General features: G+C 72.6%; 38 protein-coding genes and 3 pseudogenes (1 of these 41 running past the window's edge). 25 read left to right on the plus strand and 16 right to left on the minus strand.

What is annotated here, in order from left to right:
- The first annotated feature begins 303 nt into the window (after positions 1–303).
- Positions 304–738 carry a hypothetical protein gene (locus IE251_RS38670; protein ID WP_189757630.1) on the plus strand — a complete coding sequence of 145 codons (435 nt, stop codon included), beginning with the start codon at positions 304–306 and terminating at the stop codon, positions 736–738.
- A gap of 474 nt (positions 739–1,212) precedes the next feature.
- Positions 1,213–1,302 (plus strand): annotated as a pseudogene (locus IE251_RS38675) (hypothetical protein); the annotation flags it as partial.
- A gap of 213 nt (positions 1,303–1,515) precedes the next feature.
- Here IE251_RS38675 and IE251_RS38680 read toward each other — a convergent pair.
- Together IE251_RS38680 and IE251_RS38685 are read right to left on the minus strand one after the other, a co-directional pair.
- Complete coding sequence (locus IE251_RS38680; protein ID WP_189757631.1) at positions 1,516–2,460, minus strand: VOC family protein; 945 nt, start codon at positions 2,458–2,460, stop codon at positions 1,516–1,518.
- Positions 2,457–3,113, minus strand: a complete 657-nt coding sequence (locus IE251_RS38685) for an MSMEG_6728 family protein (RefSeq protein WP_373302110.1) — start codon at positions 3,111–3,113, stop codon at positions 2,457–2,459. Before IE251_RS38685 ends, IE251_RS38680 begins: the two co-directional genes overlap by 4 nt.
- 771 nt (positions 3,114–3,884) lie before the next feature.
- Here IE251_RS38685 and IE251_RS38690 point away from each other — a divergent pair.
- The 4 genes and pseudogenes from IE251_RS38690 to IE251_RS38705 all read left to right on the plus strand — a co-directional run.
- A pseudogene (locus IE251_RS38690) lies at positions 3,885–4,671 on the plus strand (transposase); the annotation flags it as partial.
- A 1-nt stretch (position 4,672) separates the two neighbouring features.
- Positions 4,673–4,857 (plus strand): annotated as a pseudogene (locus tag IE251_RS38695) (IS5 family transposase); the annotation flags it as partial.
- A gap of 781 nt (positions 4,858–5,638) precedes the next feature.
- On the plus strand, positions 5,639–6,163 hold the full coding sequence (locus tag IE251_RS38700; protein WP_268253365.1) for an MFS transporter: 525 nt from the start codon (positions 5,639–5,641) through the stop codon (positions 6,161–6,163).
- On the plus strand, positions 6,135–6,287 hold the full coding sequence (locus IE251_RS38705; RefSeq protein WP_189757633.1) for a hypothetical protein: 153 nt from the start codon (positions 6,135–6,137) through the stop codon (positions 6,285–6,287). The genes IE251_RS38700 and IE251_RS38705 overlap by 29 nt, the downstream gene beginning before the upstream one ends.
- A 433-nt stretch (positions 6,288–6,720) precedes the next feature.
- On the opposite strand, the gene IE251_RS38710 is transcribed toward IE251_RS38705, so the two are convergent.
- Positions 6,721–9,033, minus strand: coding sequence for a glycoside hydrolase family 9 protein (locus IE251_RS38710; RefSeq protein ID WP_229897132.1), 2,313 nt, complete (start codon positions 9,031–9,033; stop codon positions 6,721–6,723).
- Between the two features lie 544 nt (positions 9,034–9,577).
- Between IE251_RS38710 and IE251_RS38715 the strand changes: the two genes are divergently transcribed.
- From IE251_RS38715 to IE251_RS41850, 7 genes are all read left to right on the plus strand, one after another.
- Positions 9,578–10,405 (plus strand): NmrA family NAD(P)-binding protein, encoded by an 828-nt coding sequence (locus tag IE251_RS38715; RefSeq protein ID WP_189757634.1) that lies wholly within the window; start codon positions 9,578–9,580, stop codon positions 10,403–10,405.
- A gap of 470 nt (positions 10,406–10,875) precedes the next feature.
- Entirely contained in the window at positions 10,876–11,868 is a 993-nt protein-coding gene (locus tag IE251_RS38720; protein ID WP_189757635.1) for an AraC family transcriptional regulator, read from the plus strand.
- A gap of 810 nt (positions 11,869–12,678) precedes the next feature.
- Positions 12,679–13,872 carry a hypothetical protein gene (locus IE251_RS38725; RefSeq protein WP_189757636.1) on the plus strand — a complete coding sequence of 398 codons (1,194 nt, stop codon included), beginning with the start codon at positions 12,679–12,681 and terminating at the stop codon, positions 13,870–13,872.
- Positions 13,873–13,980: 108 nt separating this feature from the next.
- Positions 13,981–15,198, plus strand: coding sequence for a DUF262 domain-containing protein (locus tag IE251_RS38730; protein ID WP_229897133.1), 1,218 nt, complete (start codon positions 13,981–13,983; stop codon positions 15,196–15,198).
- A complete protein-coding gene (locus IE251_RS38735; protein WP_189757638.1) occupies positions 15,195–16,343 on the plus strand; it encodes an AAA family ATPase in 1,149 nt (382 codons plus the stop codon). Before IE251_RS38730 ends, IE251_RS38735 begins: the two co-directional genes overlap by 4 nt.
- Positions 16,344–16,374: 31 nt before the next feature.
- On the plus strand, positions 16,375–17,301 hold the full coding sequence (locus tag IE251_RS38740; protein ID WP_189757639.1) for a hypothetical protein: 927 nt from the start codon (positions 16,375–16,377) through the stop codon (positions 17,299–17,301).
- Positions 17,302–17,426: 125 nt separating this feature from the next.
- Positions 17,427–17,549 carry a hypothetical protein gene (locus IE251_RS41850; RefSeq protein WP_267925267.1) on the plus strand — a complete coding sequence of 41 codons (123 nt, stop codon included), beginning with the start codon at positions 17,427–17,429 and terminating at the stop codon, positions 17,547–17,549.
- A 133-nt stretch (positions 17,550–17,682) separates the two neighbouring features.
- Here the strand turns inward: IE251_RS41850 and IE251_RS38745 are convergent, their stop codons facing one another.
- Entirely contained in the window at positions 17,683–18,036 is a 354-nt protein-coding gene (locus tag IE251_RS38745; protein ID WP_189757640.1) for a hypothetical protein, read from the minus strand.
- Between the two features lie 240 nt (positions 18,037–18,276).
- Between IE251_RS38745 and IE251_RS38750 the strand changes: the two genes are divergently transcribed.
- The 5 genes from IE251_RS38750 (at position 18,277) to IE251_RS38770 (ending at position 26,125) form a co-directional block, all read left to right on the plus strand.
- The gene (locus IE251_RS38750) at positions 18,277–19,467 is read left to right on the plus strand and encodes a carboxylate-amine ligase (RefSeq protein ID WP_189757641.1); all 1,191 of its coding nucleotides are present in this window, start codon (positions 18,277–18,279) and stop codon (positions 19,465–19,467) included.
- Between the two features lie 165 nt (positions 19,468–19,632).
- Positions 19,633–21,414, plus strand: a complete 1,782-nt coding sequence (locus IE251_RS38755) for an N-acetylglutaminylglutamine amidotransferase (RefSeq protein WP_189757642.1) — start codon at positions 19,633–19,635, stop codon at positions 21,412–21,414.
- Positions 21,390–23,693, plus strand: coding sequence for a prolyl oligopeptidase family serine peptidase (locus tag IE251_RS38760; protein WP_189757643.1), 2,304 nt, complete (start codon positions 21,390–21,392; stop codon positions 23,691–23,693). The genes IE251_RS38755 and IE251_RS38760 overlap by 25 nt, the downstream gene beginning before the upstream one ends.
- 76 nt (positions 23,694–23,769) lie before the next feature.
- Positions 23,770–25,476: a RecQ family ATP-dependent DNA helicase gene (locus IE251_RS38765; protein ID WP_189757644.1), complete on the plus strand. Its 1,707-nt coding sequence runs from the start codon at positions 23,770–23,772 to the stop codon at positions 25,474–25,476.
- 103 nt (positions 25,477–25,579) lie between these two features.
- Entirely contained in the window at positions 25,580–26,125 is a 546-nt protein-coding gene (locus tag IE251_RS38770; protein WP_189757645.1) for a hypothetical protein, read from the plus strand.
- A 19-nt stretch (positions 26,126–26,144) separates the two neighbouring features.
- Here the strand turns inward: IE251_RS38770 and IE251_RS38775 are convergent, their stop codons facing one another.
- Positions 26,145–27,089 (minus strand): NADP-dependent oxidoreductase, encoded by a 945-nt coding sequence (locus IE251_RS38775; protein ID WP_189757665.1) that lies wholly within the window; start codon positions 27,087–27,089, stop codon positions 26,145–26,147.
- Positions 27,090–27,714: 625 nt separating this feature from the next.
- Between IE251_RS38775 and IE251_RS38780 the strand changes: the two genes are divergently transcribed.
- Together IE251_RS38780 and IE251_RS38785 are read left to right on the plus strand one after the other, a co-directional pair.
- Positions 27,715–28,773, plus strand: a complete 1,059-nt coding sequence (locus tag IE251_RS38780) for a LuxR C-terminal-related transcriptional regulator (RefSeq protein ID WP_189757646.1) — start codon at positions 27,715–27,717, stop codon at positions 28,771–28,773.
- 228 nt (positions 28,774–29,001) lie between these two features.
- Positions 29,002–29,202 (plus strand): hypothetical protein, encoded by a 201-nt coding sequence (locus IE251_RS38785; RefSeq protein ID WP_189757647.1) that lies wholly within the window; start codon positions 29,002–29,004, stop codon positions 29,200–29,202.
- A 91-nt stretch (positions 29,203–29,293) separates the two neighbouring features.
- On the opposite strand, the gene IE251_RS38790 is transcribed toward IE251_RS38785, so the two are convergent.
- Both IE251_RS38790 and IE251_RS38795 read right to left on the minus strand, forming a co-directional pair.
- A complete protein-coding gene (locus tag IE251_RS38790; protein WP_189757648.1) occupies positions 29,294–30,751 on the minus strand; it encodes a DHA2 family efflux MFS transporter permease subunit in 1,458 nt (485 codons plus the stop codon).
- Between the two features lie 36 nt (positions 30,752–30,787).
- Positions 30,788–31,870, minus strand: a complete 1,083-nt coding sequence (locus IE251_RS38795) for a ferritin-like domain-containing protein (protein ID WP_189757649.1) — start codon at positions 31,868–31,870, stop codon at positions 30,788–30,790.
- 305 nt (positions 31,871–32,175) lie between these two features.
- Between IE251_RS38795 and IE251_RS38800 the strand changes: the two genes are divergently transcribed.
- Positions 32,176–35,037: an AAA family ATPase gene (locus IE251_RS38800; RefSeq protein WP_189757650.1), complete on the plus strand. Its 2,862-nt coding sequence runs from the start codon at positions 32,176–32,178 to the stop codon at positions 35,035–35,037.
- On the opposite strand, the gene IE251_RS38805 is transcribed toward IE251_RS38800, so the two are convergent.
- The 9 genes from IE251_RS38805 to IE251_RS38845 are packed head-to-tail and all read right to left on the minus strand — an operon-like array spanning position 34,994 to position 53,796.
- Positions 34,994–35,287, minus strand: coding sequence for a hypothetical protein (locus tag IE251_RS38805; protein ID WP_189757651.1), 294 nt, complete (start codon positions 35,285–35,287; stop codon positions 34,994–34,996). The two genes, IE251_RS38800 and IE251_RS38805, sit on opposite strands and share 44 nt — an antisense overlap.
- 14 nt (positions 35,288–35,301) lie before the next feature.
- Positions 35,302–36,909 (minus strand): acyl-CoA carboxylase subunit beta, encoded by a 1,608-nt coding sequence (locus tag IE251_RS38810; RefSeq protein WP_189757652.1) that lies wholly within the window; start codon positions 36,907–36,909, stop codon positions 35,302–35,304.
- Entirely contained in the window at positions 36,906–37,505 is a 600-nt protein-coding gene (locus tag IE251_RS38815) for an NADPH-dependent FMN reductase (protein WP_189757653.1), read from the minus strand. The genes IE251_RS38810 and IE251_RS38815 overlap by 4 nt, the downstream gene beginning before the upstream one ends.
- Complete coding sequence (locus IE251_RS38820; RefSeq protein ID WP_189757654.1) at positions 37,502–37,714, minus strand: MbtH family protein; 213 nt, start codon at positions 37,712–37,714, stop codon at positions 37,502–37,504. The genes IE251_RS38815 and IE251_RS38820 overlap by 4 nt, the downstream gene beginning before the upstream one ends.
- 25 nt (positions 37,715–37,739) lie before the next feature.
- Complete coding sequence (locus IE251_RS38825; RefSeq protein WP_189757655.1) at positions 37,740–38,975, minus strand: metal-dependent hydrolase family protein; 1,236 nt, start codon at positions 38,973–38,975, stop codon at positions 37,740–37,742.
- A gap of 1 nt (position 38,976) precedes the next feature.
- Complete coding sequence (locus IE251_RS38830) at positions 38,977–43,335, minus strand: type I polyketide synthase (protein ID WP_189757656.1); 4,359 nt, start codon at positions 43,333–43,335, stop codon at positions 38,977–38,979.
- Positions 43,332–47,795, minus strand: coding sequence for a MupA/Atu3671 family FMN-dependent luciferase-like monooxygenase (locus tag IE251_RS38835; RefSeq protein WP_189757657.1), 4,464 nt, complete (start codon positions 47,793–47,795; stop codon positions 43,332–43,334). The genes IE251_RS38830 and IE251_RS38835 overlap by 4 nt, the downstream gene beginning before the upstream one ends.
- Positions 47,792–52,900 (minus strand): non-ribosomal peptide synthetase, encoded by a 5,109-nt coding sequence (locus IE251_RS38840; protein ID WP_189757658.1) that lies wholly within the window; start codon positions 52,898–52,900, stop codon positions 47,792–47,794. The genes IE251_RS38835 and IE251_RS38840 overlap by 4 nt, the downstream gene beginning before the upstream one ends.
- Positions 52,897–53,796 carry a DUF5829 family protein gene (locus IE251_RS38845; protein ID WP_200692185.1) on the minus strand — a complete coding sequence of 300 codons (900 nt, stop codon included), beginning with the start codon at positions 53,794–53,796 and terminating at the stop codon, positions 52,897–52,899. Before IE251_RS38845 ends, IE251_RS38840 begins: the two co-directional genes overlap by 4 nt.
- Before the next feature lie 288 nt (positions 53,797–54,084).
- Between IE251_RS38845 and IE251_RS38850 the strand changes: the two genes are divergently transcribed.
- The 4 genes from IE251_RS38850 to IE251_RS38865 all read left to right on the plus strand — a co-directional run.
- Positions 54,085–54,921 (plus strand): AfsR/SARP family transcriptional regulator, encoded by an 837-nt coding sequence (locus tag IE251_RS38850; RefSeq protein WP_189757659.1) that lies wholly within the window; start codon positions 54,085–54,087, stop codon positions 54,919–54,921.
- An 82-nt stretch (positions 54,922–55,003) separates the two neighbouring features.
- Complete coding sequence (locus IE251_RS38855; protein WP_189757660.1) at positions 55,004–55,243, plus strand: phosphopantetheine-binding protein; 240 nt, start codon at positions 55,004–55,006, stop codon at positions 55,241–55,243.
- Positions 55,240–56,466, plus strand: a complete 1,227-nt coding sequence (locus tag IE251_RS38860) for a beta-ketoacyl-[acyl-carrier-protein] synthase family protein (RefSeq protein WP_189757661.1) — start codon at positions 55,240–55,242, stop codon at positions 56,464–56,466. The genes IE251_RS38855 and IE251_RS38860 overlap by 4 nt, the downstream gene beginning before the upstream one ends.
- Before the next feature lie 57 nt (positions 56,467–56,523).
- Positions 56,524–57,671, plus strand: the 5' portion of a protein-coding gene (locus tag IE251_RS38865) for a GMC family oxidoreductase (protein WP_229897134.1). It continues 394 nt past the right edge of the window; 1,148 of the gene's 1,542 nt are visible here — the first part of the coding sequence; its start codon is at positions 56,524–56,526; its stop codon lies off the right edge, out of view.

The following is a 57,671-nucleotide window of genomic DNA, read 5'->3' on the forward strand; positions in this document are numbered from 1 at the left end:
CTACCGGGCCATCGCCGGCCTCGTCTCCGACCGCACCGCCAACACGTGAGCACGACTCCGATCAGGCAAACACGACTCCATCGCTATCACGCACCAGCTCGTTAGATGTATGAGGCCGAAGTCTGTCTGGCCGTGACCCGGCTAAGGGCCCGTTGGCTCGCGTATGAAGCCCCTGAACCTGGAGCCCTTGATCTCGCTTTGCGGCCAGCGCCGCAATGGCGCCATGGCGCAGACGGTGCTTCGGGACTTCATCCAGCGGGTATCACCGCCTGGATAGGCGGGTTACGCGAGGGGACGCGTCAAATGCAGGACCACTCTGAGGACAGGCTCCTGGAGGAGGCTCTCGGAGCGCTTGGCGAAGAGTACGGCGGCAGCGGCGGCCGTTTTGGTGCACAGCTTGGCGCCAGGCTTCTTCCGAAGGACATCCACAAAGTTGATCTGCAACTGCCAGTTACCTTCGCTTCCGCTCTGGAGCGAGTCCGCGCGGCCCTCGCCGCGGTTGCGCGCGGTGTGAACCCGGGGCTGGTCGAAGCCGGTGAAAATCACGTGACGCTTGGTGCTTTGGCCGGAGGAGGGTTCGCGGCACTGAATCCGGTAGTAGTCACGGTTGTCGTGACTCGTGATGCTGCGGACGGTACCGCGGTCCAGATTCGAGCGGCTGCTAAGGAAGGACTCATCAAGCAGCACGCAGGGGAGAAGATGACCCAACGCGTTGCTGATCTGCTGCTAGCCCAGTAGTCGGACAGCTCCCGCCGGTGAGACACAGCCTCTCCAGTAGTAGCGGGCGGGAGAGTGGCCGGAGCAACGTCAGCGGCGCGGTCCGGCCCCGGGCGCGGCCGGGGCTGATGATGCGGTAACCGCGGGGCGGATGTTCTGGGCGGCCTGGCGTAGCAGGCGCACCGACCGGGGGGCTGGTGCTCGGTGCCAGCCCGGAGGGCGAGGGTGACGAAGTGGCCGGCGATGTGGTCGGGGACGGGAGCGGTGGAGGCGACCAACTGGCGGGTGAGGGCGCTGACTTCGGCGGGCGTCCGGGCGTCGGGGAGTGCCTGGAGGTAGGGCGCCAGGTCCGGCAGCGCGAGCGGCTGATCGGGGAGCGGGTGGCCGGCCAGGAAGGGGGCGGCGTCACGGCAGGCCCTGCGGTAGAGGTCACCGGGTTCGGCTCGGTCGGGGACCGTGGGGGAGGGTGGTGTGGCAAGGAGGTTTCCGTTGCCGGTGCGCCAAGTCCCGCCGGACGCGGCGCCTTGCGCCGACTGCCTGCGAGAACTCTTCACCCCCGGCGATCGTCGCTACCGCTACCCCTTCATCGCCGGCCTCACCGTCCGGCAGCTGTTTCGGACCTGGCGTGCCCCGCGACGGCTACTGCCGGACACGCCCAGGCCGCGAGCTCGCGCCGACCGCCTCCGTGAGAGCCCCGGCTCCCGCCCCGCTCCAGCCAGTGCTCTGTCCGTCCGGTCCGGCCGTGTTCGCTGGAACGCGCCCGCGTGGGCCGGCCGCGCGGGTGAGGTCGGGCGGACGTCAGTGGGCCGTGTGCAGTTCGGCGATGTATCCGCCTGGGAACCGCACCGTCGCGGTGGAACGGCCCCCGGCGGTGTACGGGCCCCACAGCACCTTCGCGCCCGCCGCCTCGGCCTTGCGCAGTGTGTCCGCGAGGTCGTCCACCGCGTAGCCGGTGGTCTCGCGGCCGAACGGGTAGGGAAGGTGGCCGTCGGTGACACTGACGACAGTGTTGCCGAACGGGGAGCGGATCGCGATGCGCCGGTACGTCCGGCCGGGCAGACCGATGTCACCGGCGTCCGCCGCCCACTGGTCGGAGACGATCCGGCCACCGGTGAACCGGAGGTAGGCGCCGAGGAACTCGCCCACCGAGTCGGGCGTCAGGTAGACGCGGTTGTCCGGCACGGTCTTCAACGGCGCGTATGACGGGGCCTTGGTGTGCCAGTAGAGCTGGGCGTTGACGCCCCCGGGGAACTGGACGACCGCGTCGCGTCCGATGGGATCGTCGAAGGGTGCCACGACGACGCGTGCCCCGCTCTGGCGGGCCTGCCGGACGCTCCGGTCGAGGTCGCTCACGAGCCAGCCCGTCCGCTCGGTGCCGAACGGATACGGGACGGGCGTCTTGAAGTCGAAGACGGACAGGGTACCGACGGGCGAATGGACCAGCTGGGACTCGGTGCTGCTGGGCGTGGGAGTGACGGTCGTGACGACCTTCGCGGTGTGCGTGCCGCCGAAGGTCGCCTCCCAGCTCGCGACAAAGGTGTCCACGTCGCCCGGGGTGACGTAGACGTGCGTGGTGTCGTACTGGGGGCCGACCGCCGTGGGGGGAACGGCCGTGGTGGGGACCGCCGTGGTGGGGGCCGCGGCGGCCCGCTCGCTGTGGGCAGAGGTCGGTGCCCCGGAACCCACCACACTCAATGCCACCAGCAGCGTGGGCAGTACCCATGCCGTCGTCTTGCGCTTCATCGCCGTCCTTTCCCGTGGCAACAGGTCAGCCGAGCGTAAGGAACGGGAAGGTGGGCGATGTTGCTGTCGGCGCACCGGGTGTTGCCTGTCAGTGAACGGACCCGGCCAGGCCATAAGCGGGGCAAATCGTCGGGGCGCCGGGGAACGGATCCGCCACCGTCTCCGGGTCCCCGGACGAGCGCTGACTGGTGGCCCCGGTGGACGGCAGTTCCCCGCACAGGGGAGCGGCCTGGTCGCGCACGCGAGCATCGGGGTGGGTGCCGGCGTCGTCGGGTGACCAGTGACGTGGCGCAGTTGTCCTGGGACCCCTGTTCCCGCCACACCCGGCAGATCTCCAGCCCGTAGCGGACCAGGGCCTCCTCGTAGCCGCACCGCATCCGCACGGCCGGGTGCCTGCGCCGGCCGTAGCCGGGCACCGTCAGCCCGCGCAGGGCCCGGAGCGCCTCGACCCGCTGCTTGCCCAGGCGGCGGCGGTCCAGGAGCAGGGCGGAGCGCCGGAAGTCGGAGTCGGGCAGGAACGCCTGCGTGGTTACGGTTCGGTGCGGGACTGGGGGCTTCACGCGCGTGGCCCGTTCGCGAGCCTCGGAGGTCCGGTCGCCCATGCTTCCGGGGCGGAGGCGCCGGTCGTCGGATCTGCTCCGGTGTCCGTTCATGGTGTTCCCGGGATGCCGTGGGGACGGTGCCGTGTGTCCGTCTTGCTTCCCGTTCCGCCGCGGCGGCGGGTGCGCCGTCGGCCGAACGGGACATGCAGGCTTGCGCCCCGGGCGGTTTCACCGGGTGAGCAGACGCGCGGGCCGTGACGTGTCGTGCCCACCCACCGTTCCCGGCGCTCGCCACAAGAAGGGCTCTGCCGGTGACTACACCCCCCGCGACGCGGAGGCGAAGTGCTGGACGGACGAGGCGTATCGAGGCGCCGGCGGCACCACCCGGGCGCCCGTCCGCGGCCTGCGTCTCAAGCTGCGGCAACGTCGGCACAACAGCACCCAGGCCGGAATCCGTTGCCTCGGCGAGCAAGCCATGGCCGCCCTGAAGGGCTGACGCCTCCCGCGGAAACTCCGCTGTAGCACCACCCGGGCCACCGCCATCGTGAAGACCACCCCCACCCTTCGTCACGCCTCAACCTGAGGGTGGAAAAGGCTCACTGAGCTGACGAACGCCGCACCCGGTTGGTGAGGCTCGCCGCAGGCGCCGATCACGGCGCGGCGCCCACCGGGCGGTCCCCATCGGCGGTTCGCAGGGTAGGTCGACCGCCTGGCTGACCAGTACGACGACGGCCTGCTGGGCCGGTCCGACCGCCGCCTGGGGGACCGCCGGCGTGAACTCACCAGCCACTGACTCCAACCCACCGCTGAAGGGGGCCTCCACGGGCACCACGCCCACCCGGGAGGCTCCCTTCGGCATGTCCACTGAAGCGGTTGGTCTCTGTGACCGCTTCCCCTGCCGCGGGGCACTTCGTACATGTCCGCGTCGAGGGCGGCGGGGCGGTCGGTGGTCTCCCAGGCCGGGCCGTGCTGCTGGTCGAGACGGTCCGCAAGACCGGCCTGGACCAGGCGATATCCGCAGCCCTGACGCCGTGGCGCAAACCGCGGGCGGTGCGTGATCCGGGCAAGGTCCTGCTGAATGTGGCGCTCGCGGTGGCGTTGGGCGGGGGCTGCCTGGCGCGATGTCGCCATGCTGCGGGCCGAGTCGGCGGTGTTCGGGCCGGTGGCCTCCGACCCGACCGTCTCCCGGCTCGTCGACACCCTCGCCGCCGGCGGGACACGGGCCCTGACAGCCCTCCGCGCTGCCCGGGCCAACGTGCGCGAGCACGTGTGGAAGCCGGCCGGTGACGCGGCGCCGGACACCGGCGGACAGGTGATCGTAGACCTGGACGGCGTCCTCGTCCTGGCCCGCTCCGAGAAGCAGGATGAGGCGGCGACCTGGAAGAAGTCCTTCGGCCACCATCCGCTGATGGGGTTCGTCGCCCAGGGCCGCGGAGGGTCCGGGGAGCCGGTGGTGGGCCTGCTGCGGCCGGGTGACGCGGGCTCCAGCGCCGCCGCCGACCACATCACCGCCGCCCGGCTGGCCCTGGCCCAGCTGCCGAAAACAGTACCGGCGGGGACGGCAGACCCTGATCCGCGGCGACTCCGGCGGGCGGCCCCCACGCCTTCGTCGCCTGGCTCGCGAAGCGCGGGCGGTGGCTGTCGTACTCGGTCGGGATGACCATCACGCCGAGCACGCCGCCACCCCCGGCATCGACATGGAAGTCGTCCAACGCACCCCGGCACCAGAGGATTCACCCCGGTCCCGAAACGCTGGGCGATCGAGCGCACATGTGGCCGGCTGATGCTCCACCGCCGCCTGGCCCGCGACTACGAGACGCTGCCCGCCCGCTCGGAAGCCGTGATCCACCTCGCCATGAAAGCCGCGTTCACCGCAGTGCGGCTGCCGCAGGGGAGGTCGTCGAGCGCCCGCAGTGCCGTTCGGGTCTGTCACAAGGGAATCAGCACGCTATACCCTGCTCACGCAGCCAGTCGCATTGAGTCTCACCCGAGGACTTCGGCCGGTCGACGCCCGGTCGCATGGTACGGAGCTCCTCCACCGTGGCATTCTTCGGCCACTCTGTGGGGCTGCCGCCGGAGGAGGGGACCACGCGTTGCGGTGTGGACGGACTGGGTGCCGCCGGCCGTGAGGATGAAGGAGCCGGAGAGGCGTCCGTTGGGTTCGGTGAAGGACTCTCTTGCGCTGTCCGGTGAGTCGGCGTCCGGCGAGACGGCGCGGGCTTGCTCCTTGGCGTGCTTGGCGACGCATTCGGGACGGGTGAGTCCGCCCCCGAACCGCTCGCGCACGCTGTCGCTCCAGTGCCGATGCCGACGACCAGCAGCGCAGCCACGGCATTGGTTATCGCGCCTGCCCGCATGCGGGTGTTCCTCCTCCAGGTGATTGATCAGGGCGTCTGAACTCTACGGCCGGCGGGAAGCCCCAGCACATCCGCGCGGGTGTACGAGGCTCAGGCCGGCGTCCGGCCGCTACCGCCGGACGCGCGGTACAGCCAGGCGACAGCGACGACCGAACCCGACCCCGCGAGGCGTAGGCCGATGAACGCGGGTGCCGCGCCCCGCGGTTCCGAGCCGCGGGCCCCGGCGGCCACCGCGTCCGTCAGAGCGGAGCGAGTCATCCGCGCCGAGCGATCCGAGCCATCGCCCACCAGCCGTTCGTCCCGCCATCGCTGTTCACCAACCGCGTCCACCGGACCGGCGTCCTCGTCGCGTTCCTGGCCATGGCCGTCAACCTCGGCGGTCTGGTGTCCGTTCCGCTGCTGCTGGTAAAGGTCGACGAACTCTGCCCCGGCAAAGGCGCCTTGGTCATGATCCCGGCCGGAGTCGTGACCGCCCTTCTCTCGCCGTGGAGCGGGCGCCTCGCCGGCCGCGTCGGCACGCCTCCCCTGGTGTTCTCCGGCCTGGGCCTCATGGGGCTGTTCTCGCTGTTCCTCTCGTCCTTCACCGGCGGCTCCTCGGTGGTCTTCGCCGGTGCCGGGATCCTCGGGCTGAGCATGGGCTTCATGCTCGTGATGACCACCATCATCGGCGCGGCGGCGAGCGAACTGCCCTCCGAACAGGTCGGTGTCGGGCTCGGAATCCTCCAGGGGCCCAGTTCCTCGGGGCGGTACCGGGCCCGCGGTGTTCGGCGTACTCGTGTCCGTCAGGCAGCAGGACGGCGGTGACGCCCTCAACCCCCTCTACTCCGGTCACCACGGCTCGGCCTGCTCCGATGTCTTCCTGGCCATGGCCGTGGTCGTCGTCCTTACGCTCGTCGTCGCGTCACGGATGCGTCCCACGGTCGGCTGAGGGGCCGGGGCCGACACCGGGCCGAAGGCCGAGGCAGCCCCGGTGGCCGCGCCGGTGCGAGAAACGGACAACGTCCAGTAGAGGCACGGTCGTTCCGCTTCCAGGGAGCACCGGTCCACCAGGTGAAGGTCGACGAGCTCGCGAGCGAGAAGGGGGCCGACATGACCACGCCCGTGACTTTCTCCCGGGAGGACGAGGGTCAGCTACTGGTACGTCGGCGGCCGGATCCTTGTCGGAAGCGAGCTCGCCGAGCCTGCCGCGGAGTGCGGCGGCGGTGCGCCGTGGCTTTTCGAGTGGGCCGATGCCGTGCTCGGCCCGGATGCGTAGGTACTGGCGAGAGTTCCGGCGCCGGTGGGTACGGGCCACGAGCGGTCATGGCGATCACGCCTATTGGCCGTGCTGCCATGACCGCCCGACATCGACAGACCACCGGTCAGCCGCAGTCCTTCCCGTTCAGTGTGAAGGCCGCGGGTGTCCCGGCGGGGGTGCCCGTGCCCTGGAATCCGAAGCTCGCGCTGGAGCCCGGCGGGATCGTGGCGTTGTGCGCGACGTTCGCCGCGGTGACGTCGGATCCGGCCTGCGAGACGGTGGCATTCCAGGCGCTCGTCACCTTCTCGGCGCCCTTGAACGAGAACCCGAGCCGCCAGCCGCTGACCGCCGCCGTACCGGTGTTCCGCACACCGATCTCGGCGGTGAAGCCACCGTTCCACGCGCTGGTGACGGTGTAGGTCACGGCGCACTGGGTCGAGGGGGACGTGGGCGTGGGCGTGGGCGTGGGAGTGGGAGTAGGTGTGGGAGTGGGAGTGGGTGTGGGCGTCGGCGTGGTGCCGTCGGGCTCCGCTCCCCACTGTGTGTCCGCACCCTCCGCCAGCACGATGTGCGGCGCGTCCACCGGTGTACTGCCCGGCGTCGTCGGGATCGCCTGGTAGGACCAGTCGTCGGCAGGGTTCCACGCCCCGGCCGAGGTGATGCGGAACTGCACCTCCTTCCGGTAGGCCGACTGGCCCGCCGGAGCGATCACCGTGTTGGAGCAGTCCACGGTGACGAAGTAGACGTCACCCTCGAAGTGCGTCGGACCGGTCACCTTGCCGCACTGGTTGTAGTTTGTGCTGGTGCTGATCCGGTCGGGCGTGACCCCGCCGTCGAGGGTGAAGTAGTAGCGCAGGGAAGCGTGCGTCAGCGCGCGTGCGGGCCACGCCGACTTGTTGACCAGGTACGCCTTGATCTCGGTGAAGCCAGGGCCCGAGGCGTTCACGGACGCCTGGACCGAGATCTCGGGCCCGTCCGGTTTCTCGGCCTGGGGGAAGCCGGCCAGCGGGCTGCCGCCGTACTCGGCGTACAAACGGGCCAGGGCACCCGTGAAGGCCGCGTTGTAGTCGGTGGCCACCTCGTTGTTCACGTAGTTGGACCGGTCGTCGGTGTACGCGTCGTCCGCCGCGCTCGGCCCGCCGACCAGCGCGCCGTACAGGATGTGCCGGTTGTCCACGGGGTTGGTGAGCTGGTCGGTCCACGAGCCGTGACCGGTGCGGTGGTGCGGCTTCGTCGGCGGGTTCGCGCCGAAGCCGACGACGTAACTGGACTTGCGCGGGTTGTCGCCGAGCGCGTAGTCGATCTGCCGGACCGCGAAGTCGTGGTAGCGGGCCTTGCGTACCGGGTCGCCGGTCAGCCAGTCGGAGTACGACAGCGCGGCGAACGCGGTGTTGGCGGCGTACCGCAGCGATCCCCAACTGTCGAGGACCGCCTGCCCGCCGGGCGAGTAGCGCACCTTGGTCCCGTTGACACCGACCGTCCACCAGTCCAGCCAGCGGTTGGCGTCGTCGACGTACCGCTGCTTCCCGGTGAGCTGGGCGAGGAGCACGTAGGAGCCGTAGGAGGTGTCGTCCCAGGAGAGCGTCCAGCGGTAGGAGCGGGTGGTCGTCTGGGGCTCGGTCGACAGCTTGTCGTAGGCCGATTCGGCCTTCGCCAGGTACGCGGTGTCACCGGTCGCCTTGTACAGCCAGACGGCACCCCAGACCAGCTCGTCGTTGTAGCCGCTCCAGGAGTTGTAGTACGCCTGCGCGTCGGTGATGCAGTCGCTGTACTTGCCGCGGTAGGCGTCGGCGAACGCGTACAACTGCTTGGCGTGGGTGAGCAGTTCGCTCGCGTACGCCGGGTCGCTGTCGGCGAACACCATGGAGGACGACGCCATGGCCGCGGCGGTCTGGCCCGCCAGGTCGGAGCCCGGGCACGGAGCGTCGATCTTGTACGCGGGCCGTGCCATCGGCATGACCTCGGCCGACCCCCACCACTTGTGGTCGTCGGCGCCGTTGCCGACCTGGCCGTACAGCACGTTCGCGGACGGGTGCGCCTTGATGAAGTAGTCGTTGACGAAGCGCAGGTTGTCCTGGAGGTACCGGAGCTGGCCGGAGGCGGCGTAGGCGGACTTCTGCTCGATGCCGCCCCAGGCGAGCAGGGTGGCGGAAAAGGCCATGGGAAGACCGAACTTGACGTGGTCCCCGGCGTCGTACCACCCGCCGGTGAGGTCGAGACCGACGTCCTTGCCGTCACCGAGGGCGGAGTCGCCGCGCCAGAAGACACGGTTGCCGTCCGGGAGCTTCCCCGACCGCTGCGCGTCGTAGAACCAGAGCGACTTCTGGAGCGCCTCGCCGTAGTTGAAGGCGGCCGGCGCGGCGGAGGAGGGGCTGGATGCGGCCGACGGCAGCAGCAGGCCGGCGATGACGGCGACCGTGGCTCCCCACGCACCCACCAGCCGGGAGCGTCGGACACCGGCCGGGGCTGCCGGGCGGCTCTCCGGAGCCGCTGAGGGGGGCGCGGACGGTCTTCGGGGGGTGAGGAAGGAGAGCAGGCGCAACGGACGTTCCTTCCGTGCGGTGGGCAGGGGGAGTTCGTGCTGCGGCGCGGTGGTTCAGGGTGTGGAGACAGAAAGGAGTGGGAGCGCTCCCAATCACTGGTTCATGAAGCCAGCGCGTACGGCAAGTGTCAATATCCCGCGCGTACTTCGCCCGGACGCCGCGTTCGGCCGGGCCGAAGGCAGGGGGGCGGCGGTCGGCACGGGGACTTTACGACCGACTCCTCCTCCGTCGCGTGTCCGGTTCAGCTGCCCCGACGCATACGGGAATGCGGCAGCGGAGAGACGCTGATCCGGAACTGTGACAGCTGCAGGGCTCGAAGAGCGACCCGGACCGGGGTCGTGCGGACCTACGTCTCGCGCTCGCGAATCGAGACGATCGCGTATGAATGCGAGCCGGTGAACTATGTACCGTCTGCCGCGCGGAGAATTCAATGAAGCGATGAGCACTCAAGGACAGAACACCGCGCCCATCCTCGTCATCGGCGCCACCGGTAAGACCGGACGGCGGGTCGTCGAGCGTTTGCAGGGACTCGGTCGCCCGGCCCGGAGCGGCTCGCGCAGCAGCGAGATCCCCTTCGTCTGGGAGGACGAGAGCACCTGGGAGGCCGCGCTCGACGGGGTCTTGGCCGCCTACGTGACCTACTATCCGGACCTCGCCTTCCCCGGCGCGAAGGAAGCCGTCGAGCGGTTCGCCGCGTTCGCCGTGGAGCGGGGCGTCCGCCGCCTGGTGCTGCTCTCCGGCCGGGGAGAGGAGGGCGCCGTCGCCAGCGAGGACGGCCTCAAGGCGTCCGGCTGCGACTGGACCGTCGTACGCGCCAACTGGTTCCACCAGAACTTCAGCGAGAGCTTCTTCCTCGACCCGGTCCGCTCGGGCGAACTGGCGCTCCCTACCGGCGACGCCGTCGAGCCGTTCGTCGACGCCGACGACATCGCCGACGTGGTGGTCGCCGCCCTCATCGACGACCGGCACATCGGCAAGACCTACGAGTTGTCCGGCCCGCGACTGCTGAGCTTCCACGACGTGGCCCGTGAGCTGTCGGCGGCCACTGGCCGGACCATCACCTACATCCCGGTCAGCGCCGACGACTACCGCGCGGCGCTGCGCGAGCTGGGCGAGCCGGAGGAGTTCGCGGACCTTTTCACCCTCATCGTCGACGGCCGCAACGCCAGCCTTGTGCACGGCGTCAGGGAAGCGCTCGGGCGGGAGCCCAAGGACTTCGCGGACTACGCCAAGGAGGCCGCGGCCACCGGCGTCTGGGACGTCTGACGGAACGGTGTCCCACCGCGGTGTCCGCCGGACCTGGGCTACCCGGTCGGCCGGCCACCGCACCGGCCGTGGCCCCTGAACCGCCGGCTGCGCACCGCCTCTGGTACGTCGGCCGCCGCCCTGGCCGCGGCCAGGAAGGCATACGAGAGCCCCTGGCGCCGGGCCAACGCGGTCCGTACGGCAGCCTGCCTGGGCGCTCTCACACTGCTGGGCGGCACGGCGCGGCGGTGGACGGCCCTGCGGACCCAGTGACCGTCGCGACAACCGGACGTGGCACCGGGACCGTTGACACACTGGACACGGGAACCACGGCGGGTCCGGAACTCCCCACGGAAGCCTGGACCCCCACGGTCGCGCCTCCTTCCGGGAGCCGCGCCGCCCGACGGCGCGGCTCCCGGGGCGGGAGGGGCACGGCCGGGGCCGAGCGCGCCCCGCGAGAAACGACGGTGAGACGGTGCGAGGTGAAGGTTGTGGACACGCTCAGCGGTCTGCTGGAAAGCCCCAAGGCGCGGGGCGCCTTTCTGCTGAAATCGGTGTTCAGCCCCCCATGGGGACTGCGCATCGAGGACCGCGCGCCCCTGTCGCTGGTCACCATTCTGCACGGCTCGGCATGGGTGCTCCGCGAGGGGGCCGACCCGGTGCGGATCGCGGCGGGGGACGTGGCGGTCCTGCGCGGCCCCGAGCCGTACACGCTCGTCGACGACCCCTCGACGCCGCCGGGCATCACCGTCGACCCCGAGCAGCGCTGCAACACCATTGACGGCGAGGACGTCACCGAGGTGATGTCCCTGGGCGTGCGCACCTGGGGTGAACCGCACCGCACCGGGTCCACCGTGATGCTCAGCGGCACCTACCAGGCGCCCAACGAGGTAGGGCGCAGACTGCTGGCCAGCCTGCCCGCGCTGCTCGTCCAACCCGCCTCGGCCGCACGGGCCCCGCTGATCGGCATGCTGGCCGCCGAGGTGGACAAGGAGGACATCGGCCAGGAGGTCGTCCTCGACCGGTTGCTCGACCTGCTGCTCATCAATGTCCTGCGCTCCTGGCTCATGGAGCCGGGCACGGGCGCGCCGCTCTGGTTCCGGGCGCAGAGCGACCCGGTGGTGGGACGGGCGCTGCGGCTGCTGCACGAACGGCCGAGTGAGTCGTGGACGGTCGCCTCGCTCGCGGCCTGCGTCGGGGTCTCCCGGGCGGTGCTGGCCCGGCACTTCACCGAACTCGTCGGCGAGCCGCCGATGTCCTACCTGACCGGATGGCGACTGACGCTCGCCTCCGAACTGCTGCGCGACCCGGACCTGACCGTCGCCAACATCGCCCAACAGGTGGGTTATTCGGGGCCGTTCGCGCTGAGCGCCGCGTTCAAGCGGGAAAGGGGCGTCAGCCCGCAGGAGTTCCGCCGGGGCAAGCGGTCCGAGGAGACCCTGACCACCGGCTCGGACGGGCGGACGGTGGTCCTCAGAACCTGAGGCGGGTCCGGCCGTCGGACTCCGGTCCGGCGGGCTGAGGGGAGGCGGGGTACGGACCGGGGCGCGGCCAGGCGGCGGCTCTCCGGGGTGGTCACCGGACCGCGCCCGGAGCCCTCGCGGGAGCTCCGGCGGTGACGGCAGCCGCGTCCTCGCCCTCCACGGCCACGCGGGCCCGTTCCCCACCCCCACCGGAGCCCCGGCCCCGGACCGCCACGGCGGTGAGCAGCAGGCCCCCTTCGATGCGCCAGCGGCCCGTGTAGCAGCCGCGACGCCGCCGGGGTGGGCCACGCCGCCGGCCTCCGGCCGTCGCCGCGCCAGGGGCGGCGGCGTACGGGCCGGACGGACTTCGGCCGTCAGCAGGCCACCGGTTGTGAAAGTGACCTCTGACCACTTCAGCATCCACCTTTCGGCCGCCGCCAGAGGCACCCGCCTCGCCGCCGAGCAGCTCCACGGCTGGGGATGGCCGTACGACACCGATGACAACCACACGGCGACGCTCCTCATCGCCGAACTCGCCGCGAACGCGGTACGACACGGCCGGGTGAAGGGGCGGGTCTTCCGTATGTCCCTCTACCAGGACGACCCGGCGGCACTCCGTATTGGGCTGACGAACGCACGCATCGACCGCCGCCCGCCCATATCCGGCACCCTTTCGTCGGCTTCCCCGAGACGGATTCCGGGCGTGGCCTGCTCCACGTCGAGGCGCTGGCCAGCCACTGGGAGACGACGTGTGCGGCCCCATACACCAAGACGGTCTGGTGCGAAGTCGTCCTTGGGCGGCTGTCAGTGCCGTCTGGCACGCTGCCGTGTATGACCTGGACGGCATTCAAGGAGCTTTCCTTCTACTGGACCACCTGGACCCTGTTCGAGGCCCTGTGGATCGGCATGTTGTGGTCCACACGCAGCCGCGTCCCCGGGCGCGCCGTCTACTGGTTCCGGCCGGCGAGACGCATCCGGCGTGGAGCCTGCGAGAGGCGCGTCGACATGCTCCTCGAGAAAATCGAGCAGCGGGGCGTACCGGAGCAGGACCGGCCGGACAAGGAGCAGCTCGTCGACCGGTGGCACCGCATCGTCGCCGGTCGATGCGCCTCCGCGCCCTTCCAGGTGGTGCCCCTCCTCATCGTCCTCGCACCTTTCTGGCCGTTGAGACCCACGCCCGAAGGGGGCACGGCCGTCTCGCTGAAGGTCTTCGCGGCCCTCGCGGTGTTCGGCGTCGTGTCCATCGCTCTCATGGCCGCCGACGACCGGGCCACGGACGTCTCCGACCCGGCGGGCCAGGTGACGACGAGAGCGGCACTGTTCCTGGAGCTGCTGTTGCAGGGAGAGGTGGAACGGCGTTTCCAGGACTCCGCTCTCGACAGCCACGGCAAGGCCTTCCGCCGGCTGTGCCATGCCCTGCATACGCAAGCCCGGCACCTCACGCGTGAGGCGCCGGCCGCTGCGCGGGAGAAAGTCCGTCAGGATACGGAACGGCTGATCGCGGCGCTCACCCAGCAGAACGAGCGCTACCTCCTCTCCGAGGGGGCAGACCGTGAGACGGCCGTGTGTGAACTGGCCCGTCTGATCTCCAACACCCTGCGCCACAGCTGCCGTCCGCGGAACAGCCGCGACAGCCTTGTCGTCGTCGGGGCGCACTTGCTGACAGACGCGCCCTCCTCGGACGGCGCGGCTGGTACCACGGAAGAGCCGCTGCCGAACCGGCTGTTGCGCTGGGTCGGGTGGCTCGCGGCGGCCGCGGCCCTGTTCACCGGGGCGGAGGTACTCCCGGACGCGGGAGCTGCCACGGAGATCCTCGTCCTCGCGGGAGTGTTCAGCGTCGCGGCCGTCTTTCCGCCCCTGCGGGCGGTCCTGGGCCGTGCCGTCGGGGGGCTGCCCGGCGCGGCTCCGGCGAACACGGGGTCGGTACCGGACCAGGCGCCACCGCATTTCAATCCGTCGTCACCCCCCGCATGCGCGTACTGTGACCGATTGTCCGTCACCGCGGGATCAACGTCGGTAAGGTGAAGAGAGATCGGAGCGGACAGAAGGTATCGCTGGGTACCAGGGGGAGGGCGGCAAGACGACATGGCGACTTTGGAGGACAGCCAGGGGCGTACACGGGACCAGCGGTCGGTGTTCGAGCGGTATCAGGACGCTGCGGCCGATGCCGGGGAGGTCGAATCTCCACTGTTCTCCGTGGAGGTCACCACCGACGGCCGGCCGACCGACATCGAGCGCGAGGAGACCGAGGATGTGGTGATCGAGCAGATCACCTCTCCCTTCGACCCCGAGCACATCGACATCGACACCCGGACGACGACCGTCGACCTGCTGCTGTCCCGGCTGCGCAACGAGATGATCGACCTCGCCCCGGACTTTCAGCGCAAGGCGGGCATCTGGACGGACGGCAAGCAATCCCGCCTCATCGAGTCCCTGCTGCTGCGCATCCCTATCCCGTCCTTCTACGCCGCCGAGAAGAAGGACGGCAGTTGGGCCATCGTCGACGGCATCCAGCGCCTCACGTCCATCGCTCGTTTCGTGGAGCCTGAGGCGGTCGGCGCTGACCCGCTGAAACTGACGGGCCTCGAGTACCTGCGCAACTTCGAGGACACGGGCTTCGCGAACCTGTCCGGGAAACTCCAGATCCGGCTGCGTGAGACCGAGGTGGTCGTCCACGTCATCCGGCGCGGTACCCCCGAACCGGTGATGTTCAATGTCTTCGCGCGAATCAACACCGGAGGCGAGCCCCTCACCCGGCAGGAGATCCGGCATGCGCTCATCTCGGGCCGGGCGCGCACGCTCCTCGCGGAGCTCGCGGAGACCGAGGAGTTCCGGCGGGCCACTGGCTACAGCGTTGTCGGCGACCGGATGGCCGACCGGGAGATGGTCCTGCGCTTCCTGGCCTTCCGGATGACCTCCCCGCACGCATACAAGCCCGGCGATTTCGACGCGTTCCTCGCCGAGGCGATGCATCAGGTGAACCGTCTCGACAGCGCGGAGGAGAACCGGCTGCGGACCGAGTTCCTCACGGCGATGGTCGCGGCCGAGGAGATCTTCGGCCACCATGCCTTCCGGAAGTACCGTCGAAACCAGCAGCGCAAGTCACCCATCAACAAGGCGCTCTTCGAAACGGTCGCCGTCAATCTCGCGAGCCTTGGTGACGACGACCGCGAGGCACTGCGGCAGACCGACGTCCTCGACGCCTTCGCGGATCTCATGGAGGACGTGGAGTTCGAACGGGCCATTTCCGTGGGCACCGGTGATGCCAGGAAGGTACGCAAGCGGTTTGACGCGGTCAAGGAACTCTTGGAGAACGTGCTCAGAGAGGGACGGAGCGGGGCCGGGCAGTGATCAATCGCATCACTCTGATCAACTTCAAGGCGTTCCGGCGTCTGGAACTCCCCCTCGGCCCGCTGACGCTTCTCACCGGTCTCAACTCCTCAGGCAAGAGCAGCGTCCTGCAGGCGCTGGGACTGCTGCGGCAGTCGTACGAGACGCAGATGCTCACCCGGGCCAAACGTGCCGGGGGCGGGCTGCTGCTCAACGGTGACCTGGTGACCCTGGGCACCGCACAGGACGTCCTGCACGAAGACTTCGGACCGGTGGAAGAACTCCCCGCCGTCCGCGAGCCGCTCGTCGGCTTCGTCATCGAGGAGGACGGAGAGCAGCGGACCTGGGCCGCCGCGTACGACATCCGCCACCCTGACCGTGACGTCATGCCGCTGGCGGAGGGATCGGTCCGCTCGCATTTGGCCGAGCAGCCGTTCCAGTACCTGCACGCCGACCGCATCACCCCGGCGGTCACCTACCCCCGCTCCCATCAGATCGCCGTCGCACGCGGGTTCCTCGGCGTACGCGGTGAACACACCATCAACTACCTGCGTCATCACACGGACCAGGACGTGCCCATGGAGGTGCCCGAGGGGCCGCTCCGGCATCGCGGCGCCACCTCTCCCCAGCTCCTGGACCAGGCAATCGCCTGGATGCAGGAGCTGTGTCCGGGTGTCAACATCGAGACACACCCCATCGAAGGTACCGACTCGGTCCGCCTCTCCTACGGCTTCGGTGGCACTGCGGGTATCAACGCCACTCGCCGACGGCGTCCCACCAACGTCGGGTTCGGTCTCACTTACGCGCTGCCCGTCGTGGTCGCCTGCCTCACCGCGACGCCCGAGAGCCTGATCCTGCTGGAGAACCCCGAGGCCCATCTGCACCCGAAGGGGCAGAGCAGGATGGCGGCACTGCTGTCCGCGGCCGCCGCCACCGGTGCCCAGCTGATCGTCGAGTCGCACAGCGACCACGTGCTGAACGGCGTCCGCATCGCCGTGAAACGGGGCGTCCTCCATCCGAAGGACACGGTCGTGCACTACTTCAGCGGCAACGGGGCGGGCACCGAGGTCGTCACCCCGCGCATCGACAAGGACGGCATGCTCGAGCAGTGGCCCGAGGGCTTCTTCGACGAGTGGGAGAACTCGCTCGACCAGCTGTTGGACTGACGGCACGGGACGATACAGGGGAGAGGAAAGCGTGCCACTGCTGTTTCTGAACGAGAAGTCCTGGGGGACTGCCTGCGACCCGGCGCGGGCCGAGCGGGCCATGGCCGACTTCGTGGCCGTCGTCCGTGCCGCCGCGGCCGAAGGAGGCGCGACCCTCGTGAGCGAGGTCGACGTCAAGGCCCTGGAGATCGTCGAGGGATATCCCATCAACAAGTGGATCGGTGCCAGCCCGCGCAACCGTGTCCTCTGGCAGCGCCTGCGGGCCTTACAGGGCCGCTCTCCGGTGCGGAGTGTCTTCCCTGCGGAGGACGCCACCGACCATCTGGAGTACCGCCACGACGGCGAGGTCGTCCTCGGGCTGGGCGCCGCGCACTTCATGGACGGCATCGCCGTCAGTCTCCCGGTGGCCCGCCCGTGGCAGAGCGACCACGTCACCCTGGAGCGTTCCGAACTCGTCGAGGCCGACGACGGCGCACTGGACGTGCGACACGACACCGTCGAAGTCCGGCACCTGTCCGCCGATCCGCATCTCGACGGGCACCTGGAGTGGATCCGCAAAACACGCCGGGATCAGGTCACCACCGGCTCGCGGATCTGGGATAGCCGGGCCGACCTCTACCCACACCTAGCGTTCCTGCCGCGCGTCGAGGACCAGCTACGCGACCTGAGCCCGCACTGGGTGGTACCCGTACGGCGGGCCCTGGAACGGCTGGAGGAAGCCGTCGCGGCGTGGGACCCGGCGACCATGGCCGAGCCCGAGTGGCGGACCAAGGTGACCCCGGAGGGTGAGACCCGCAAGCGCGTCTGCCGTTTCACCGACCTGGACGGGAAGACACACACCTTCGACCTGCACGCCCGGTTCACCCCGGGCGTCGGCCGCATCCACTTCCGTCTGGTCCCGGAGGAACGCACGATCCGTCTCGCCCACATCGGAAGCAAGATCCGGCCGGAGGTCTAGCAGCGGCCGTCAGAAATCGTATTCCTTTTGGGTGCCGGGGTTCCAGGTTGAACGAGTTGGCGGGACCTGCCCACATCTCCATCAACGTGCGGCGCTGGGGCATGCCCAACCCCCCCGAAGGCGACGTGGCGGCATTGAAGGACGCCTACGCAACCGTAGCCCACTCCTTCTCGCTGGCCATGGCCAAGAAACTGCGCTGCGAGAAGAACGGCGGGCTCCCCGCGAAGCCCGTGCTGGATCCCGCGTAGCCGCCTGCCTGCGTGGGTACGGCCGTGCTCAGGCGGCCCTTCTTGTCCGCGGGAGGGGCCGCCTGCTGCATGCGGAGTCCACACAACCCCCGTTGGTCACCCGGTGACCGTCCCCGCTGTGGGCCGGCAGTGTTCACTCGTCGTAGTACTCGCACTCCTCGCCCTGGACACGCGCCCCCAGTAGCCGCGCGATCTCTCGCATCTTCTCGAGCAGGATCTCGTCCGGGTTCTTCACCACGATCTGCCCGCCTCCCCAGTCCAACCAGGCACCCTGAACGTCCCGTTGCGGGTGGGTGGTCATCTGGGCCGGCCACTCGTGCCGGTACTCCAGCACCGCGTCCTGGCCGCGCGGGGAAACCCGGGCCACCTGAACCATTTCCAGATCGGAGTCGGCGGCGACCACCGCCGCCCACTCCTCGGTGGTGATCTGCTCGCCCTCTTCCTCCCACCACGGCGTACGTCTGGTGATGTGCACGTCGTATCCCATGGCGCCACGGTAGGGGGCGCGACTGACATCGCAGACGTGATCACGAAGTGGCGCTGAGGTACTCGCCTGCGCGTCCGGTGATGGTGCTCATCTGTGAAGTCCCACCCTCCGAGGAGCAGGCCTGCTTAGCAATGAGCCTGGTGGGAAGTCGGAGGTGCACAGCCCCGTACCGGTGGACCGGCGGGGCGGGTCGATTCCGGGCTGAGGCAGTCAGCGTTTGCCCGTCACCTGAGGAGTGCCGTGACCGTTCGCATCGGAGTGGAAGAGGAATTCCACATCGTCGAGGTGGAGACGGGCCTGCTCGCGCCCCGCGCCGACGCCATGCTGGAAATGCTCCCCGCAGACACCTTCACCACCGAACTGCAGCAGGCCGCCGTCGAGACGAACAGCGGTGTCCACGCGTCCCTCGCCGGCCTGTACGACGACGTGATCGGTGCCAGACGCAGGCTCGACGCCGCGGCGAGCACCCACGGGCTGGCCGTGGTGGCCGCCGGTACCGTGCCGCTCGCCCGCACGCAGGACACCCGCCCGACCGCCGGGCGCCGCTACCGCCACATGGTCGACGAATACCGCATGGTCGCCGACGAGCAGCTGATCTGCGGAACCCACGTCCACGTCGACGTGCCCGACCGCGACCTGGCCGTACGCCTCATGTGCGAGGTGTCGCCGTGGCTGCACGTCCTGCTTGCCCTGTCGGCCAGCTCCCCCTTCTGGCTGGGCGCCGACACCGGCTACGCCAGCTGGCGGACCATGGTGTGGCAGCGGTGGCCCACCGCGGGCCCGCCGGGATGCTACTCCGACGCCGCCGAGTACGACGCGGCCGTGCGGTCCCTGATCGACTCGGGCGTCATCAGCGACGCCGGAATGATCTACCACGACATCCGGCCGTCCGCCCACCAGCAGACCCTCGAACTGCGCATCTGCGACGCCTGTCCCCGGCCGGAAACGGTCGTCCTGGTCGCCGGGCTCTACCGCGCCCTGGTGACCGAGGCCCTCGGGCGGCTGGAGGCGGCGGACGCACCCGGCTGCGACGGACGGCACGAGTGGTTGCGCGCCGCCGCCTGGCGGGCCGCGCGGTCGGGCCTGGAAGGTGTCCTGGTCGACCCCCAGACCCGGCACGAGGCGCCGGCCGCGCAGGTCGTGCGGCACCTGTTGGAACGGGTGCGCCCGGCGCTCGAGGCCGCCGGGGACTGGCCCGTGGTCCGGGACCTCGCGGAGCGGGCCCTGGCCGCCGGCAGCGCCGCCCACCGCATGCGCCGCACCGCCGAGGAGGAGGACCTGCTCGCCTGCACCGATCTGGCGATCGCGGAGACCCGGGGCGATGCCCATCCGCGCCGCCGGCCCGCCGCTCCCGCCCGGAACCTCACCACCCCCGGGCGGCCCCTCGCCCGCCCCTCCGGGGCCGGCCGGGCCGGAATCGCCGGCCGCTGAGCACGCGCGGCACCCCCATGCGCACGCATTCGCCCCATCCCGTTACCCACTGATGTCGTGAAGGAGAAGTACCACCGTGTCGATCAGTCCCGGCCCCATACCGTCGCGCACCACACCGCCGCGCACCCCGTGCGACCCGCAGGGGCGGCAGGGAGGTCGTTGCTGATGTGCGGCCTGAGCGGAGAGATGCGCTTCGACGGCACCCGCCCCGACCTGGCGGCCGTTGAGCGGATGAACGACCGGCTCGCCGCCCGCGGACCCGACGGGGAGGGGGTGTGGTCACGGGACGCCGTCGCGCTGGGACACCGCCGTCTGAAGATCATCGACCTCTCCGAGCGCGGGGCACAGCCCCTGACCGACACCGGGCAGGAGATCACCGGCGTCTTCAACGGGTGCATCTACAACTACCAGGAGCTGCGCGCGGAACTGACGGCCCTCGGCCACCGGTTCAAGTCCACCTCCGACACCGAGGTCCTCCTCGCGGCCTACCGGCAGTGGGGCACCGCCTGCGTCGACCGTCTCTACGGCATGTTCGCCTTCGCCCTCGTCGAGCACCGCACCGGCCGTCTGGTCCTCGGCCGCGACCGGCTGGGCGTGAAACCCCTGTACCTGGCGCAGACCCCGGGGCGGCTGCGCTTCGCCTCCTCGCTGCCCGCCCTGCTCGCGGCCGGCGGCGTGGACACCTCCCTCGACCCGGCCGCCGTACACCAGTACCTCAGCTGGCACGCGACCGTGGCCGCCCCCCGGACCGTGCTGGCCGGGGTGCGCAAGCTCCCCCCGGCCACCGTGCGGGTCGTCGAGCCGGACGGCACCTACCGGGAACACCGCTACTGGCAGCCGTCGTACACCCGCCGTCCCGAGCACGCCGGCATGGGCGCCGCCGAGTGGCGGGACGCGGTGCTGGAAGCGCTGCGCACCGCCGTACGGCGCCGGATGGTCGCCGACGTCCCGGTCGGCGTCCTGCTGTCCGGGGGACTGGACTCCAGCCTGATCGTGGCCCTGCTGGCCGACGAGGGGCAGCGGGACCTGGCGACGTTCAGCGTGGGTTTCGAGGCGGAGGGCGGCGACGAAGGGGACGAGTTCCGCTACTCCGACCTGGTGGCCAGGGAGTTCGCCACCGATCACCAGCGGTTCGTGGTCCCCTCGCAGCGCGTGTCGACGGCCCTGGACGCGGCGGTCGCGGCGATGAGCGAGCCCATGATGAGCCATGACGTGGTCGCCTTCCACCTGCTGTCCGAGCAGGTGTCGAAGAACGTCAAGGTGGTCCAGAGCGGGCAGGGCGCCGACGAGGTCTTCGCCGGCTACCACTGGTACCCGCGCCTGGCGTCCGCGGCCCGCGAAGAGGAGCCGCAGCGGTACGCCGAGACGTACTTCGACCGGTCGCACGCCGACCTCGCCACCATGCTGCGACCGGACATGCTGCCGCCCGACGACGTCTCCGGCCGGTTCGTCCGGGAGCACATGGCGGCACCGGGGGCCGAGACGGCGCTCGACGCCGCCCTGCGCCTCGACACCCACGTCATGCTGGTCGACGACCCGGTCAAGCGGGTCGACAACATGACGATGGACTGGGGGCTGGAGGCCCGCGTGCCCTTCCTGGACCACGAACTGGTCGAGCTGGCCGCTGCCTGCCCGCCGGAGCTGAAGCTGGCCGACGGCGGCAAGGGCGTCCTCAAGGAGGCCGGCCGCAAGCTGCTGCCCCGCGAGGTGGTCGACCGTCCCAAGGGCTACTTCCCGGTCCCGGCGATCACCCACATGGCCGGGCCCGTCCTGGAGCGGGTGCGCGAGGCGCTGTGCGCCCCCGAGGCGAAGCGCCGCGGCGTCTTCCAGGACTCCTACATCGCCCGACTGCTGGCGGCCCCCGACCGGCACCGCACCAAGCGCGGAGCGAACGCACTGTGGCAAGTGGCTTTGCTGGAGATATGGCTGCAGACGCACGGAATCTGACCGGGGAGCCCCTCGTGGCACGCTCGCCCGACATCGGCCCCGCCGGTGCCGGGCGGCCCTCCGCCGCCCACCCGAAGCGGTCCGTCTCGCCGGCCCCGGGCGGCCGTACCGCCGCCTTCGCCGCACCCGCCCGCGTCCCGCTGCCGGACGCCTCCGGGCCGCGCGAGGCGACGACCCGGCTCATCGCGCACGGCTGCTGGTATCCCTCGGCCGACCCGTCCGGCACACGCGTCGCCTTCATCTGCGACCGGGGCGGCGTACCGCAGCTGTGGACGGGGCCCGTCGACGGCGAGGCCGTGCACCTGCTCGACGACGGACCGGACCCCGTGACCGAGGTGTCCTGGTCGCCCGACGGCCGCTGGATCGCCTACACCACGGCCCCCGGCGGCGGTGAGCACACACGGGTGCTGTGTGTCCGCCCCGACGGCGGCGACCGGCACATCCTCGCCGGGGCCGAGCCGGGCAGCTCCGCCCACCTCGGCTGCTGGGCGTACGACGGGTCGGCGATCGCGGTCACCGTCGCGGTGCCCACCGCCGAACCGGGCCCGGACACCACGGCACAGGCCGGCGCGCACGGCCCCGGCGCGGCCGACGGCCGCCTGCCCGCCCACTGGCCGGAGGGGACGGGTGACACGAAACTCCTCGGTCCGGCTCCCCACACGGCCCCCGGACCCGGACCGGCCTCGCCCGCGCTCACGGTGCTGACCACGGCGGTCGGCGCACCGGGCGGCACGACGGCCCCGGCAGCCGGATTCGGCGACGGACTGTCGGCGTACCTCGTCGACCCCGACGGTGTCGCCGCCCCCGTGCTGCTCGCCGTCGAGAAGGACGCGGCGACGCTCCGCGTGTGCGATCTCAGCCGGGACGGCGCGCTCGCGCTGCTGCGCCGGGGGCCCCGCGGCCGGCGCGAGGCCGTCGTCCTGCGCATTGCTGACCTGGAGCCCACCTGTGTGATGCCGGTGGCGGACGGGGACCCGTGGATCGGCGGCTTCTCACCGCGCGCGGACACCCTCTGGCTGCGCAGCGACGCCCACCGGGAGTTCGCGGTCCTGCTCGCCGCCGGGCTCGACCCGGAAGGACGCCCGCGCGGCTGGTCGGTCGCCGCCTCCCGGGACGGCAGCGACCTGGAGCTGCTGCGGCGTGCCCGCGACGGCGATTCCGCCGTGCTCGCCTGGAACGTGAGGGGCGTGAGCGAGCTGGAGGTGCTGGACACGAGCGCGGCCGGCGGGCCGGGGCCGGACGCGGGGGCGTCCTTCCGGGGCGGGCCCGGGGGGAACGGGGACGCGGCCGCCCGGCCCGGGGCGGGCACGGTCCCGCCCCGGCCCGTGTCCCTGCCGCACGAAGTGGTCACCCGCGTCACGGCCGCCGGCCCCCGGCCGCTGCTGGCCCTGTCCGGGTCCCGGCGCCGCCCCGGTATCTGGTGGCTGCCCGACGGGGCGACCCCGGTGCGCACCCCGTGGTCGTCACGCGACGAGGACGCCGTTCCCCCGGGCCGCCCGCCCGTGCGGCCGGTCCCCCTGAGCCCCACCGCCCGGGACGGGCTGCCGCTGCACGGCTGGTACTACCGCGCGCCGGGCCGCGCCCCCGGCGAACCGGCGCCCTGCGTGATCCATCTGCACGGCGGTCCCGAGGACCAGGAACGGCCCGTGCTCGACCCGCTGTATCACGAGATCCTCGGGCGAGGAGTCGACGTCTTCGCACCCGACGTCCGCGGGTCGTCCGGATACGGCCGGTCGTTCGTCGACGCGGACCTGGGCAGGGGGCGGTTCGCCGCGATCGACGACGTGGCGGACTGCGCCGCCCACGCCGTGCTGGCCGGCCTGGCCGACCCCGCCCGGCTGGCGGTGATGGGCCGCTCCTACGGCGGCTATCTGACCTTCGCCTCCCTGGTCTGGCACCCGGACCTCTTCCGCACCGGGATCGCGGTGTGCGGCATGTCGGACCTCACGACGTTCTTCGCGGGCACCGAACCCTGGATCGCCCAGTCGGCGGCCCACAAGTACGGCCATCCCGAACGCGACCGTGAACTGCTGCGGGCGCTGTCGCCGATGAGCCGCATCGACGCACTGCGGGCACCGGTGCTCGCGGTGCACGGGGAGCACGACACCAATGTGCCGCCGGGGGAGTCGGAGCAGTTCGTACGGGCGGCCCGGGAACGCGGTGTGACCGCCGAACTGCTCACCCTGCCCGACGAGGGACACGAGTTCCTCCGCGCCGACAACCGCCGCCTCTTCCGCCGGGCCGCCGCCGACTGGCTGCAGCGGCAGCTGAGCACATGAGCGTGCGGACCCACCCGCGTCGCCGGACCGGCCCGGGGTACCCGGAACAGCCCTGCCACCGAGCGAGGAGTGCGCCATGACCGGGGAAGGACCACCGGCCCGCGGCCGGTGGGCCGGGCGGCTGCGTGAGACGGCCGCCGAGGTGTTCGGCTGGGAGGGCCTGCGTCCCGGACAGCTCACCGCCATGGAGTGGGTGCTGGAGGGACGGGACTGTCTGGTCGTCATGCCGACCGGATCGGGCAAGTCCGCCGTGTACCAGGTCCCCGCCCTGCTGCTGGCCGGGCCGGTCGTCGTCGTGTCACCGCTGCTGGCCCTGCAACGGGACCAGATCGCGGGACTGCCCGGCGGCGACCGCGGCCCGGGCGCCGTCGCCGTCAACTCCGACCTCGGCGCGGCCGGGACCGAGGACGCCTGGGCGGCGGTGCGCGAGGGTTCGGCGCGGTACGTCTACCTGTCCCCGGAGCAACTGGCCAAGGACGAGGTCGTACAGCGGCTGGCCGAGGCGCACCCCTCCCTCTTCGTGGTGGACGAGGCCCAGTGCGTGTCCTCGTGGGGCCACGACTTCCGGCCCGACTACCTGCGCCTGGCCCAGGCCGTACGCGGGCTGGGCCGCCCGCCCGTGCTCGCGCTCACGGCGACCGCCGCGCCGCCGGTACGGCAGGACATCGTCGAACGGCTCGGCATGGACCGGCCGCGGCAGCTCGTCACCGGATTCGACCGTCCCGGCATCAGGCTCGAGGCGCACCGCCACCTGGACGACGACGAACGGCGCTCCCGCGTCATCGAGGACGCCGCGGCCGCTCCCAAGCCCGGCATCGTCTACGCGGCGACCCGCAAGGACAGCGAGTCGTACGCCGCGGAGCTGGCCTCCCTCGGGTTCGCGGCCGGCGCCTATCACGCGGGCCTGCGCGCCGCCGAACGCCGCCGGATCCACGAGGCGTTCCTCTCCGACGGTCTGGATGTCGTGGTGGCCACCTCGGCCTTCGGGATGGGCATCGACAAGGAGAACGTGCGGTTCGTGCTGCACGCCTCGCTGCCGGGCTCCCTGGACGCCTACTACCAGGAGATCGGGCGCTGCGGCCGCGACGGACGGCCCGCCCTCGCCGTACTGCACTACCGCACCGAGGACACGGGGATGCAGGCGTACTTCAGCAGCCGCACGCCCCGCCCGGAGGCCGTGGACGCGGTCGTACGGGCGGTCCACGCCCACCGCGACGCTCCACCGGACCTCGCCGGACTGAGACGGGACACCGGCATGTCGCGCGCCCGGGTCACCCGGGCCGTGAACCTGCTGGAGGAGGCCGGTGCCCTGGTCACGGACGCCTCGGGTGCCATCCGGCCGGTCCGGGGCACGACACCGTCACGCGCGGTGCGCCGGGCCGTGGACACCGCCGAGGCCCACAAGCGCATGGACCGCTCACGCGTGGACATGGCACGGGCGTACGCCGAGACCACCGGCTGCCGACGGCGCTTCCTCCTCGGCTACTTCGGGGAGGAGTACGAGGCCCCCTGCGGCAACTGCGACATGTGCGACGCGCCGGGAAGCGGCGACAGCGACCCGACGCGCGCCGAGCGGCATCCGGACGCCGGCACCTATCCTCCGGGAGCCGCGGTACGGCACGGAGAGTGGGGCGGCGGCACCGTGCTGAGCGAGGACGGCGACCGCATCACCGTGCTCTTCGACGAGGTCGGCTACCGCACCCTCTCCCTGGACGCCCTGGCCGCGCGGGACGACCTGCTCACCGTGGTGAGCGGCCCGGACGAGAGCGGGGCCGGGCCTTGAGCCGGCGGCGCGTACGGGCGCCCGGTCCGGCCTACGGCGATCCGATTCGTCGCTCGCGTGGGGAATCGTGGGAATCCCCCACCGCAACCGAAGGAGGCCGCAGATGAACACCCTCGAGCACTCCGGCGCCGGCCGGCGCCGGCCCACCGGAAGAGGTGCGGATGTGAGGCTGCTCGGCATCTACCTCAACGACCACCTCGCCGGCGCCACCGCCGGTACCGACCGTGCCGCTCGCCTGGCGCGTACCTCCCGAGGTTCCGCGCTCGGTCGCGCGATCGAGCCCGTGGCGGCCGAGATCGCCGAGGACCGGACCGCGCTGCTGGACATCATGCGGGACCTCGGCGTCCCCGTCCGCCGTTACAAGGTGAGCGCGGCCTGGGCGGCCGAGAAACTGGGACGGCTGAAGCCCAACGGCCACCTGGTGCGTCCCTCACCGCTCGGCACCGTCCTGGACCTGGAAGCCCTGCGGCTGGGCATCGAGGGGAAGACGGCCTGCTGGCAGACCTTGGGCCGGATCGGCGCCGCCGACGAGCGCCTGGACCTCGCCCGGCTCGCCGCCCTGCTCGAGCGAGCCCGGCGGCAACAGGAAACGATCGAGGAGTGGCGCGTCCGCCAGGCCGAGCGAGCACTGGCCGCCACAGCCGGCTGAACCCTCGGGAGGAGAGGTGTCAGGAAAAGTCCAGCACCACTCGCCCCCGCAGGCCGCCGGCTTCCAGCAAGCGGTGTGCCCGGGCCGCTTCGGCGGCGGGCAGCACCTCCGCGACGCGCATCGTCAGCAGGCCCTTCTCGGCCTGGCGGCACAGGGTGTCCAGGCCGGTGGTGTCGTCGATGCGTTCGGGCACCATCACCGGGTGCACCCGGATGCCCCGCTCGGCCGGTCCTGACCAGCCCCGGAGTTCGGCCAGGGCACCACCGTCCGCGACCGCGGGCACGATCTCGGTGGTCTGCACCGATCCGTCCACCGCCCCGGCCACTCCCTTGGGCACGAGCGCGCGGATCCGTCCGGCGATCCCGGTCCCGCGCTCGACGACGTGATCGGCCCCGAATCCACGGACCAGTTCCCCATCGCGCTCGGCCGCGTCGGCGATCACGGTCAGCCCGTCGGCCTTGGCCAGCTCGACCGCGTACCCGCCCACGGCGCCGGCGGCGCCGCTCACGGCGACCGTCCCATGACGCGGCACGGACAGCACGTCCAGAGCGAGGCGCGCGGTCATGGCGTTCATCAGCAGAGTGGAGGCCTCCGGAAAGCCGGCCCCTTCCGGAGCCGGCACCACCGACGCGGCGGGCACGACGACCTGCTCCGCGTAGGCACCGCCGTGCGGGCCGGTGAACAGCACCAGCGCCACCACCCGCTGGCCCACGGCGAGACGGCCGTCGGCCCCGGGACCGAGTTGGTCGATCACCCCGGCGGCGTCCATACCCGGTACGAACGGAGGCCGTCGGCCGGGCATGCGGACCGCGTGCCCGCCGGTACGCAGCAGGACATCGGTGGGACTGACCGCGGCCGCGTGCACGCGGATACGGACCTCGCCGGGACCCGCCTGGGGTTCGGGCAGATCCAGCACCCGCAGAACGTCCGGGCCGCCGAACTCGTGAATACCGATCGCCTTCATGCCCGCGCAACCGGCCCCGCGGGCCCGGTATTCCACGCGCCACTCAATGCGCCCGAAGACCATCGCCGCTTTTCAGCCATGTGCACGGGGGGCGGCGCAATGGTCCGGGAAATCCCGGTCGTGATCTTCCCAACGCTCCCGGGCCACTGGTAGCGTCATATTCCACTACTTGACTGGAGTCGTTTTCTGTGTAATCCGGTAGGGGGACGCACCGGCGCGGGTCCGTGATCGACGTTTCACGACGCGACCGCTGACCGCGGGGAGCGCACGAGGGGGGACAAGCGGATGTTCACCGTGGCCGAGTACCGCCTTCGGATCCCACCCCGGAGACCGACGCGGACGTTCGGCCGGCCTCCGGTCCGCCCGCCGGAGCGCCGCCTGCCGGCGAGCCCCGTCTCCGACGCCCGCGGGCCACGGGGCCGGCGCCATGGGCGGCCCCGCTCCACCGGTCACTGACCCGGTCCCGCCCCTGCGGCGGATCCGCGCATGCGCCGCCATCCAGCCGCCGGCCACAGGTGCCGCCGGGCGGTTCCGCCATGTTCCCGTCGTTCCCGTCGCGAATCGTGGCCGGCATGAGCCGCGTTCCCGTAGCGATCGTGGCCGACATGAGGAAGAGGGTTGCCCGATGAACATCCCGTACGGTCACCCGGCAGGGGACGAGGCCCACCCGGGCGAACTGTCACCGGCGGACGTGGACCTCTACCGCGAAGTCGCCGAGCACGGTCCGCTGCACATGGACGAACTGATGACGCGTCTCATGACGGGTGAGAACCGCGAGGCCGTCGCGCGCAGCATCGCCGTCCTCACCGCGGCCGGCCTGCTCAGACGTGTCGGGGCGGACCGGCTGGCCGTCGCCGACCCCGCGGACGTGTCGAGCCGGTTCCTCAAGCGCTGGGAGGACCGGGTCCAGGCCACCCAGCTGGACCTGCTGCGCGTGCGCGGGCAACTCGCCGAACTGGCGCTGATCCACGCCACGCAGCGACACGGCCACGGAGGGCCTCATCTGGAGCGGCTGGCATCGCTGGAGGACGTGACACGGCTGCTCGACCGGCAGGCCGGCGCATGCACACGGGAAGTGCTCGCCGCCCAGCCCGGCGGTCCCCGTCCCGCGGCCCAGTTGCTGGCCGCCCGGGACCGGGACCGGCAACTGCTCGAACGGGGCGTCCGGTTGCGGACCCTCTACCAGCACGCCGCACGCTTCCATCCGCCCACGGTGAAGTACGCCGAGGAGGTCACCAGACTGGGCGCCGAGGTCCGCACGGTCACCGGCGACCTCGCCCGGTTCATCGTCTTCGACCGCAGCGCCCTCTTCGTGCCGTTGCAGGACAGCCCCGGTGGCGCGCTGGTCGTCCGCAGCCCCGATCTCATCGCCTTCACCGTGCAGATCTTCGAGTTGCTCTGGTCGTCGGGCGAACTCATCCACAAGCCACGGGAGAAGTCCTTCGTCCAGGGCATCGCCGACCAGACGAGACGCTCGATCCTCCACCATCTGGTCCAGGGGCACGACGACCGGACGACCGCGCGCGCCCTCGGCATATCCGTGCGGACCTGCCAGCGGCACGTCTCGGAGATCATGCACCGCGTCGGTGCCACCAACAGATTCCAGCTGGGCTATCTCATAGGCCGGCACGGCCCCTTGGAGCAGGAGGGATCGATCTCCGCCCTGTCCCTGAAGAAAGGGTGACGGGAGTGGGATCACCCCCCGGGAAAGGCCGCGTCCCAGGGGCGCAATAGCGATCTTCGGCAGATTCGGCCTCCCGCCGCACATTCGTGTTTCCGCCGGTTATGCTCCCGTCGGAGCCGATTCGAAAGAATGGGCGATCCGCTGGGACTCGTGCTCGACGGCCGTGCGCCGGCCGGCGCCGGCGGCGGTGGTCCGTGCGCCCACACCTTCCTGACAGGAGAACGAAGCATGACAGCTCGTCCGTCCAGCATCGGTGCCAGAGCCGGCCTCCTCCTCGCTCTGGCCGTCGGCTGCCTCACCGCGTCCCACGCGTCCCACACGCCGGGCCCGACGGCCGCCACGGTGACCACGTCACTGTCCTCGAACGCCGACACGGGCTGGGGCGCGGCTCCGGCGGGCGACACCGGCTGGGGCCGCCTCGCCGTGTGACCGCTGTCCGCCGGCCTACCGGGCCGGCGTGACCGCCGCCCGCCGAGCCGTACGACCCGCGGACGGCGGTGTCCGTTCCTTCCCGCCGGCCTCACTGCGGCCGCGCGGACTCCTGCGCGGCCGCAGTGCTGTCCGCGGCGGCGGCAGCGGGCTGGGGCGGGGGTGCCGGGCGCAGGCCCAGGACGGTCAGGACCAGGCCGAAGGCGACCACCACGGTGGAGAAGACGAAGACGGACGTGAACACGTCGCTGCCGCTGATCGTGCGCTGCCCGCCGACCAGCACGGCGAACGCGGCGACGCCCAGCGCGCCGCCGAACTGACGGGCCGTGGTGTTGAGGCCGCTGGCCGTCGCGAACCGCGCGGGCGGCGCGGAGAAGGCGGCCGAGGCCGACGTCCCCATGGTCACCAGCCCCATCCCGATACCGGCCAGCGAGGCCACCGGGAACCACAGCGACCAGAAGGCCGGCCGGTCGCCGAGCGCCAGCACCAGCCAGACGCCGCAGGCCAGGAAGACCGCCATGCCGGCGATGGCGGCGGTACGCGGCCCGCCGAGCCGGGGCGCGAGACGGCTCATGCCGAGCGCCGCGACGGACGCCGTGACCGCGCCGGGCGTCATGGCGAGTCCGGCTTCCAGCTCGCTGTAGTGCCAGACATTGGTCAGACACAGCACGCTGGCCAGCAGCCAGGGGTACTGCGCCATGCCGTAGAGCAGCGAGACGACGTTGGTGACCGCGAAGGGCCGGTGGCCCAGCAGCGACATCTGCACCGCGGGCGCCGGATGCCGCAGCGAGCGGGGCACCAGTACGCCGATGGCCAGCACGCCCGCCGCGAAGACCGCGAGCGTCCGCGGGTCGAGCCAGCCCCAGTCCGGGCCCTCGGTGATGCCGAGGGTCAGGGCGCCGACGCCGAGCGTCACGCACACGGTGCCGAGGGGGTCGGGGAAGCGGCGGGCGGCCGGGGCCGGCGCGGGCGCAGGCAGCCGGGTGAGCGCGGCCGCGGTGAGCAGGATGCCGAACGGCAGGTTGATGTAGAAGACCGAACGCCAGCCGAGGCTGTCGACCAGCAGACCGCCCACACTGGGGCCCACCGCCGCGGCGAACGCGGACGCCGCGCTCCACACGCCGATCGACCTGACCCGGTGCTCGGCGGGGCCGTCGAGCAGCAGGATGGCGAGCGAGGCCGGGATCATCGCGGCGGCGCCGGCGCCCTGCACCATGCGCATCGCGATCAGCACGGGCAGGTTGGGGGCGAGCGCGCACAGCAGCGAGGCCACGGTGAAGGTGATGATGCCGCCGGCGAAGAGCCGGCGGCGCCCCATGACGTCGGCGAGCAGGCCGGCCGAGGCGAGCAGGGCGGCGAAGACCACGGCGTACCCGCTGATCACCCAGGACAGCGCGGACAGGGAGGCGTCCGCGAAGTCCCGTTGGAGATCGGGTACGGCCAGGTTGGTCACGGTGGAGTCGAGCATCGCGAGGAACGTGCCGCCTGACGCGGTGAGCGTCAGGGCGCGTAAGGCACGCGGCGCGGGAGCCGGAGCGGCCTGCTTCACTGGTGAGCACTCCTTGAGTGGACTGGTGTGGTGCGGTCACGCCTCCCCGGACGCCAGCCGGATGGTTTGCTCGACCTGCGCGACCCGCTCCTTGTCGAATGCTTCCGCGATGTCGTCGTCCTGCTTGGCCAGCGTGTCGATGTCCTGCTGCTCGAAGCCGATGATTCCCATGCCCGCGAACGTGTCCCGCATACGGGTACCGAAGAGGCCGATGTCCTTGAGCGTAGGCACGATCCGCGAGAACAGGTAGGTCTGGAACATGCGGTAGTGCTCGGATGATCGCATATGGCTGATGCAGTCGTCAGCGTCCACGTCGAGATTCCGCCAGACTTCCTCGCCCAGGAAGCGCTGTTGCATCAGATGGCATGCCTCCGCGCAGAACTCCTCGCGTTCGTTCCGTTCCGTTTCGGTCAGTTCGGGATAGTAATCACGCAACGCCAGCCTCCCGAAAGCGACATGACGCGCCTCGTCCTGCATCACGTAGGCATTCAGCGCCTTGGCCAAGGGCTCGCTGGCGTGGTCCCGGATCAAGCTGAAGGCGGCAAGGGCCAGTCCCTCGATCAGCACCTGCATACCGAGATACGTCATGTCCCACCGGGAATCCGCGATCACGTCGTTGAGCAGCGCCTTCAGCCCCGGGTTGATGGGATAGGCCAGGCGCAGCTTCTCCCGCAGATACCGGGAGTACACCTCGACGTGCCGGGCCTCGTCCATCACCTGGGTCGCCGCGTAGAACTTGGAGTCGAGGTCGGGAACCGTGTGCACGATCTTCGACGAGCAGATGAGCGCACCCTGTTCACCGTGCAGGAACTGGGAGAACTGCCAGGCGGCCAGGTGGTGGCGGACCGTGCCCCGCTCCTTGGCGCCGAGCCGCTCCCACACCCGGGTCCCGTAGATCGCGATCGTCTCCTCGGGCACCCCCATGGGGTCGTCCAGGTCGATCTCGGTGGACCAGTCGATCCGTTCGTTGGCGTCCCACTGCTTCTGTTTGCCCTTTTCGTACAGGCCGAGCAGCCGGTCACGCCCCTCGTCATACTCCCAGTCGAAGACCGTGGTGGAACCGTCGGGGACCTGCCACCGGGTCTGTTCGACGGGCAGCGCGTAGATGCGAGTGCTCACGAAAATCCCTTCTCCGGGGTGACCGCCTCGTCAGTCTGGAGGAGCGGCGCCCCCGGATGCAGCGGGGATATCCCTGGGTTTTCCCCGGCCGGCCGTCGCGCGGCCCCGGGGGCATCTTCGCGTTTCCGCCTGTCGTGATGACGTCGATCTCCGCCCCGCCACCGCGGCGAGTGCCGTCGGCTAGGGTGACGTCTTTGTGAACGAGCCGACGCTTCCCCGAACTTGACGGCCGGAAGTCTTTCACTCGCCACGGCGGCTCGCTCACACGTATCAGCCATGACCCGCATCAGCTGAGAGGGACATCGGTGGATCATGCTGTCAACAGTGATCAGGATTTCGCCGGGGGGAACCGGGGACTGGTCGGCCGCAGAGCGACGCTGGAATCCCTGGAGCACTCCCTGACCCAGTTACAGGCGACCGGCACTCCCCGCGTGGTCCTGGTGACCGGCGACCCGGGCGTGGGCAAGACGGCACTGCTCGGGGAGTTCGCGGACAAGGCACGCGCCCGGGACGCCGTGGTGGCCACCGGGCGGGCCGGCGCGTCCCTGGGCACGTCCCTGGGCGCGTTCGCCGACGCCTTCGACGAACAGCGCGAACTGGTACGCACCGTGCTGGCCGACTGGCCGCGGGAACGCCGCGAGCTGATGACCCGCATCCTCCGCGGCGAGCACGCGCGCCATGATGTGGCCGCGGCCGAGGGGCAGCCGGGGCGCAGAGTGGTCCACGAACTCGTCGAGGCCCTCGCCAGACCCAGCCTCGTGCTGGTCCTCGACGACCTGCACCTGGCCGACCCGGACTCCCTCGATCTGCTCGCCGGGCTGCTGCGCCGGCCGCCACGGGCCCGGTTCCTGGCCGTCCTCGGCTACCGCGACCGGCAGACACCGGAGCGGCTGCGCACGGCCGTCCACGGCCGGTCGGAGCGGATCGCGCTCGACCACCTCCCGCTGACGCCGCTGTCCGAACAGGACGTCGACCTGCTGCTCACCGGCACCACCGCCCTGTGCCGCAAGGAGCTGTACCGCCGCAGCGGTGGCAATCCCGGCTATCTGCGCATGCTCCTCACCGAGCGCTCCGCCGAGGCGCGCGCCGGCATCCTCGACGAACTGGTCCCGCTTTCACCGCCGGTGCGCCGTACCGTGCAGGCGGCGGCGATCATCGGCTGCGAGTTCGACGCGGAACTGCTGACGCGGCTGCTGGAGGAACCCGAGACGGCCGTGCTGGCGGCGCTCGGCGAACTGGTGCGCCGCGACATCGTCCGGCCGGTGGCCGCCGGCCACCACTTCGTCTTCCGCCACCCGGTGGTGCACCGCGCGATCTACGACGCGGGCGATCTGGCGTGGCGGGTGGAGATGCACGCGCGGGCCGAGGAGGCGCTGCGCGGCCGCGGCGCGTCGGCGATCGAGCGGGCCCCGCACGTGGAGCAGTGCATCAGGTTCGCGGAGTCGGAGGCGGTCGACCTGCTGTGCACGGCGGCCCGTTCGGTGGCGGCCACGGAACCGGCCCGCGCCGCGGCCTGGTTCCGCACCGCCCTGCGGGTGCTGCCGCGCGGCGCCGGTCTCGCGGTGCCCAGGGCCCGGCTGCAGACGGAGCTGGCGCGTGCCCTGGCGGACCGGGGCCGGCTCCGCGAGGCCAGGGAACTCGTCCACGAGGCGCTGCGCGTGCTGCCGCGGGAACCCGCCGCCGACCACGCCGAGGCGGTCGTGCTCGCCGCCACCGTGCAGCGGATGCTCGGTGCCCGCGAGGAGACCGAGGTGATGCTGCGCCGGGAGCTGGACGATCTGCCGTCCCAGGACGAGGTGGTCGCCGCCGCCCTCAAGTGCCAGCTGGCGGCCGGTCAGCTCTACACCGCCTGCCACGACGGAAGCGCCGTCCGGTGGACCGAGGAGGCCCTGGAGGTCGCGGGCCGCACCGGCCGGCGCGCGTTGCAGGGCTCCTGCCTCAGCCTGCTCGCCCTGATCGAGGCGGCCGAAGGCGGCGGGCGGTCCGGGACCGGACGGCTTGCCGAGGCGGTCCGGATCCTGGACGGCATGCTCGACGACGAACTGGCCGGCAGCCTCGACGCCGCCCTGTGGATCGGCTGGAGCGAGATCCTCGGCTGCGCCTGGGACGACGCCCTGCGTCACTTCCGCAAGGCCGTCGACTTCGCCACCCGCACCGGCCACCTGCTCTATCTGCCGCACCTGCTGGTGGGCCAGTCCTACGCCCTGTTCGCCCGGGGCGAGCTGTCCGAGGCCCGGATCGCCGCCGAGCACGCGGTCCACCTGACCGCGGACGCGGAGTGCCTGGAGGGGGTGATCAACGCGCACGCCATGCAGGCACTCGTCGACGTCGCCCGGGGACACACGGACCGCGCCCTCGAAGCCGCGCTCACCGCGACCGTCCACCCCCGCCACTCGGCGAGCAACTGGAAGGAGGCGATGGCCCTGCGCATCCTGGCCGAGGCACGGCTGGCGAGCGGCGATCACGAGGGGTGCCTGGCGGTGGTCTCCGAGGCCGGCGGCCCGGACCTGCCGACGGCGGACGCCGGCTCCCGCCCGGTCTGGTACGAGATGCTCACCCGCGCCGAGCTGTCCGCCGAGCGGTACGCCCGGGCCGCCTACTGGGCCGCCCGGGCCGCCTCCGCCGACCCCTGCGGGGCCATGGCGGAACTGGCCCGGGCGCAGGTGCTCACGCACACCGACCCCGGGCAGGCGCTGGGCCCCGCCGAGCGTGCCGTGGCGGGGCTGGAGTCCTCGGGGCGGGTGCTCGACGCGCTGCGGGCGCGGATCGTGCTGGGGGTCGCTCTGTGGCACCAGGACCGTTTCGACGACGCGGCACGGGAGCTGAAGGCCGCGGGGGCGGCCCTCGACCAGTGTGGCGCGGTACCGCTGGCCCGGGCGGCCCGCCAGGAGCGGCGCAGACTCGCGGCGCGTGCCCCGCGGGCCAGGGGACCGGTCGGTGGTTCGGACATCCTGCCGGCCCTGACCGGCCGGGAACGGCAGATCGCGGATCTCGTCGGGGAGGGGCTGACCAACCGGCTGATCGCCAGACGGCTGCACATCGCGGAGAAGACCGTCGAGATGCATCTGTCGCGTGTCTTCGCGAAGCTCGGCGTGTCCAACCGGGCCGCGGTGGCGGCCGTGATCACCCGGGAGCCGCCCGGCTGGGCGACGCCCAGGCCGGCGTGAGGTCCGGGCCCGTCCCCTCCCGGAGCGGGTCCCGCACCGCTTGGGGCCGGTCCCCGCCGGATGCCGGCGGGTCCTGAAGTGCGGGGCCCTCGGCGCTTCCGGCCGGCCCCAGCGGGATGCCGGCGATGGCGCCGACGAAGCGGGCGAGCATCCCGGCGACGGTGTCGGCCGGGTCCTCCTCCCCGCGCGCCTGCTCCCCGGGGTCGTGTGCGCTCTCCGCGTACGGCAGGACCCACCTCGGTACGATCACGCGTGCCGCCTTCCTCACAGGGGGATGTTGCTGTGCTTCTTGGGCAGAGCCGCGACCCTCTTGGTGCGCAGCGAGGCCAGCGCCCGGGCGACCGCGAGCCGGGTCCCGGCCGGTGTCACCACGTCGTCGATGCAGCCGCGCTCGGCCGCCACGTAGGGGCTGATCAGCTGCTCCTCGTAGGTCTCGGTCAGCCGGGCCTGCAACCGCTCGGGGTCGTCGGCGGCCCTCAGGTCGCGGTGGAAGAGCATGTCCACCCCTCCCCGCGCCCCCATCACGCCGATCTCGGCGGTCGGCCAGGCGAAGCAGATGTCGGCGCCCAGTTCCTTGGAACCCATGGAGGCGTAACCACCGCCGTAGGCGCGCCGGGTGACGACCGTCACCTTGGGCACGGTGGACTCGATGTAGGCGAAGCCGAGCTTGGCTCCGCGACGGATGATGCCGCCGTGCTCCTGCACCGTGCCGGGCAGGAAGCCGGGCACGTCGACGAAGGTGAGCAGCGGCAGGTTGAAGGCGTCGCAGAACCGTACGAACCTGGCGGCCTTCTCGGACGCGTCGATGTCCAGCGAACCGGCCAGGTGCAGCGGCTGGTTGGCCACGACACCAACGGTGGCGCCCTCCACCCGGGCGAAACCGCAGATGATGTTGCGGGCGAAGTCCTGCTGGATCTCCAGCAGATCACCGTCGTCGACCACCGCCTCGATGGCGGTGTGCATGTCGTACGGCGTCTCGGGGCTGTCCGGGATCAGCCTGTCCAGCGCCCGGTCGCGCTCGGTCGGCCCCCTGTCGGCCGGCGCCACATAAGTGGGGGGTTCGGTGGCGTTGTTGGCCGGCAGGAAGGACAGGAGGTCCTTGACGAAGGCGATCGCCTCCTCCTCCCCGTCGGCGTTGTAGTGGGCGCTGCCGGTGCGGCGGGTGTGCACCGCGGCGCCGCCCAGCTCCTCCAGACCCACGCTCTCGCCGGTCACCGCCCTGATGACGTCCGGGCCGGTGACGAACATGTGCGAGGTCCGCTCCACCATGACGACGAAGTCCGTGGCGGCGGGCGTGTAGACGGCGCCCCCGGCGCACATGCCCATGATCAGGGAGATCTGCGGGACCATGCCCGACGCCTGGACCGTGCGGCGGGCCACCTGCCCGTACGCGGACAGCGCGAGCACGCCCTCCTGCAGTCTCGCCCCGCTGGAGTCGTTGATGCCGATGACGGGGCATCCGGTGCTCATGGCGAGGTCGAGCAGCTTGCCCACCTTGACCCCGAAGACCTCGCCGACGCTGCCGTTGAAGGACGTGGCGTCCTGGGCGTAGACGCACACCTGACGGCCGTCCACGGTGCCGACGCCGGTGATCACGCCGTCGCCGTAGGGCCGCTGGGCGTCGATGCCGAACGCGGTCGAGCGGTGCCGGGCCAGGGCGTCGGTCTCCATGAACGAGCCCTTGTCCAGCAGCAGTCCGATGCGTTCCCGCGCGGTCAGCCGGCCGAGGATGCGCTGCCGCTGCGCGGCCCGTGACGAACCGGGCTGAAGCGCCCGGCTCTTGCGTTCCTCCAGTTCGGCGATCCGTTCCGCGGTGGTCCTGCGGGTGAGCGTGACGCGGGCGGCGGAACCGGCGTCCTCGGTGGAATTCATCGGGCTCCTTGTGCGGCGGCGCCGTGGCGGGCACCGAAGGCGTGGGCGAACTCGGTGGTCATGCGCCCGACGGTGGACAGCTGCTCCTGGACGCGCGTACCGCGCCCGCCCTGCGCGGTCAGCGCCACGCCGAGCGGCACCGGCCAGCCCCGCAGGGCGTGCACGATGGAGCGGAGCGCGGCCATCGTGGTGCCCCCGGACTGGGGGCCGTCGCAGCTGACCACACAGCCCACCGCCCTGCCGTGCAGGTAGGGCCGGTGGTCCTCGCGCAGGTCCTCCAGGAAGTCGAGGGCGTTCTTCAGCAGCGCGGCGACCCCTCCGTGGTAGCTGGGGGTGGCCAGGACGACGCCGTCCGCGCGGGCCAGCAGGGCCAGCATGTGCCGGACGGCGGGCCCGCGTTCGCGGTGGTGCGGCAGGAACAGCGGAAGTGTCCCGAGGAAGGCGCCGTCCAGCTTCACGGTGCGGGCGCCGGACGCCTCCGCGCCCCGCAGCGCCAGGGTCAGCGCCCAGTCGGTGGTGGAGTCCGCCCGGCCGGTGCCGCCCACTCCCACCACCAGGGGCCCGTCGCCCCCGGCGGTCGTCCCGCCGCCGTTCACCGGCCGGCGGTGCGCAGGCTCAGTGGCCGCATGTCGGTCCACACCCGCTCGATGTGCTCCAGGCACTCGGCCCGGCCACCGGAGAACCCCTCCCGGCGCCAGCCCCCGGGGACCGGCAGGCCGGCGTCCCACAGGGCGTACTGTTCCTCGTCGTTGACGACCACCGCGTACGCGGCGGTGCCGGTGTGCTCGGTGTGTTCGGCGGTCATGTCCCTCTCCCTTGACTGGTCCTGGCTACTTCCGTGTGTCCTTGACGATCCGGCCGCCCTTGACCACCAGCACCACGCGGTCGGGGTCGTCGAAGAGTTCCGGCTCGGCGAGCGGGTCGAAGTCCACCGCGATCAGGTCGGCGAGCTTGCCGGTCTCGATGGAGCCGATCCGGTCCGCGACGCGCATGATGCGGGCGTTGACCGAGGTGGCGGACATGATGGCCTCGCGGGCCCCGAGGACGCGCGCCTTGAGGGCGATCTCCAGCCCGCGCCGGTTCTGGTTCGGCCCGATGAGGTCGGAGCCCGACCCGATGGGCACGCCCGCGGCGCGCGCGGCGAGCAGACCGTCGGTCATGCCCTGGAGGGTGTCGCCGACCCGGCAGCGGATCTGCTCGGGCAGCCCGTGCTGGTCGAAGTTCTCCTCCAGCACCTTGGCGATGGCCAGGGTCGGCACCAGGCTCACCCCGCGCTCGGCCATCATCGCGGCCGTCGCCTCGTCGATCCCGGTGCCGTGCTCGACGCACTCCACACCCGCGCCGACGGCGTTGCGGACGCCGGCCACGTTGTGGGCGTGGACCGTGACATAGGTGTGCCGGGCGTGCGCCTCGGCGACCGCGGCGGCGATCTCCTCGACCGTGAACTGCGTGTCCTCCAACGAGTCCGAGAGGGAGACCACTCCTCCCGTGACGGCCATCTTGAGGAACGACGCTCCCTGCCGGAAGCACTCCCTGGCGGCCTTGCGCACCTCGTCGCAGCCGTCGGAGATACGGCCCACGGCGGTGAGCCCGCGGACCCGGAAGTGGAAGGTGGCGTCCGGCGGCAGGAAGGGCGATCCCAGGTGCCCGTGGCCGCCGCCCTGGACCAGCGGGGACGCCGAGGCCCAGATGCGCGGCCCCGGCACCAGGCCCCGGCCGACGGTGCGCAGGATGCCGTGGTCGATGCCGCCGCAGTCGCGCACCGCGGTGAAACCGGCGTCCAGGGTCTGGCGCAGGGTGCGGAAGATGTCGGCGGCCCGCTCGGCGACGGACAGCTCCATGTTGAGCACCGCCCGGGTCTCGCTGGAGTGCCCGATGTGCACGTGCGCGTCGATGAGACCGGGCAGCAGGGTCAGTCCGCCGAGGTCGAGCACATCGGCGTCACCGACCGGCCCGCGGTCGTCGACCGCGCCGATCCGGTCGTCCTCGATCCGGACCGCGCCGCCCCGGACGGGGTCGTTGCCCAGACCGTCGAGGACGGCGGCTCCGGTCAGCAGCAGTGTCATGTCAGTTCTCCCTTGCACGCGGGCGCGTGGTGGTGGCGGCCTCGGTGCCCGACGGGTCCCGGGGCGGGGGCAGCAGCCCCCGGCGTACGAAGAAGCCGAGCATCCGGGCGAAGTAGCGGCCGTCCAGGGCGGGCGCCCCGTCCAGCTCGGCCCCGGCGTGTTCCCGGACGTTGGCGCAGTCCATGACCGGCATCCGGCGGTCGGGCACCTCCCCGATCATGGCCAGCAGCGGTGCCAGCGCGTTGTCGTCGCCCTCGCTCTCGACGCGTTCGACGAGTGCCGTGCGCCAGGCGTCGAACGCGACACCGCGGACGGAAAAGCCGTGGTCCCGGATGTGTCCGAAGATGTCGTCCCAGGCCAGCGGCCGGGGGTCGATGGCGTGGTAGGTGCGGCCGAGGGCCTTCGGCCGCCCGGACAGGGCGACGACGAGCCGCGCGAAGTGGTCGACGGTGCCCACGGACAGCGCGTAACGGCGCCGCGGGGCCAGGCCGAGCTGTACACAGCCCTGGATGACCTTGGTGATGTAGTCCTCGCTGTTGGCCGCGCCGCTGCGCGAGTCGGGCAGGACCCCGCCCGCCCGGTAGACGGAGACGGGGACGCCGCGCTCGCGGGCGAGATGGATGATTCCCTCGGCGACCCACTTGCTCTGGCTGTAGGCGGTGTCGTGGCCGACGGGCGGCGGCAGCGGGTCGTCCTCGTGGACGCGTTCGGTGTCGCCGTGCATCGCGCCGGCGAGCACGGCGAGGGTGGAGATGTGGTGGACGGGCTTGAGCCGCTTGCGCGTGGCGAGCCGCAGGATCTCCTGGGTGCCGAGGACGTTGGCGGCCTTCAGGGCCCGGTAGGGGCGCACGAAGTTCACCCAGGCGCCGCAGTGGTGGATGGCGTCGATCCGGTCGGCCAGTTCGTCGAAGGCGGCCTCGTCCAGCCCGAGCCGGGGCCGGGCCAGGTCACCGGTGACGACCCGGAGACGAGGGCTGTCACCGCCCCGCAGTCCGTACGAGGCCAGGGCCGCGCGGATCCGCTCCAGGCCCTCCTCGGCGGACCGGGCCCGGACGAGGCAGACGACGTCGGCCGGGGTCTGCCGCAGCAGTTCGGCGCAGAGGAAGGCCCCGACGAACCCGGTGGCCCCGGTGAGCAGCACGGCCCGGGGCGGACGCCGGGGATCCGGCGCGGGCAGTCCGGCGGCGGTGATCTCCTCGTCGAGCCTGACCTCGGCGTCCAGATCGGGGCCCTCGGGGGCGGGCCGCCCGTCGCCCGCGAGGATCCGGTCCACGAGCGCCGCCAGGGAGGCGACCGTGGGGGCGCCCAGGACGTCGCGGGCGCTCAGCCCGGTGGCGCCCGCGCGGCGCAACTGACGGGTCGCCTGGGTCACCATCAGGGAGTGTGCCCCGAGGTCGAAGACGTCCTCGTCGACGTCGATCGTCTCCAGGCCCAGCAGGTCGCACCAGATGCGCGCCACCTGCCGTTCGCGCTCGGTGCGGGGTGCGCCGCCCTCCTCCGGCGGATCGTTTCGCCCCTGGGGCCCGACGGGCTCGGGTGCGGCGGTGGGTCCGGCCGCGGTGGTGGGTTCAGGTGCGGTGGTGGGTCCGGCCGCAGTGGTGGGTTCGGATGCGGCGGTGGGCCCGGCTGCCGCGGCGGGCTCCGGCGGCGCCTGCCGCGGGAGGGCGCCGCCGTGCTCCACCCAGTGCCGCGGCCCGGCGAACACGCGCCCCGGCAGCGGGACGCGGCGCGGGACGGCGGCACCGTGGAAGGCCCTCCAGTCCACGGGGACACCCGACTGCCACAGTCGGCCCATGGCGGCCACCAGGTGCGCCAGGTCGGGCAGCGGATCCCGGGGCAGCCCCATGGTGGGCACGGCCACGGGGGCGGGGGCCAGCTGCTGGACCGTGGCCAGCTGGGTCAGCGCGCGCCCCGGGCCGACCTCGACCAGCACGCGGCCGGGCCGGTCGAGCACCGTACGCAGTCCGTCGGCGAAGCGGACCGGCTGCCGCAGGTGCCGCGCCCAGTGGCCGGGGTCCTTCACCTGCGCCTCGTCGGCCCAGTCGCCGGTCACCCCCGACACGTACGGGATGCCGGGGGACGACGGGCGCAGCGCCGACAGCCGCTCGGTGAAGTCGGGCAGGTACGGCTCGACCATCCACGAGTGGCTCGCCACCGGCACGCCGACCTTGCGGCAGTCCACGTCCCGTGCCCGCAGCCGGGTCAGCAGCGCGGCGACGTCCTCGTCGGGTCCGGCCACGACGGTCAGCTCCGGCGCGTTCACGGCGGCGACCGACAGCCGGTCGCCCAGCATCGGCAGCAGCCGCTCCTCCGGCAGCGCGACGACGAGCATCCGGCCCGGGGGCATCGCGGCGAACAGCTCACCGCGCGCCCAGGTGATCTCGAGGGCGTCGGGCAGGGTGAGGACGCCCGACAGGGCCGCGGCCACGTACTCGCCGAGGCTGTGCCCGATCATGGCGGCCGGGCGGATGCCCCAGGCCATGAGCTGCCGGGCCAGCGCGTACTCCACGGTGAACAGCGCGCAGACCGCGCCCGCGCCCTGCCCGCGCCCCATGGTGGCCGCCCCGCTCACCAACTGCCTGCCCTCCAGCGGGGGGAAGGCCGAGGGGAACAGCAGACGCCTGAGGTCGAAGCCGAGCCGGTCCTCCAGCAGCCGCGCGCACCGGTCCACCTCCTCGCGGAAGACCGGTTCGGCGCGGTAGACGTCGAGCCCCATGTCGGGGTGCTGCATGCCGCCCCCGGGGAACATGAAGACGGCCTCGTGGGCGCCCTCCGGCGCCGGGCGGACGGTCAGCCGGCCCGGGTCGGTGCCGCGCAGGGCGTCCACGGCGTCGCCGCGGTCGCGGCAGACCGCGAACCCGCGCACCGCGAAGGCCCTGCGGCCTTCCTGGAGCGTGAACGCCACGTCGTGCAGCGGAAGGCCGGCGCCGGGGCCGTCCAGGTGGTCGGCGAGGCCGGCCGCGCCGGACGTGACGGCCTGCCGGGTGTCGCCGGACACCGGCAGCAGTTGCCAGGGGCGTGCGGGGGCGGCGGGCCGCGGCACCCGGGGAGCCTGTTCGAGGACGACATGGGCGTTGGTGCCGCCGACGCCGAAGGCGCTGACTCCCGCTCGTCGCGGCCCGTCCGGACGCCAGTCGCGGGCCTGTGCCGGAACGTAGAACGGCGTGCGGTCCAGGCGCAGTTCCGGGTTGGGCGTACGGAATCCGAGGGCGGGCGGGATGATCCCGTGGTGCACGGCGAGGGCCGCGCGCATCAGGCCGGCGGCGCCCGCGGCCGCGTCCAGGTGCCCGATGTTCGCCTTGACCGAGCCGAGCGCGCAGCGTCCGCCCGTGTCGCCGAACGCCTGCGCCAGGGCGGTCACCTCGATGGGGTCGCCGACCCGGGTGGCGGTGCCGTGCGCCTCCACGTATCCCACGGTCGCCGGGTCGACGCCGGCCAGGGCGAGCGCGGTGGCGACGACCCTGGCCTGACCGTCCACGCCCGGCGCGGTGAAGCCCGCCTTGAGCGATCCGTCGTTGTTGACGGCGGAGCCCCGCAGGACCGCGTAGACGTGGTCGCCGGCGGCGAGCGCGTCGGACAGCCGGCGCAGGACCAGCACCACGACGCCGTTGCCGGGCACCGTGCCCCCGGCCTCGGCGTCGAAGGGCCGGCAGTGGCCGTCGGCGCTGAACAGGCCGCTCTCCGCGACCGGGTAGCCGGACTTCAGCGGTACGTTCACGGTGACCCCGCCGGCCAGGGCGATGTCGCACTCGTGGCCCAGCAGCGACTGGCAGGCCACATGGGTGGCGACCAGCGAGGTCGAGCAGGCGCTCTGCACCGTGTAGGCGGGACCGTCCAGGTCGAGCAGGTGGGCGACGCGGGTGGCGAGGAAGTCCTTGTCGTTGTAGATCCTGGCGGCCGCGGCTATCGGGGACCGCTGGAAGCGGGCGTTGGTGGCCAGGTTCGCGGTGAGGTACTTGTTCATGAACGAGCCGGCGAAGACACCGACCGACGCGTCCACGCGTGCCGGGTCGTAACCGCTGTTCTCGAACGCCGCCCACGCGGTCTCGCAGAAGAGCCGGTGCTGGGGGTCCATGGCCTCGGCCTCGGCGGGGCCCAGCCCGAAGAAGGCGGCGTCGAACCGGTCGGCGTCGGGCAGATGCCCGGACACCGGCACATGGTCGGGGTCGTCGGCCACCGCCGGGTCGACGCCCGCGGCCAGGAGTTCCTCCCGTCCGAACCGGGTGAGGGACTCCACCCCTTCGCGCATGTTGTGCCAGAAGGTGTCCGCGTCGCGGGCCCCGGGGACCCGGCAGCCCAGCCCGATGAGGGCCACCGCCTCGATGTCCTCGTCCATGCCGTCTCGTCCCCCGTCGCTCATGTGTCCCTCCGCTCGCGTCGCAGCTTCCCGTGGCGGCCGCGCGCCTGTGCCTGCCGGGCGGCGCGCCGGCGCGCCGCGTCCCGCAGTCCGCCGCGTGCCGCGGCGTCCCCGTCGGCGGCGTCCGCGAACGCCGCGGCCAGCGCCCGGACGGTGGGGTGGCGGAAGATGTCCACCAGCGTCAGGTGTTCGCCGAGCACCGGTTGCAGCCGCGTCCGGGCCTGCACGGCGAGCAGGGAGTTGCCGCCGCGCTCGAAGAAGTTGTCGGTCACGCCCAGCCGTTCGACCCGGAGCACGCCGGTGAGGACCTCGGCGGTGCGCCGCTCCAGTTCGTTGCCCGGGGGTTCGCCGGACGCGGTGCCGCGCGGCCGGGGCGCGGGCAGCGCCGCCTTGTCGACCTTGCCGTTCGGGGTCAGCGGCAGCGCGTCGAGCAGGACGATCTCGGCGGGGACCATGTGGGCGGGCAGGGCGCCGGCGGTGTGCGCCGTCAGCTCGGCGGGATCCGGGGCGCCTTCGGCGGTGGCGCCGACGACGCAGTACGCCACGATCCTGGCGTGGTTCCCTTCGCCGCGCACCGTGACGGCCGCCGCGCGCACGCCCGGGTGCTCGCGCAGGACGTTCTCGATCTCGCCCGGTTCGATCCGGTGGCCGTGCAGCTTGACCTGCTGGTCCAGCCGGCCGAGGAACTCCAGGTGCCCGTCGGCGCGCCGCCGTACCAGGTCACCCGTGCGGTACAGGCGCCCGCCGTCCCCGGCGAAGCGGTCCGGAAGGAAACGCTCGGCGGTCAGCGCGGGCCGGCCGAGGTAGCCGCGGACGATGCCCGGGCCGCCCAGGAGCAGTTCGCCCGGGCTGCCCAGCGGCGCGGGCCGCAGACGGGCGTCGACGACGTGGGCCCGGGCGGCGGACAGAGAGGTGCCGATGGTCACCGGACCGGTCTCGTCGATCACCGCGGAACTCGCCCACACCGTGGCCTCGGTGGGGCCGTACATGTTGTACGCCCGTCCCGGCAGCAGCCCGGCGAGGTCCCGGGCGAGCGGGCCGGGCAGGGCCTCACCGCCCACCAGCAGCCGGTCGAGCCCGGCGAGCGCGTCACGGGCCCCGGGGTCGGCGGCCAGGACGCCGGCGAGCGAGGGGGTGCACTGCAGATGGGTGACGCCGTGCCGGACGAGCTGACGGCCGATCGGCTCGTCGGCGAGGGCCCTGCGCCGGCGGTCCTCCGACAGCTCCCGCACCCTGGGCAGGAACTCCAGCGCCGCGAGCACCTTCTCCGGCGGCACGCCGAAGTCGATGAGGCAGGCGATCTCGTCGGCGCCGGCGCCCTTGAGGCGGTCGACGACGTCGGCGCAGTGTTCCGGGGTGCCAAAGAGTCCCGAGGTCTCGAAGAAGCGCTCGAAGGCGCGTTCCACCAGGGCATCGAGTTCCGCCTCGGGCAGCAGCCGCGGGTCCGACTCCTGGCCCAGGGCCCCGCCGAGTCCGGAGAGCAGGTCGAAGGACGACTTGATGTACGCGCACAGCGGCGCCCGCACCGTCTCGCGTACGGCGTCGGTGTCGGTGCCCACGAAGGTGTGCAGCATCAGGCTGACGTGTCCGTCACCGGGATGACCGGCCTCGCGCCAGGCCTCGCGGTAGAGGCGGATCTTCCCGGCCAGTTGCTCGGCGGTGTGGCCCAGCAGGTGGGTGAGCAGTCCCGCGCCCGCCTCACCGGCCAGGCGGAAGGTCTCGGGACTGCGCGCGCTGGTGATCCACACGGGCAGCTCGGGCTGGAGCGGCGGAGGGAAGATCCGCACCTCGCTGTCCTTGCCGGTGCCGTTGCGGCGGGTGACGGTGCCGCCCCGCCACAGGGACCGCAGCTCGGTCAGGGCCTTCAGCATCCGCTCCTTGCGGTCGTGGTAGCGGTCGGGGGCGAGCACGAAGTCGTCCGGCTGCCAGCCGGAGGCGACGGAGATGCCCGCCCGGCCGCCGGAGAGGTGGTCGACGACCGCCCACTCCTCGGCCACCCGGAGCGTGTCGTGCAGCGGCAGGACGACCGATCCCGCCCGGACGGCGACGCGCTCGGTGACGGCGGCCACGGCGGCGGCGGTGACCGCCGGATTCGGGTAGAGCCCGCCGAAGGTGTGGAAGTGCCGCTCGGGCGTCCACACGGCGGTGAAGCCGTGGGCGTCGGCGAACCGCGCGCCCTCCAGCAACAGCCGGTAGGCGTCCGAGGCCCCCGCGTGGTCGGGGCTTCCGCCGAAGTAGAAGAGGCTGAAGCCGACGGCCCGGGCCTGGTCCGCCGCGGTCACCGGGGCACCGCCGGTGCCTGCGGTGACGGCGGTCGGCTCGTCGCCGCGCACGACGATCCGGTGCCCCCGGGTCAGCGGCCACAGCAGTTCCAGCACGGAGATGTCGAAGGACATCGAGGTGACGGCGAGCCAGGTGGCACCGGGGCCGGCGTCCTCCAGCCGCCGGTCCATGGCGGACAGGAACCAGGACAGGTTGGTGTGCGTCACCATGACGCCCTTGGGCCGGCCGGTCGAGCCGGAGGTGTAGATGACGTAGGCGAGCCGGTCGCCGCCCGCCGGGGCGGGGACCTCCCGGTCCGCCGCCGCGTCCCGCGGGGCCGGGTCGTCCGTCAGCAGCGGTGTCGCCGAGGTGCCGGGGAGCCGGTCCACCAGCCCGCGGCGGGTCACCACGAGCGGGGTCCGGGAGTCCTCGACCATGAAGGCGAGGCGTCGCGCCGGGTAGGCCGGGTCGAGGGGGAGATAGGCGCCCCCCGCCTTGAGCACGGCCAGGAGCGCCACGACGAGCTGTGGGGAGCGGTCGAGGCAGACGCCCACCGGGGTGTCCGCCCGCACCCCGGCGGCGCGCAGGCGGCCGGCCAACTCGTCGGACCGGCGGTCGAGTTCGCGGTAGGTGAGCGGTGCGCCCCCGTCCCGCGCGGCTGCCAGCACGGCGACGGCGTCCGGGGTGCGGCGCGCCTGGCGGCGCACCAGCTCGTGGACGGGCGCCGGCCGCGGGTCCGTTGCGGGCGCGGGGTTCCACGCGGTGAGAATGTGCCGTTCCTCTTCCGGGGTGAGCACGGGAAGCGCTCCTACCGCAAGGTCCGGGTCGGCGACCGCGGCGGTGAGGAAGGTGCGGTAGTGGGCGGCGAACGCCTCCACCGTCCGCCGGTCGAAGAGGTCGGTGCTGTACTCCAGCCGGGCCCGCAGCCGGTCACCGCTGCGGGTCAGGCTCATGGTGAGGTCGAACTTGGCGGTCGCGGTGTCCCCGGGCTCCATGCGGACGGTGCAGCCGGGCAGGACCAGTCCGGTCCCGTCCTCCTCGTGGTAGCTGAACATCAGCTGGAACAGCGGGTTGTGGGCGGGGTCGCGCTGCGGCCGCAGTTCCTCGACCAGCCGCTCGAAGGGCAGGTCCTGGTGGGCGACGGCGGCCCGGCTCTCGGCCCCGGCCCGTGCGACCAGCTCCCGGAAGGCAGGGTCGTCGTGGACGCCGATCCGCTGGACCACGGTGTTGGCGAAGAGGCCTATCAGGCGTTGCCAGTCGGCGTGCGGGCGGCCCGCGACCGGTGAGCCGACGATGACCTCCTCGGCACCGGTGTGTGCGTGCACGACGGCCGCGAACGCCGCCAGGAGGACGGCGAACAGGGTGGTCCCCCCGGTGCGGGCCAACTCCCGTGCCCGCTCGACGGCGTCGGAGGGCAGCCCGAGATCGACATGTCCGCCGCGGTGACTCTGCACGGGCGGCCGAGGCCGGTCGGCGGGCAGTGTGGCCAGCGCGGGCGCGCCGGCCAGCCGGCCCCGCCAGTAATCGAGCAGTTCGGCCAGCGGCCGGCCGGTGAGCAGTTCCTCCTGCCGCGCGGCGACGTGCCGGTACTGCGACGGCAGCGGCGCGGGCGGCGGAGTGTGCGGGTCCGGGCTCGCGAAACCGGCGTAGAAGGCGCCCAGTTCCTCGGCGAGCAGGTTGAGCGACCAGCCGTCGCAGGCGATGTGATGCAGCGTCAGGCACAGCCGGTGCTCCCGCGGTGCCAGCCGCAGCAGCACCGGCCGGAGCATCAGGTCCGACTCCAGGTCGAACACCGTGCGGGCCTGCTCGGCACAGAGGCGGTCGGCCTCGGCCGCCGGGTCCGCGGACCCGGACACGTCGATCAGCTCGACGGGGACGGGGGCGGCCGGCCGGACGAACTGCCGGGGCACGCCGTCCACCGGACGGAACACCGAGCGCAGCACCTCGTGGCGTTCGACCACGGCGGTCAGCGCGCGCTCCAGGGCGGAACGGTCCAGCGGCCCGCTGATCCGGTAGGTCAGCGGGACCACGTAGACGGCGCTGCCGGGGTCCAGCTGGTGGAGGAACCACAGCCGCTGCTGCGGGTACGACAGGGGGTGGTGCCGCTCGCCGATCCGCTGGCGGAGTCTGGCCGCCAGCCGCGCCCGCCGTTGCTCGGGTGATTCCCCGGGGTGGTCCTGCGGTGCCGGATGCCGCGTCATCGTTCGACCTCGCTGTCAGCCATGTCCGCCAGGAGCCGGGCCACTTCGTCGTCGGAGAGTTCGTCGAGCCGGGCGAGCAGCCGCTCGTCGTCGGTGGGGTCGTGCGCCGGGGCGCCGTCGCGGGGCGCGGCGGTCACCTCGGCGGCCAGCCGCGCCACCGTGGGCTCGGCGAGGAAGCGGCTGAGCGGTACGCGTACGCCGAAGTGCTCGCCGACTCCCGCCACCAGCCGCATCGCGAGCAGGGAGTTGCCGCCCAGGGTGAAGAAGTCGTCGGTGGCGCCGACGGAGGAGTGGCCGAGCAGTTCCGCCATCCGCTCGGCGACGGTGCCCTCGGTCGGGTTGCGGGGGGCGACCCGCCGCGTGGCGGAGGGCGCGGCCCTCGTGACCGCGGGCAGGGCCGCACGGTCGATCTTGCCGCTCGGGGTGAGCGGCATGGACGGCGGGAACCCGTACGCGGCGGGCAGCAGGTAGGCCGGCAGCACGGCCGCCAGGAACGTGCGCAGGTCCGCGGCGGACGGTGCCTCGGTGCCCGGCGGCGGGGTGACGTACGCGACCAGCCGGCGTCCCGCCGGGCCGTCGTCGACGACGACCGCGGCCTGGCCGACCGCCGGGTGGCGGGTGAGCGTGGCCTCCAGTTCCCGGGGCTCCACCCGGTAGCCGCGGATCTTGACCTGGTCGTCGGCGCGGCCGAGGAAGTCCAGGTCCCCGTCGGAGCGCCGGCGGACGAGGTCGCCGGTGCGGTACATGCGCGAGCCGTCGGCGGCGAACGGGTCGGGCAGGAAGCGCTCGGCCGTGGCCCCCGGCCGCGCCGCGTACCCGCGGGCCACGCCGGGCCCGCCGATGTACAGCTCGCCCGGGACGCCGGGCGGTACGAGACCGAGCCGGGCGTCGAGCACGTAGGCCGTGGTGTGGGCGATGGGCCGTCCGATGGGGACCGAGGCGGCTCCGGCGGGGACCGTGCGGATGCGGTGGCACACCGCGAAGGTGGTGGTCTCGGTGGGCCCGTAGCCGTTGCTGAGGGCGGCGGGCCGGCGGTCCGGGGCCTGTTCCAGCAGGGCGCGCACCCGCCCGGGGTGCAGGGCGTCCCCGCCGACGATCAGGTGTCCCAGACCGGCGAACGTGTCGGGGTGCCGGTTCATCACCTCGTTGAACAGGGCGGAGGTGAGGAACATGGCGGTGATCCCGTGACGGCGCAGCGCCTGCCGCAGTCCGCCGGGGGAGAGCAGTTCGTCCGTGTCGACGACGCACACGCAGCCGCCGTGCAGCAGCGCCCCCCACAGTTCGTAGGTGAGCGCGTCGAACGAGGCGTCGGCCACCTGGGCGATGCGCTCGTGCGGGCCGAAGTCGGCGTAGTCGGCGCCGCACACCAGCCGCAGCACCGCGCGGTGGGGCACCATCACGCCCTTGGGACGCCCGGTGGAGCCGGAGGTGAACAGGATGTACGCCAGGCTGTCCGCGGTGGCCCGCGACTCGGGCGGCCCGGGCGGTACGGCGGCCAGCTCGTCCTCGCCGAACGTCAGGACCCGCGCGCTCGTGCCGTCCCCGAGCCTGGACCGCAGGCCGGGGCGGGTGAGCACCAGGGGCGCCGTGGTGTCCTCCAGCATGGCCTCCAGCCGCGCCGCGGGGTACCGGGGGTCGAGCGGCACATAGGCCCCGCCCGCCTTCGTCACCGCGAGCAGCGCCGTCACCATCTCCTCGCCCCGGTCGAACAGGACGCCCACGGGGACGTCACGGTCCACTCCGGCGGCCCGCAGCAGCCGCGCCGTGCGGTTGGCCCGATCCTCCAGTTCCGCGTAGGTCACGGTGCGGTCGCCGTGGACGAGCGCGGGGGCGTCGGGGTGCCGGTCCGCGCACCGCGCGAACAGCTCGGGAAGGGTCAGCCCGGCGGGGTACGGGGTGTCCGCTCCCCGGGCCGCCCCGAGCACCTCGGCCTCGGCCGCCGGGGTGAGCAGGCCGACCCGGTCGACGGGTGTGTCGGGGGCGTCCAGGGCGTGGTCCAGCAGGGTGAGGTAGCTGTCCACGAGGGCGCGCATGGTGGCCGCGTCGAACAGGTCCGTGGCGTACTCCCACAGGAGGGTGACGGAGTCGTCGCCGGTGCCGTCCCCGGTGCCCGCGACGCCGTGTCCGGCGCGCTGTTCGGCGCGTGGCAGCACCACCACGTTGAGGTCGGTCTTCGCCGACTCGTTGTGCAACTCCCGTACGGTTCCGCTCAGTCCGGCGAAGCGCAGGTCGGGGATGTGGGAGTCGTGGAAGCTGAACATGACCTGGAACAGGGGATTGCGTGACGGGTCGCGCGGCAGGCGCAGTGCTTCCACGAGCCGGTCGAGGGGGACGTCCTGCCATTCGTGGGCACGCGCCGTGGTGGTGTGCACCTGGCGCACCAGCTCCCGGAAGGTGGGTGCCGCGGACAGATCGACGCGCAGCGGCAGGGTGTTGACGACCATGCCGATGAGGTTCTCGACCTCGGTGAGCCGCCGGTTGGCCACACCGGTGCCGACGACCAGGTCGCCCTGTCCGCTGTACCGGCTCAGTACGGCGGCGAAGCCGCTGAGCATGGTGGTGTAGAGGGTCACGGACGAGGCACGGCTGAACGCCCGCAGCCGGCGGGTGAGCGGCCCGGGCAGTTCCACGCGCAGCGCGGAGCCGGTGAAACTCTGCGCGCGGGGCCGGGGCCGGTCCGTGGGCAGTTCCAACGCCGGTGGTACGCCGTCGAGTTCGGCGGTCCAGTGCGCGAGGTGGGCGTCCAGGACGTCACCGGACAGCCAGGAGCGCTGCCACAGGGCGAAGTCCGCGTAGCTCGGGAGGTCCTCGCGGGCGGCGGGGACGCGTCCGGCCGCGAGGTCGGTGTAGACGCCGCGCAGTTCCCGGAGGAACAGGGCGAAGGACCAGCCGTCGTGGACGAGGTGGTGTTCGACGTGGACGAGGGTGTGGTCGTCGCAGGCGTGCCGGATCAGGACCCAGCGGGCGAGGGGCGGCGCGCCGAGGTCGAACGCCGGCCGCACCGTGTCCCGGACGGTCTGCTCGGTGCGCCGTGCCCGCTCGTCCTCCGGCAGGCCGGACAGGTCGACGAGCGGCAACCGGACCCGCATGGGCGGCTGCCGGAACTGCCGGGGCGCTCCGTCCACTTCGCGGTACGCCATCCGGAAGACGTCGTGGCGCCGCACGATCTCCGTGAGGGTGGCCGCGAGCAGGCGGTCGTCGAGCGGACCGCGCAGACGCAGGGTCGCCTGGGCGTTGTAGGCGAGGTTGCCGGGGGCCAACTGCTCCAGGTACCAGATGCGTTCCTGCGGGAAGGACAGCGGCACCCCCTCGCCGTCCGCGACGCCCGCCGGGGTGAGGGGCGGCACGGGCGGCGCGGTCCGGCGTGTGCCGCCGTCGGGGTCCCGGCCGGGCGTGCCGGTCTCCTCGTCGAGGTGGCGGGCCATGGCGCGTACCGTCGCGGCCTCGTACAGGGTCCGCAGGGACAGGTTCCTGCCCAGTTCCTCACGGACCCGGGCGGCGAAGCGGCCGGCGAGGAGGGAGTGCCCGCCGAGCGCGAAGAAGTCGGCGCCGGCCGGGACCGGGCCCCGGCCCAGCAGATCGCCGAGGATGCGGCAGAGATCCCGCTCCGTGGGCGTGGCGGGCGGGTCGGCGCTCGCCGGGACCTGCCCGAGGGCGGGCGCGGGCAGCCGGGCACGGTCGATCTTTCCGCTCGGGGTGAGCGGCATCCGCTCCAGTACGACGACGGCGGCGGGCAGCAGATGGGCGGGCAGCCGCCCGGCGAGGTACCGCCGCAACCGCTCGGCGCCGAGCCCGGCGCCCGTGGCGTAGCCGACGAGTTCGGGCCCCGCGTGGGTCTCCCGGACGGTCACCACCGCGTCCGTCACGTCGGGATGCTCGGCGAGGTGGTGGGCGATCTCGTCCGGCTCGACGCGGAAGCCGCGGATCTTGACCTGGTGATCGATGCGGCCCAGGAACTCCAGCGCTCCGTCCGGGTGCCGGACCACGCGGTCCCCGGTGCGGTAGACCCGTCTGCCGGGGGCGAGCGGATCGGGGACGAAGCGTTCCGCGGTCATGCCGGGCCGGCCGCGGTAGCCCCGGGCCACGCCGTCGCCGCCGACGACGAGTTCGCCGGGTGTCCCGTCGGGCAGCGGGCGCATGCGGTCGTCGACGACGAGGGCGTGCGCGCCGGGGACCGGCGTGCCGATGCGGGGCTTGCCGCCGCCCGGCGCGAGTTCGGCGACGGTGGCCCACACGGTGGTCTCGGTGGGACCGTACGCGTTGAACACGCGCCGGCCGGGCAGCCAGCGCTCCGCCAGGTGTTCGGGCAGCGCCTCGCCCGCGCAGATCAGCACGGCCAGGTCCGGCAGCCCGGCGGCCGGCAGGGTGGCCAGCACGGACGGCGGCAGCGTGACGCGGGTGATCCGCAGCTCGCGCAGGGCCCGGACGAGCTCCGGGCCGGGAGGTATGTCCTCGCGGGCGGCGAGGACGAGTGTCGCCCCGGCCGACAGGGCCATGACCACCTCGAACACGGACGCGTCGAAGCTGCTCGGCGCGAACTGCAGGACCCGGTCCCCGGGCGCCGTCCCGAACGTCCGCGCCTGCGCACGGGCGAGGTGCGCAAGGCCCCGGTGGGTGAGTTCGACGCCCTTGGGGCGGCCGGTGGAACCGGAGGTGTAGATGACGTAGGCGAGGTCGTCCGGGCGCACCCGGACGCGGGGGGCGGAGCCGGGGCGGGGGGCGGCGGACACCACCGCGGGGTCGAGGAACCCGGCCTTCCCGGCGGGCAGTCGCGCGGCCGTCGGCGCGTCCGCGATCACCAGCCGGACCCCCGAGTCCTCGATCATGTACGACAGCCGCTCGGCGGGGTAGCCCGGGTCCAGCGGCAGCCAGGCCGCTCCGGCCCGCAGCACGGCCAGCAGCGCCGCCGGGAAGTCGGGGGAGGCGCTCAGCGCCACTCCGACGAGGCTGCCGGCCGTGACCCCGCGCGCGGTCAGCTCGGCGGCGAGCGCCGCCGAACGGGCGTCCAGCTCCCGGTAGGTGATCCGCCGCCCGCGGTACTCCACGGCGACGGCGTCGCCGCCGGCCGCGGCGACGACGTCCTCGAAGATCTCGCAGAAATTCATCCCTGGTCCGTTCCCGCGGCACCGGCGACGGCTTCCTCCGGCGCACCCGCATTCGGCTTCGTATCCCTGGGCTCGTCGAAGTACCAGCGAGCTCTGCCCGGTTCCACGACCAATCGAGAGGTGTCTCCGAAAACGTATTCCGCGGCGCCCGGAAATTGCTCCCCGGTGTTATCGGCCGTGGCCATCTCTATTTCCGTCACGCGTTCCGCCGGTCCGTCCGCGAACACCATCTCCAGCCGCAGCCCGTACCCCTCGACGCACAGCCCGCCGGGCAGGGGGGCCACGGTGTAGCCGAACGCGGCAAGGGCCTCGGCGACGGTCCGGGCCCGCTCGGGCCGCAGGGCGAGGGTCACGCCCACGATGTCCCGCAGCAGCCAGGAGCCGTCGTCCGGGGCCCCCAGCGCCGCGTCCAGGTAGGCGCCGCGGCCGAGCGCGCCGCCGGGTCCCGGCCGGGCGCCGAGCGAGGTGAAGTACTCGGGCGTGACCTCGTTGAGGAAGAGCAGAACGGGGCTCGCCTCGCCCAGCCCCACGTTGATCAGGTGGTACCAGGGCCGCCGCTCGCCGCCCTGTTCGTCGGCGCGTCGCACCAGGTCGTACTGGTGACGCACGGTCCCGGTGGCGTCGAGCAGGTCACGTGCGGCCTTCGAGGAGCCGGGTTCCTCGAAGGAGAAGACGAGGCCCGCGGTGATCGGCGACGCGCTCGGCAGTGACGTGCCGAAGCACTCGACGAGCGTGTTGCGGCCGGCGACGCCGAGCGTGGAGTACTGCCCCGCCAGGGAACTGTCGGCTTCCTTGCGCTTGGTCCGGCCGAAGCGCCGTACGAGGAAGGAACTGGCGGCCGCGGAACGGTAGGCCGCCTCGTCCAGCAGGACCATGACGTGATCGAGGCGGGGCACGGGGCGCCTGCCGTCCGTTGCTGATCCGGTCGTCACTCATTCACTCCGATCGGCCGTCGCCCAGGATTCGCCCGGGTGGAACCCGGTGCGAGGAGTCTTGCCGTACCGGTGCCGCGGGCATCATTGGGGGAATCCCGGGATACCCCTGGGTCACCCCCTGGGTCACCCCCCGGCCCGGGCCCCTGTACGGCCCTCCCTGTTTCGACCCTGGGAGGATCCGGGAGTGCTTGACGCCCATTCTTTTCGGCGACCACCATCGAATTACCCGCCGAACTACCGAGGAGAGCCGTGCGCATAGAGATTCTCGGCACCGTCTCTGTGTACGTGGACGAGCGCGAGCGCCCGATCAAGGCCCACAAAGTGCGCGCTCTCCTCGCCACCCTGGCGCTGGACGCCGGCCGCTCGGTGTCGAACGTGGAACTGGCGGACGAGCTGTGGTCGGACCAGCCGCTCGGCAACGTACAGAACGCCCTCCAGGCGCACGCCGCGCGGTTGCGCAAGGTCCTCGACGGACCCAAGCGACGGCCCGGCGACGAGACGGTCCTGCGCACCGTGCAGGGCGGATACGTCCTGCACGTACCCGGCGACCGCGTCGACGCCAACCGGTTCCTGGAACTGGCGGGCCAGGGAGCCGCCGCCCTGCGGGTCGACCCGCGACGGGCGGTACGGCTGCTGGAGTCCGCGCTCCGGCTGTGGCGCGGCCCCGCGCTGCTGGACGCCGGCGACGGGCTGCGCTGCCGGGCCGGGGCGGCGCTGTACGAGGAGCGCCGGCTCGCGGTGTGCGAGAACCTCGCGTTCGCCCGGCTCGTCGTGGGCGACGCCGGGCAGGCCGCGGCCGAACTGCGCCGCCTGGAGACGGAACACCCCTTGCACGAACGGTTCTGCGAACTGCTGATGATCGCGCTGTACCAACTGGGGCGCCAGGGCGAGGCGCTGCACACCTACCACCGCATCCGTGAACGCCTCGACCGGGAACTCGGACTGGAACCGAGCGCGCCGCTGCGCGCCCGGCACACCGAGATCCTCGCCCAGCGCCAGGTGCTCACCCTGATGCCCACGCACGCCCGCGCCGGCGGCCCCGTGCTCACGGTCCCGGCCGCCCCGGCCTGGCCGCGCTCCGCCTGAACACCCCGCGCGGGCCCCCGGTCCCGCGACGGCCGCCGCCCCGCGGGCCCCGACCCGTCGTTCTCACACCCCTGGAGCAACCGTGTACGAAAAGCTCGCCGACATCCTCGTCAACCACTTCCAGGTGGACCGCTCGGCGATCAGCCCCGAAGCCACCTTCGAGGACCTGGAGATGGATTCGCTCTTCCTCGTCGAACTGCTGCTGGTGGTGGAGAAGGAGCTGGGCGTCAAGGTCGGCGACGACGCCGCCACGCCCCGCGACACCATAGGCCGGGCCGCCGAGATCATCGCCGCGCAGGCCGACGCCGCGGCGGCGTCATGACCGCGCCGGCCGTCGCCGTCACCGGCCTCGGCCTGGTGACCTCCGCGGGCATCGGCGTCGAACCCACGTGGTCGGCGGTGTGCTCCGGGGTGTCGACGGCCCGCAAGGATCCCGCGCTCGCCGGCATCCCCGTGGACATCTCCTGCACCGTCCCCGGATTCGACGCCCGCCGGCACGTGGGACGCCGCAGCGTCCTGGTGCACGACCGCTTCACCCAGCTTGCCGTCGTCGCGGCCCGCGAGGCGGTCGCCGACGCCGGCCTGGACCCGGCGAGCTGGGACGGTGCCCGGGTCGGCGTCGTCGTCGGCTGCGGCCTCGGCGGCGTCGCGACCTGGGAGAAACAGCACCGGACCCTGCTCGAGGAGGGCCCCGGATCGGTCTCGGCCCTGCTGATCCCGATGCTGATACCCAACATGGTCGCGGGCCATCTGGCCATGGAGTTCGGCGCCCGCGGGCCCAACCTGGTCACCGCGACCGCCTGCGCCTCCGGCGCGACGGCCATCGGCACGGCGCTGGACCTGCTGCACGGCGACGTCTGCGACATCGTGCTCACCGGCGGCACCGAATCCGGGGTCGTCCCGCTGATGGTGAGCGGTTTCGCGCAGATGGGGGCGCTGTCCTCGCGGCGCCTGGACGACCCGGCGGCGGCCTCCCGCCCGTTCGACGCCGACCGCGACGGCTTCGTCATCAGCGAGGGAAGCGGCATGCTGGTGCTGGAACGGCAGGCGGACGCGCGCGCCCGCAACGCCCGCACCCGCGCGCTGGTCGCCGGCTACGGTGCCTCGGCCGACGCCCACCACATCACCGCGCCCGACCCCGAGGGCACGGGAATGACGGCGGCCCTCGACGCGGCGCTGGCCCGGGCGGGCGTCACCGCCCAGGACGTCGACCACGTCAACGCCCACGGCACCTCGACGCCGCTGAACGACGTCATCGAGGCCCGGGCCCTGCGCAAGGCGCTGGGCACCGGCCCGGCGGTGACCTCGACGAAGGGGGTGCTCGGCCATGCCCTCGGCGCCGCCGGCGCCATCGAGGCGGCCCTCACCGTGCTGTCCATCGAGCGCTCGCTGATCCCGCCGACGGCGAACCTGTCGACGCTCGACCCCGGTGTCGAGGTGGACGTGGTGGCCGGTGCGCCGCGGCACCGCGCCATCGAGGTCGCGGTCAGCAACTCGTTCGGATTCGGCGGCCAGAACGCGGTGCTGGCCTTCACCTCCGCCTGAGCCACCGGACGGCCGGCACACCTCATTCCGCCAGGACTCACAAGGAGAGCGGCACACGTGACGCAATCACACAGCCCGGGGCCGGGCGGCCCCGGGCACGACGTCATCGTCGTCGGGGCGGGATCCGCGGGCTGCGTCGTGGCCCGCCGGATGACCGACCGGGGAGCACGCGTGCTCCTGCTGGAGGCGGGCGGGCCCGCCGACAACCCGGCCATCCACGACCCCCGGCGCTTCGGCGAGCTGTGGCTGAGCCCGCAGGACTGGGGCTACCTGACGGTCGGACAGCGGTACGCGGCCGGGCGCAGGCTGTTCTGGCCGCGCGGCAAGGTGCTCGGCGGCTCCAGCGCGCTGAACGCGATGATCTACGCCCGGGGCGCCGCAGCCGACTACGACCACTGGGCGTACCTCGGCAACGACGGCTGGTCCTGGCGGGACGTCCTGCCGGTCTACCGCTCCATCGAGGACTTCGACTCGGGCGCGGACGAACTCCACGGCGCCGGCGGACCGTTGCGCGTCATGTCCGCGTACCGGACCGACCCGGTCCACACCGCGCTGATCGAGGCGGCCGCCGAGATCGGCATCCCCCACCAGGACGACTACAACACGGGCTTCCCGGAGGGCATCTCACAGACCCAGCTGAACATCGTCGACGGCCGTCGGCACAGCGCCGCGGACGCGTATCTGACCCCCGTGCTCGGCAGCCCCGGACTGACCGTGCGGACCGGCGCACGGGTCCGCAGACTGCTGCTCGACGGCACCCGCTGCACCGGCGTCGAATGGACCGAGGACGGCCGCGTCCACACCGCCCGCGCGGACCGGACCGTGGTGGCCGCGGGCGCGCTGGAGTCACCGCGCCTGCTGATGCTCTCGGGCATCGGCGACCCGGAACACCTGCGGTCCGTCGGTGTCACACCCGTCGTGGGACTGCCCGGAGTCGGGAGCGACCTGCACGATCACGTCCTGGCGCCCGTGGTGTTCGCCACGGAACGCGACCCGGGCCGCACATCGCCCGGCCTGGCGCCCGCCCAGACCCACCTGTTCTGGCGCAGCCGCTCCGGCCTCACCGTTCCCGATCTGCAGCCGCTGCACTTCCCGGTGCCGATGTATCCCGAGGGGGTCACCGGGCCCGCGACGGGCTTCACGCTCCAGGCGGGCATCGTACGGCCGTCCAGCCGGGGCACCGTCCGGCTCACCGGTCCCGAGCC

Source organism: Streptomyces eurythermus, assembly GCF_014649115.1.
Classification (GTDB): Bacteria; Actinomycetota; Actinomycetes; order Streptomycetales; family Streptomycetaceae; genus Streptomyces; species Streptomyces eurythermus.

Bases quoted from the DNA above. Each gene is read 5' to 3' on its own strand.
- IE251_RS38670 (WP_189757630.1), top strand. From the start codon at position 304: ATGCAGGACCACTCTGAGGACAGGCTCCTGGAGGAGGCTCTCGGAGCG.
- IE251_RS38680 (WP_189757631.1), bottom strand. From the start codon at position 2,460: ATGAAGCGCAAGACGACGGCATGGGTACTGCCCACGCTGCTGGTGGCA.
- IE251_RS38685 (WP_373302110.1), bottom strand. From the start codon at position 3,113: ATGAACGGACACCGGAGCAGATCCGACGACCGGCGCCTCCGCCCCGGA.
- IE251_RS38715 (WP_189757634.1), top strand. From the start codon at position 9,578: ATGAGCACTCAAGGACAGAACACCGCGCCCATCCTCGTCATCGGCGCC.
- IE251_RS38725 (WP_189757636.1), top strand. From the start codon at position 12,679: ATGACCTGGACGGCATTCAAGGAGCTTTCCTTCTACTGGACCACCTGG.
- IE251_RS38745 (WP_189757640.1), bottom strand. From the start codon at position 18,036: ATGGGATACGACGTGCACATCACCAGACGTACGCCGTGGTGGGAGGAA.
- IE251_RS38755 (WP_189757642.1), top strand. From the start codon at position 19,633: ATGTGCGGCCTGAGCGGAGAGATGCGCTTCGACGGCACCCGCCCCGAC.
- IE251_RS38760 (WP_189757643.1), top strand. From the start codon at position 21,390: ATGGCTGCAGACGCACGGAATCTGACCGGGGAGCCCCTCGTGGCACGC.
- IE251_RS38765 (WP_189757644.1), top strand. From the start codon at position 23,770: ATGACCGGGGAAGGACCACCGGCCCGCGGCCGGTGGGCCGGGCGGCTG.
- IE251_RS38770 (WP_189757645.1), top strand. From the start codon at position 25,580: ATGAACACCCTCGAGCACTCCGGCGCCGGCCGGCGCCGGCCCACCGGA.
- IE251_RS38775 (WP_189757665.1), bottom strand. From the start codon at position 27,089: ATGAAGGCGATCGGTATTCACGAGTTCGGCGGCCCGGACGTTCTGCGG.
- IE251_RS38780 (WP_189757646.1), top strand. From the start codon at position 27,715: ATGAACATCCCGTACGGTCACCCGGCAGGGGACGAGGCCCACCCGGGC.
- IE251_RS38785 (WP_189757647.1), top strand. From the start codon at position 29,002: ATGACAGCTCGTCCGTCCAGCATCGGTGCCAGAGCCGGCCTCCTCCTC.
- IE251_RS38810 (WP_189757652.1), bottom strand. From the start codon at position 36,909: ATGAATTCCACCGAGGACGCCGGTTCCGCCGCCCGCGTCACGCTCACC.
- IE251_RS38820 (WP_189757654.1), bottom strand. From the start codon at position 37,714: ATGACCGCCGAACACACCGAGCACACCGGCACCGCCGCGTACGCGGTG.
- IE251_RS38825 (WP_189757655.1), bottom strand. From the start codon at position 38,975: ATGACACTGCTGCTGACCGGAGCCGCCGTCCTCGACGGTCTGGGCAAC.
- IE251_RS38830 (WP_189757656.1), bottom strand. From the start codon at position 43,335: ATGAGCGACGGGGGACGAGACGGCATGGACGAGGACATCGAGGCGGTG.
- IE251_RS38835 (WP_189757657.1), bottom strand. From the start codon at position 47,795: ATGACGCGGCATCCGGCACCGCAGGACCACCCCGGGGAATCACCCGAG.
- IE251_RS38840 (WP_189757658.1), bottom strand. From the start codon at position 52,900: ATGAATTTCTGCGAGATCTTCGAGGACGTCGTCGCCGCGGCCGGCGGC.
- IE251_RS38860 (WP_189757661.1), top strand. From the start codon at position 55,240: ATGACCGCGCCGGCCGTCGCCGTCACCGGCCTCGGCCTGGTGACCTCC.